The organism is Faecalicatena sp. (genome assembly GCF_058819085.1).
Map to the genome: position 1 here is coordinate 1 of NZ_JBZUUL010000025.1, position 57671 is coordinate 57671.

47 protein-coding genes (1 of these 47 running past the window's edge) are annotated in these 57671 nt (G+C 46.3%); 38 read left to right on the forward strand and 9 right to left on the reverse strand.

The window, feature by feature from the left end:
* The 6 genes from AC4OGX_RS12555 to AC4OGX_RS12580 all read left to right on the forward strand — a co-directional run.
* Window positions 1-712, forward strand: a 712-nt coding sequence (locus AC4OGX_RS12555) for an LPXTG cell wall anchor domain-containing protein (RefSeq protein ID WP_493330877.1), incomplete at its 5' end; no start/stop codon positions are given.
* A 421-nt stretch (window positions 713-1133) separates the two neighbouring features.
* Complete coding sequence (locus AC4OGX_RS12560; protein WP_493330879.1) at window positions 1134-2348, forward strand: replication initiation factor domain-containing protein; 1215 nt, start codon at window positions 1134-1136, stop codon at window positions 2346-2348.
* Between the two features lie 889 nt (window positions 2349-3237).
* Window positions 3238-3570, forward strand: coding sequence for a hypothetical protein (locus AC4OGX_RS12565; RefSeq protein ID WP_493330880.1), 333 nt, complete (start codon window positions 3238-3240; stop codon window positions 3568-3570).
* Between the two features lie 111 nt (window positions 3571-3681).
* Window positions 3682-5295 (forward strand): recombinase family protein, encoded by a 1614-nt coding sequence (locus AC4OGX_RS12570; protein WP_493330881.1) that lies wholly within the window; start codon window positions 3682-3684, stop codon window positions 5293-5295.
* A gap of 52 nt (window positions 5296-5347) precedes the next feature.
* On the forward strand, window positions 5348-6097 hold the full coding sequence (locus AC4OGX_RS12575; protein ID WP_493330882.1) for a helix-turn-helix domain-containing protein: 750 nt from the start codon (window positions 5348-5350) through the stop codon (window positions 6095-6097).
* Window positions 6098-6233: 136 nt separating this feature from the next.
* Complete coding sequence (locus AC4OGX_RS12580) at window positions 6234-7373, forward strand: aromatic acid exporter family protein (RefSeq protein ID WP_493330884.1); 1140 nt, start codon at window positions 6234-6236, stop codon at window positions 7371-7373.
* Here the strand turns inward: AC4OGX_RS12580 and AC4OGX_RS12585 are convergent.
* Entirely contained in the window at window positions 7325-7765 is a 441-nt protein-coding gene (locus AC4OGX_RS12585; RefSeq protein WP_493330886.1) for a metal-dependent transcriptional regulator, read from the reverse strand. The genes AC4OGX_RS12580 and AC4OGX_RS12585 overlap by 49 nt on opposite strands.
* A 128-nt stretch (window positions 7766-7893) precedes the next feature.
* Here AC4OGX_RS12585 and AC4OGX_RS12590 point away from each other — a divergent pair, with 128 nt between their 5' ends.
* From AC4OGX_RS12590 to AC4OGX_RS12630, 9 genes are all read left to right on the forward strand, one after another.
* Window positions 7894-8139 (forward strand): FeoA family protein, encoded by a 246-nt coding sequence (locus AC4OGX_RS12590; protein WP_493330888.1) that lies wholly within the window; start codon window positions 7894-7896, stop codon window positions 8137-8139.
* A 1-nt stretch (window position 8140) separates the two neighbouring features.
* The gene (feoB, locus tag AC4OGX_RS12595) at window positions 8141-10285 is read left to right on the forward strand and encodes a ferrous iron transport protein B (RefSeq protein ID WP_493330890.1); all 2145 of its coding nucleotides are present in this window, start codon (window positions 8141-8143) and stop codon (window positions 10283-10285) included.
* A gap of 390 nt (window positions 10286-10675) precedes the next feature.
* Entirely contained in the window at window positions 10676-13195 is a 2520-nt protein-coding gene (locus AC4OGX_RS12600) for an alpha-L-rhamnosidase (protein ID WP_493330891.1), read from the forward strand.
* A 26-nt stretch (window positions 13196-13221) separates the two neighbouring features.
* On the forward strand, window positions 13222-14109 hold the full coding sequence (locus tag AC4OGX_RS12605) for a glycoside hydrolase family 43 protein (RefSeq protein ID WP_493330893.1): 888 nt from the start codon (window positions 13222-13224) through the stop codon (window positions 14107-14109).
* A complete protein-coding gene (locus tag AC4OGX_RS12610; RefSeq protein ID WP_493330894.1) occupies window positions 14106-16541 on the forward strand; it encodes a glycoside hydrolase family 2 TIM barrel-domain containing protein in 2436 nt (811 codons plus the stop codon). The genes AC4OGX_RS12605 and AC4OGX_RS12610 overlap by 4 nt, the downstream gene beginning before the upstream one ends.
* 264 nt (window positions 16542-16805) lie before the next feature.
* Complete coding sequence (locus AC4OGX_RS12615) at window positions 16806-18341, forward strand: ATP-binding protein (RefSeq protein WP_493330895.1); 1536 nt, start codon at window positions 16806-16808, stop codon at window positions 18339-18341.
* A gap of 283 nt (window positions 18342-18624) precedes the next feature.
* Window positions 18625-20013, forward strand: a complete 1389-nt coding sequence (locus AC4OGX_RS12620) for an MFS transporter (protein ID WP_493330896.1) — start codon at window positions 18625-18627, stop codon at window positions 20011-20013.
* A gap of 78 nt (window positions 20014-20091) precedes the next feature.
* Window positions 20092-21657: a family 43 glycosylhydrolase gene (locus AC4OGX_RS12625; protein WP_493330898.1), complete on the forward strand. Its 1566-nt coding sequence runs from the start codon at window positions 20092-20094 to the stop codon at window positions 21655-21657.
* A 103-nt stretch (window positions 21658-21760) separates the two neighbouring features.
* Complete coding sequence (locus AC4OGX_RS12630) at window positions 21761-23455, forward strand: AAA family ATPase (protein ID WP_493330900.1); 1695 nt, start codon at window positions 21761-21763, stop codon at window positions 23453-23455.
* A gap of 211 nt (window positions 23456-23666) precedes the next feature.
* Here AC4OGX_RS12630 and AC4OGX_RS12635 read toward each other — a convergent pair whose 3' ends face one another.
* The gene (locus tag AC4OGX_RS12635; RefSeq protein ID WP_493330902.1) at window positions 23667-24785 is read right to left on the reverse strand and encodes an AraC family transcriptional regulator; all 1119 of its coding nucleotides are present in this window, start codon (window positions 24783-24785) and stop codon (window positions 23667-23669) included.
* 198 nt (window positions 24786-24983) lie between these two features.
* Between AC4OGX_RS12635 and AC4OGX_RS12640 the strand changes: the two genes are divergently transcribed.
* The 12 genes from AC4OGX_RS12640 (at window position 24984) to pcp (ending at window position 39482) form a co-directional block, all read left to right on the forward strand.
* Window positions 24984-26672, forward strand: a complete 1689-nt coding sequence (locus tag AC4OGX_RS12640) for a glycoside hydrolase family 3 protein (RefSeq protein WP_493330904.1) — start codon at window positions 24984-24986, stop codon at window positions 26670-26672.
* 80 nt (window positions 26673-26752) lie between these two features.
* Window positions 26753-29569, forward strand: coding sequence for an alpha-L-rhamnosidase (locus AC4OGX_RS12645; protein ID WP_493330905.1), 2817 nt, complete (start codon window positions 26753-26755; stop codon window positions 29567-29569).
* Window positions 29570-29572: 3 nt separating this feature from the next.
* A complete protein-coding gene (gene pgmB / locus AC4OGX_RS12650; RefSeq protein WP_493330907.1) occupies window positions 29573-30220 on the forward strand; it encodes a beta-phosphoglucomutase in 648 nt (215 codons plus the stop codon).
* 160 nt (window positions 30221-30380) lie between these two features.
* Window positions 30381-31337: an alpha/beta hydrolase gene (locus AC4OGX_RS12655; RefSeq protein ID WP_493330909.1), complete on the forward strand. Its 957-nt coding sequence runs from the start codon at window positions 30381-30383 to the stop codon at window positions 31335-31337.
* A gap of 180 nt (window positions 31338-31517) precedes the next feature.
* Window positions 31518-32117 carry a VanZ family protein gene (locus AC4OGX_RS12660; protein ID WP_493330910.1) on the forward strand — a complete coding sequence of 200 codons (600 nt, stop codon included), beginning with the start codon at window positions 31518-31520 and terminating at the stop codon, window positions 32115-32117.
* 165 nt (window positions 32118-32282) lie between these two features.
* Entirely contained in the window at window positions 32283-33383 is a 1101-nt protein-coding gene (locus tag AC4OGX_RS12665; protein WP_493330912.1) for a TFIIB-type zinc ribbon-containing protein, read from the forward strand.
* Between the two features lie 57 nt (window positions 33384-33440).
* The gene (locus tag AC4OGX_RS12670) at window positions 33441-34415 is read left to right on the forward strand and encodes a TPM domain-containing protein (protein ID WP_493330914.1); all 975 of its coding nucleotides are present in this window, start codon (window positions 33441-33443) and stop codon (window positions 34413-34415) included.
* A 47-nt stretch (window positions 34416-34462) separates the two neighbouring features.
* Window positions 34463-35794: an SPFH domain-containing protein gene (locus AC4OGX_RS12675; RefSeq protein WP_493330916.1), complete on the forward strand. Its 1332-nt coding sequence runs from the start codon at window positions 34463-34465 to the stop codon at window positions 35792-35794.
* Window positions 35795-36061: 267 nt separating this feature from the next.
* Window positions 36062-36763 carry a DUF969 domain-containing protein gene (locus AC4OGX_RS12680; RefSeq protein ID WP_493330917.1) on the forward strand — a complete coding sequence of 234 codons (702 nt, stop codon included), beginning with the start codon at window positions 36062-36064 and terminating at the stop codon, window positions 36761-36763.
* Between the two features lie 14 nt (window positions 36764-36777).
* Window positions 36778-37728, forward strand: coding sequence for a DUF979 domain-containing protein (locus AC4OGX_RS12685; RefSeq protein ID WP_493330919.1), 951 nt, complete (start codon window positions 36778-36780; stop codon window positions 37726-37728).
* A 27-nt stretch (window positions 37729-37755) separates the two neighbouring features.
* Entirely contained in the window at window positions 37756-38751 is a 996-nt protein-coding gene (locus tag AC4OGX_RS12690) for a 2,5-dihydroxypyridine 5,6-dioxygenase NicX family protein (RefSeq protein WP_493330921.1), read from the forward strand.
* A gap of 86 nt (window positions 38752-38837) precedes the next feature.
* Entirely contained in the window at window positions 38838-39482 is a 645-nt protein-coding gene (gene pcp / locus AC4OGX_RS12695; RefSeq protein ID WP_493330922.1) for a pyroglutamyl-peptidase I, read from the forward strand.
* 119 nt (window positions 39483-39601) lie between these two features.
* Here the strand turns inward: pcp and AC4OGX_RS12700 are convergent, their stop codons facing one another.
* The 6 genes from AC4OGX_RS12700 to AC4OGX_RS12725 are packed head-to-tail and all read right to left on the reverse strand — an operon-like array spanning window position 39602 to window position 45087.
* Window positions 39602-40168, reverse strand: coding sequence for a cob(I)yrinic acid a,c-diamide adenosyltransferase (locus tag AC4OGX_RS12700; RefSeq protein WP_493330923.1), 567 nt, complete (start codon window positions 40166-40168; stop codon window positions 39602-39604).
* A 26-nt stretch (window positions 40169-40194) separates the two neighbouring features.
* On the reverse strand, window positions 40195-40524 hold the full coding sequence (locus AC4OGX_RS12705) for a glycerol dehydratase reactivase beta/small subunit family protein (RefSeq protein ID WP_493330924.1): 330 nt from the start codon (window positions 40522-40524) through the stop codon (window positions 40195-40197).
* Entirely contained in the window at window positions 40521-42338 is a 1818-nt protein-coding gene (locus AC4OGX_RS12710; protein WP_493330925.1) for a diol dehydratase reactivase subunit alpha, read from the reverse strand. Before AC4OGX_RS12710 ends, AC4OGX_RS12705 begins: the two co-directional genes overlap by 4 nt.
* Complete coding sequence (locus AC4OGX_RS12715) at window positions 42335-42727, reverse strand: diol dehydratase small subunit (protein WP_493330926.1); 393 nt, start codon at window positions 42725-42727, stop codon at window positions 42335-42337. Before AC4OGX_RS12715 ends, AC4OGX_RS12710 begins: the two co-directional genes overlap by 4 nt.
* Window positions 42728-43411: a propanediol/glycerol family dehydratase medium subunit gene (locus AC4OGX_RS12720; protein ID WP_493330928.1), complete on the reverse strand. Its 684-nt coding sequence runs from the start codon at window positions 43409-43411 to the stop codon at window positions 42728-42730. It abuts the gene before it with no gap.
* 11 nt (window positions 43412-43422) lie between these two features.
* Window positions 43423-45087 (reverse strand): propanediol/glycerol family dehydratase large subunit, encoded by a 1665-nt coding sequence (locus tag AC4OGX_RS12725; RefSeq protein ID WP_493330929.1) that lies wholly within the window; start codon window positions 45085-45087, stop codon window positions 43423-43425.
* Between the two features lie 390 nt (window positions 45088-45477).
* On the opposite strand from AC4OGX_RS12725, the gene AC4OGX_RS12730 reads away from it, so the two are divergent.
* The 8 genes from AC4OGX_RS12730 to AC4OGX_RS12765 all read left to right on the forward strand — a co-directional run bounded on the left by AC4OGX_RS12730 (window position 45478) and on the right by AC4OGX_RS12765 (window position 54056).
* Complete coding sequence (locus tag AC4OGX_RS12730; RefSeq protein ID WP_493330930.1) at window positions 45478-46524, forward strand: Rpn family recombination-promoting nuclease/putative transposase; 1047 nt, start codon at window positions 45478-45480, stop codon at window positions 46522-46524.
* 578 nt (window positions 46525-47102) lie between these two features.
* The gene (locus tag AC4OGX_RS12735) at window positions 47103-48968 is read left to right on the forward strand and encodes an ATP-dependent nuclease (protein WP_493330931.1); all 1866 of its coding nucleotides are present in this window, start codon (window positions 47103-47105) and stop codon (window positions 48966-48968) included.
* Between the two features lie 27 nt (window positions 48969-48995).
* Complete coding sequence (locus tag AC4OGX_RS12740) at window positions 48996-49175, forward strand: chorismate--pyruvate lyase (RefSeq protein WP_493330932.1); 180 nt, start codon at window positions 48996-48998, stop codon at window positions 49173-49175.
* Window positions 49176-49312: 137 nt separating this feature from the next.
* Window positions 49313-50638 carry an amidohydrolase gene (locus AC4OGX_RS12745; protein WP_493330934.1) on the forward strand — a complete coding sequence of 442 codons (1326 nt, stop codon included), beginning with the start codon at window positions 49313-49315 and terminating at the stop codon, window positions 50636-50638.
* Window positions 50639-50653: 15 nt separating this feature from the next.
* Window positions 50654-52039, forward strand: coding sequence for an AmmeMemoRadiSam system protein A (amrA, locus tag AC4OGX_RS12750; RefSeq protein ID WP_493330936.1), 1386 nt, complete (start codon window positions 50654-50656; stop codon window positions 52037-52039).
* Window positions 52040-52057: 18 nt separating this feature from the next.
* Window positions 52058-52885 (forward strand): AmmeMemoRadiSam system radical SAM enzyme, encoded by an 828-nt coding sequence (amrS, locus tag AC4OGX_RS12755; protein ID WP_493330937.1) that lies wholly within the window; start codon window positions 52058-52060, stop codon window positions 52883-52885.
* A 92-nt stretch (window positions 52886-52977) separates the two neighbouring features.
* The gene (locus tag AC4OGX_RS12760) at window positions 52978-53454 is read left to right on the forward strand and encodes a YaiI/YqxD family protein (RefSeq protein WP_493330938.1); all 477 of its coding nucleotides are present in this window, start codon (window positions 52978-52980) and stop codon (window positions 53452-53454) included.
* A gap of 26 nt (window positions 53455-53480) precedes the next feature.
* Window positions 53481-54056: a cyclase family protein gene (locus AC4OGX_RS12765; RefSeq protein ID WP_493330939.1), complete on the forward strand. Its 576-nt coding sequence runs from the start codon at window positions 53481-53483 to the stop codon at window positions 54054-54056.
* Window positions 54057-54232: 176 nt separating this feature from the next.
* Here AC4OGX_RS12765 and AC4OGX_RS12770 read toward each other — a convergent pair whose 3' ends face one another.
* A complete protein-coding gene (locus tag AC4OGX_RS12770; protein WP_493331077.1) occupies window positions 54233-54778 on the reverse strand; it encodes a Uma2 family endonuclease in 546 nt (181 codons plus the stop codon).
* Window positions 54779-55192: 414 nt separating this feature from the next.
* On the opposite strand from AC4OGX_RS12770, the gene asrA reads away from it, so the two are divergent.
* The 3 genes in view from asrA to asrC are tightly spaced (at most 17 nt apart) and all read left to right on the forward strand, a layout consistent with a single transcriptional unit that may run on beyond the window.
* A complete protein-coding gene (gene asrA / locus AC4OGX_RS12775) occupies window positions 55193-56248 on the forward strand; it encodes an anaerobic sulfite reductase subunit AsrA (protein WP_493330941.1) in 1056 nt (351 codons plus the stop codon).
* Window positions 56241-57032, forward strand: a complete 792-nt coding sequence (gene asrB, locus AC4OGX_RS12780) for an anaerobic sulfite reductase subunit AsrB (protein WP_493330942.1) — start codon at window positions 56241-56243, stop codon at window positions 57030-57032. Before asrA ends, asrB begins: the two co-directional genes overlap by 8 nt.
* Before the next feature lie 17 nt (window positions 57033-57049).
* Window positions 57050-57671: the 5' portion of a sulfite reductase subunit C gene (asrC, locus tag AC4OGX_RS12785; protein WP_493330943.1), read on the forward strand. 446 nt of this gene lie beyond the right edge of the window; 622 of the gene's 1068 nt are visible here — the first part of the coding sequence; it begins with the start codon at window positions 57050-57052; its stop codon lies off the right edge, out of view.

A 57671-nucleotide genomic window follows, 5' to 3' on the forward strand; every position in this document is an offset into this window, starting at 1 on the left:
TCAGGTTACAGTGAATCCGAAGATGGAAACACTGAACGAAGCACCAATTATCACAGCGACCGATAAAACAATTACAGTCGGTGATACCTTTGACCTAAAAGCAGATGTAACAGCAAGCGATAAGGAAGACGGTGACATCACAGCAGATCTCGAAGTTGTGAAGAATGAGGTGGATACAACCAAAGCTGGGGTATATGAAGTAACCTACAAGGTAACAGACAGCCAAGGAGCATCCTATACAACAACAATTCAGGTTACAGTGAATCCGAAGATGGAAACACTGAACGAAGCACCAATTATCACAGCGACCGATAAAACAATTACAGTCGGTGATACCTTTGACCCAAAAGCAGATGTAACAGCAAGCGATAAGGAAGACGGTGACATTACAGCAAATCTCGAAGTTGTGAAGAATGAGGTGGATACAACCAAAGCTGGGGTATATGAAGTAACCTACAAGGTAACAGACAGCCAAGGAGCATCCTATACTAAGACGATTAAAGTCACAGTCAAAGAGAGAAAAATATCAACACCAAATACGGATAAAGAGAAAAAGCCGAATAACGGTGGAGATAAAATAAACAATACAGGCAATCCAAAAACAGGCGATCAGACAAATGTAGGTCTATTCACTTCTTTATTAGTCATCAGTGCATTAGGTATCGCAATTCTAGCGGTATTTAAGAAAAAGAAAGCCTTAGAGCATAAATAAGGTGTTTCTTTAAAAACATGGAAAGATAAAGAGATAACAGGCTGTTGTGTGTTATCATAAGCAATTTTTATACCGTTGGAGTGAACCAGCCCCTCGCCAGCTTGCTGGCGAGGGGCTGGTTCACTCCATCGGTTGGGCGAGCCTGCGAGCCGTTCAAAGCCCCCGTTATCTAACAAGGGGGGCACAAGAAACAAGAAACACTATACACTAGCAGGCGGAAAACGCTGTATTTATAAGGTAAAATCGCATTTTACATGGCGTGATATAAATTATGCCATTATCACTTTGAAAAATTGAATAAGACATAAGAAAGGCAGTTGATTTCAAACAAGAAGTTGATTGTCTTTTTCTTTTGAAGAAATTTAAGTATAGGCAATTATCAGTACATGGTAGTTGCCTTTTTGATTGGAGGAATTTAAAAATGAATGATAAAAACTTTATTGAAACATTAAGACAAAAACGTGAGGAGTACGGAGTAACACAAACAAGACTTGCTGTTGCTTGTGGTATTAGTCGTGAGTATTATAACCGCATTGAAAAGGGAAAACTTCCATTGACGGAAGAATTGAAAGAAATATTGGAAAAACAGATTGAGCGTTTCAATCCAAAAAAACCATTATTCTTATTGGTTGATTACTTCCGTGTTCGCTTTCCTACTACGGACGCATTGGCGATTATCCGTGATGTATTACAACTGAAAGCAGATTATATGCTTTATGAAGATTATGGAAAATACGGATATGAAAGCAAATATGTACTTGGTGACATCAATATCATGTGTTCCATGCAAGAACATTTAGGTGTGTTATTGGAATTGAAAGGCAAAGGCTGTCGTCAAATGGAATGTTATCTATGGGCACAGGAACGCTCATGGTATGACTTCATGCTGGATTGTATGACGGCTGGTGGTGTGATGAAACGGCTTGATTTGGCTATCAATGACCGAGCAGGAATATTAGACATTCCAAAGTTAAAGGCAAAATATAAAGCAGGCGAATGTGTTTCCTATTTCCGTATGCAGAAAGATTACAGCGGTACAGAGAAATGCGGTAGCGATACACCAAAGAACACAGGCGAAACCATATATCTAGGCTCAACAAGTAGTGAATTATATATGTGTGCTTATCAGAAGAATTATGAGCAGTACGTCAAGAATGGCATAGAAGTTGAAGATACGGAAATAAAGAACCGTTTTGAAATACGTATGAAGAATGAGCGAGCCTATTATGCGGTTGTAGATTTACTGACCTATCGGGACGCTGAACGCACCGCTTTTTCTATTATCAATCATTATGTACGCTTTGTTGATAGAGAGGACGACAAGCCAAAAAGTCAATGGAAAACAAATGATGATTGGGCTTGGTTTGTAGGGGAAAACAGAGAGCCGATACGCTTAACCACAAAGCCAGAGCCTTACACTTTACAAAAAGCATTGCATTGGCTACAAAGACAGGTCGCACCTACGATAAAAATGGTACAGGCATTAGACAGGGAGAATCATACAACGATACTGAAAGATATGATTGAGCAGGCAGAACTCAAAGAAAAACATAAGCACCTATTACAGTTAGAAAAATCAACCATAGAAGAACGTATAGATACCGCTGTTCCACAAGAGAATGACGGTATTTTTTAATGTGATTAGAAAATTTCAGATTTAGTCAGCAAATAACTATTTTCATTCCCTATGCGGAGTGAAGAAAGAAAAATGAACCTTTTTCATCAAATCTGCAACAATACGGTTACTTGTGTACAGATATGGTGCGAGAAAGGAAAATCTAACTATTTTTGAAGTGAGGTCATTAAATCTTTATTTGGCGTACAGATACGGAGTGTAAGAAGAAATTGAAATTATTTTGAAAATCTGCAACAAAACAAGGTTTCTATTCCTTATATGGAGTGAAGTTGAGGAAATCTAAACTTTTTTCGAAAATAAGTCATTAAATCGGGGATTGCTGTCCCTATATGATGTGAAAGAAGAAAAAAGTTTTGGAAAAATGACAGAGATTCATGATTAGTGGACAGTGTTCTATGAAAAGAGAAAAAAATATCCTCATTTTGTATTCAAACAGGCAGTAGCAGTTGAGTATTGGTGTGAAAAGAAGAAAATACTTTATTTTCAACTTAACAATTTATGGTTTCCGTTCCCTATATGGAGTAAAGAAAATATTTCATTCCATAGTTGGCAGTAACGGTATGACATGGGTAGTTAGGGTGTGAAAAAAACAATCTTTTTTCATCATCAACTTAACAAAATGACAATTTCTATCCCTATATGGTGCAGGAAAAGATTTTTGAACTTTTTTCTATTCCAACTTAGCAAAGGGACGTTTGCTGTACAGATAGTAGTGAAAAGGGAATGATTTTCTTCTTTCGTGTTCTTTGACAACTGAATAAAGCAATTCAATACGTTTGACAGGCAGCGAGCCGTTGAAACAAATACGCCATGACCTTTTCCCTGCAAAAGCGAGCGAATATTGTTTGTGTTCCTGTAAAAGACTTGTTCTCTTTTATCGTCACGACCTGTGCTGTCAGATAATGATACTCCCGTACAGCCACAGCCTGAACGCTCCGAGCGTCGCACGCAATGGGTACGGCTACATAAGAACTATGCAGAGGTGGAACTCCTGTGGGCTATGACAAAAGCCGTTGAATTGCTTAGAAAAATTTTACGGAAGGGGGTATGTGTTATTGCTGATACTGTAAAAACAATTCAAAAGAAAAATAACAAAGGTGGCATTGGCAACAGAGGAAAGACAAAGATTGTTGTAAAAGAGCATTTTTCCGAAAAGGGAAAGACAATGGAAGAACTTCTAACTGATGTCATGCTGGAAAAAGCAAAGCAGACAATCGCATAAAATCGGTGCAGTTGTAAGAAATAGATTGAATGATAAAAAGAACCCGTGCTATACTTTACTTGCAAGCAGGTATTGTAAACACGGGTTAGTTATAAAGGAGGATAACTGACAATGAAACAACAGATTTACAATACTGCACTTTATCTTAGGTTGAGCCGAGATGATGAATTACAGGGCGAAAGCTCCAGCATTACCACACAGAGAAGTATGTTGCGTTTATATGCAAAAGAACATCATTTGAACGTGATTGATGAATATATTGATGACGGCTGGTCGGGAACAAATTTTGAAAGACCGAGTTTTCAAAGAATGATTGAGGATATAGAGGCAGGAAAAATCAACTGTGTTGTAACGAAAGACCTTTCTCGACTTGGCAGAAATTATATTATGACAGGACAATATACAGAATTGTATTTCCCCAGTCATAATGTCCGTTACATAGCGATTGACGACGGTGTGGACAGCGAAAAAGGCGAAAGCGAGATTGCACCATTTAAGAACATCATCAATGAATGGGTAGCTAGAGATACAAGCCGTAAAGTAAAATCTGCCTTTAGGACGAAATTTGCAGAGGGTGCTCATTATGGTGCTTATGCTCCGTTAGGATATAAGAAACACCCTGACATCAAAGGCAAACTGCTGATTGATGATGAAACAAAATGGATTGTTGAAAAAATCTTCTCCCTAGCTTATCAAGGTTATGGAAGTGCCAAAATCACAAAGATACTGCGAGAAGAAAAAGTTCCGACAGCGTCATGGCTGAATTTTACAAGGTATGGTACTTTTGCACATATCTTTGAGGGCAAACCCGAAAGCAAGCGTTACGAGTGGACGATTGCTCATGTCAAGGCGATATTGAAAAGTGAGGTTTATATAGGAAACAGCGTTCACAATATGCAGTCTACGGTATCGTTCAAGAGTAAGAAGAAAGTGCGTAAGCCCGAAAGTGAATGGTTTCGAGTAGAAAACACGCATGAGCCGATTATTGACAAAGAAGTGTTCTATCGTGTGCAGGAGCAGATAAAATCAAGACGCAGACAGACAAAGGAAAAGGCAACGCCGATATTTGCAGGGCTTGTCAAGTGTGCGGATTGTGGCTGGTCTATGAGGTTTGGAACGAATACAGCAAATAAGACACCTTACAGTTATTATGCTTGCAGTTTCTACGGACAGTTTGGCAAAGGTTATTGTTCTATGCACTATATCCGCTATGATGTGCTGTATCAAGCCGTATTGGAGCGATTGCAGTATTGGGCTAAGGCAGTACAGCAGGACGAAGAAAAGGTATTGAACAAGATACAGAAAGTCGGCAATGCAGAGCGAATACGGGAAAAGAAGAAAAAGGCAAGTGCATTAAAGAAAGTCGAGAACCGACAAAATGAAATTGACCGTCTGTTTGCGAAAATGTATGAAGATAGAGCCTGTGAGAAGATAACGGAACGAAACTTCATTATGCTGTCGGGAAAATATCAAAAGGAACAGATAGAACTGGAACAGCAGATAACCAACCTAAGAGAAGAACTAAGTAAAATGGAACAGGATATGATAGGTGCTGAAAAGTGGATTGAGTTAATCAAAGAGTATTCTGTACCAAAAGAACTGACAGCACCGTTATTAAATGCAATGATAGAAAAAATACTCATTCACGAAGCAACAACGAATGAGGATAACGAAAGAATACAGGAAATTGAGATATACTACCGATTTATTGGAAAAGTAGACTGATAAAGAGGGTTCATATCTTTAACTAAGGGAAACCGGAATTGCTCTTCCAGAATTGGCGAAGATCATCACGCTTTCCGAAATCTTTGATGTGAGTGTCGACTATCTGGTCAAAGATTATATAGAAGAGGAGCAAAAGAATCCAGGGATACAGGGCAGGGAGGCCGGGGAAGGGACAGAAGCTGAACAGGTTGAAAATTCCAGTCAGTCAGGAGATTCCAGGCGGTCCGGACATTTGAAACAGGCTGAAAATCCCCGGCAGGCTGAGCTTGAGGAGACGGTAGAAGAAATCCGCAGCTATATCCGCGGATATGAGTACACGAGTAAGACAACAATCGGGGGGATTCCTCTCGTATCCATCAAATTTTCACGCAGACTTGGCAAAAAATGTGTGGCGAAGGGCATTATTGCGATCGGAAATATAGCCGTTGGGGTGATCAGCCTCGGCGTGATATCTGTAGGTGTCTTCTCGCTGGGCTGTTTTGCCTTTGGGCTGCTGGCACTGGGGGCGATGGCTGTAGGCATTGGTGCGGCCGGGGCTTTGGCATTTGGAGTTCTGGCTGTGGGTTCGGCGGCAGTCGGGATCTATGCAGGCGGGGTTGCCGTCTACGGAAAAGAGATTGCGGTGGGAGTTGCAGCCTGTGGAAAGACGGTAATCGCAGAACAGCCGAAGGGAGTGAATGAGCTTCTATACTATCAGGGGATCGCAAAAGAGACGATCAGGGCATTCCTTTTGGAGCATCACCCGGATCTGTGGAGACCATTGGTGGATTTCTTTACTATGGTGGGAACTCATATCAAATAAGAGAATATAAGGGCGCAGGAAAGCAGAATTAGCATATTTGCTTTGATTCAAAAAGAAAGCAGAGGGAAGAGCAGATTGGATACGAGGCGGGAAAAAGGGAAATGATAATGGTAGAAATAGGGAGGAGACAAGAAGCGTGAGACAAAATGAACCTAAGAACCGCTTGAGAGACAGATTTAGAGAAAGATTCAGAGAGATGTTCAGAAATACGTTTAAAAGCGGCTTCACAAGAGATACGTTTATCCGTGCACTGAGAATCGCCATAGGAAGCGGCACAGCTATATTTGCGGCATCTGCTTTACATTTGGAATTCGCCGCCTCGGCGGGAATGGTGACCCTTCTGACCATATTGACCACAAGGTGGGAGACATTAAAACTCTCAGCAGCCCGCATCGGGACGTTTGTCATGGCTGTTGTTTTATGCCGCATCGTATTCGTGCAGGGGCTGGATGACGGTGCAGCGTTTGCCGTGTTTGTATTTTTTCTGATAATATTCAGCGACTGGATCGGCTGGAGGGTGACGGCATCTGTAAATGCGGTGATCGGCACTCACTTTTTATCGACCCGGGATTTCAGTATTTCCTTCATATTAAATGAGTTTCTGATCCTGATGATCGGCATTTTGATCGCGGTGATCGTCAATCTGTTTCAACATAATGGCAGACAGAGGGAGCGAATTGTCAGCGGCATCCGTGATGTAGAAGCTGATTTCAGGGAGGTTTTAGAAAAGCTGGCCTGTGATCTGTCGGATAGACACCAGATCCCGGAAAAAGACGAACAGCTAAGGGATTCCGTCTGGGCCAGACTAGACCGGCTTGAGCAGAGGCTGGAGGAATATCAGGAGCGCTCACGGATCTATCAGTATAATACGTTCCAGTCCCATACCAGCTATTACAGCCGTTACTTTGAGATGCGTTCCAGGCAGTGCAAGACACTGAAAAGCCTGCACTCTGAGTTAGAAAAGATCAGGAAAATGCCCGGTCAGGCCAAGATCATTGCCGGATTCATCCGGTACCTGGTGGAGCATGTGACAGAGATGAATGACCCGGATAAACAGCTAAGGCGTCTTAAGGAGCTGTTTGAGGATATGGAGCAGCAGGAGCTGCCGCGTACCCGTGAGGAATTTGAAGGCCGGGCTGTCCTGTATCACATCCTGATGGATCTGGAAGAGTTTTTACAGTTCAAACGTCAGTTTGTGGAATGCATTGATGACACGCAGTTTCAGATCTATTGGAAAAAGGCTGTAGAGAAACGCAGCTCTTCCAGTAATGCCTGAAGATTATCAACCGTCCTTCTGTCAATATAATGTTCGATTTTTTCTACCTGTTCTAATTCATTTTCTGAATGATTCAAAAAGCAGAGGAAATCATGCAGGACATCGTGCCTGTAAAGCAGATAATTTCCTGCTTCACGGCCTTTGGGGGTCACAGTCAGATACCCATACTTTTCAAATGAAAGATACCCTCTTTCCTTCAAAGCATTGACCATCTTTGAGGCGGAAGAGGGTTTTACATGCAGCTGCGCAGATAATTCCTGGATCCGGACAATGCTCTGCCTCTTCAACATCCGGCAGATCATTTCCAGATAATCCTCCATGGAGGCGGTAAGATCATCGGTATTATGAAGCTCATATCCTTTTTGCGTATAAAAATCATTTCTATCGTCCATGAATCGTTTCTCCTGTTCTTTGAAAAACTCCTGTTTCAGATCAGTCACACTTTTTCAAATCTTTAATATTATAGAAGCAGGAAAGAAAGTTTCCTTATCCTAAATTCTATGACAAGGCGGTGACGCTTATGAAAAAGGAACACAGTTTATATGACATACAGCCGGGGCAGAAAGCAGTCATTCAAGAATTAAAGACGGATGAAAGTATCCACAGACGCCTTTTGGATATCGGACTGGTAAAAGGGACACAGGTGGAGTGTGTAGGGAAAAGCCCGGGTGGGGACCCGTATGCATTTTTAGTACGCGGAGCAGTGATCGCTATCCGTTCGGAGGATTTAAGAAAAATTATGATACAGATGCCGGAGGGAGCATGAGATGTCCAGAGAAAAAGTAATTGCGATCGCGGGAAATCCAAATGTAGGAAAGAGCACGGTTTTTAACAGTCTGACAAATATGCATCAGCATACAGGGAACTGGCCGGGGAAGACGGTTGCGAATGCAGTAGGATACTGCCACACAGAAGAATATTCGTATCGGCTGGTTGATATTCCGGGGACCTATTCCCTGATGGCGCATTCTGCAGAGGAAGAGGTTGCACGGGATTTTATCTGCTTCGGAGATGCGGACGCAGTAGTTGTTGTCTGTGATGCGACCTGCCTGGAGAGGAATCTGAACCTTGTGCTTCAGACAATGGAGATCACAGACCGGGTGATCGTCTGCGTCAATCTGATGGATGAAGCAGAGAAAAAAGGAATCCGTGTAAAGCTGGATGTATTTGCAGGGCAGCTTGGTGTTCCGGTCGTTGGAATGGTTGCACGGGACAAAAAAGGCTTAGATGAGCTGCTTCATGAACTGGATCAGATGATGCATTCAATAGAGGGCGAGGTAAGGGCTGCCAGCGTTGAGCCAGCAGGAGCCGTAAAATGTGAGAGATATCTGGTACGATACCCGGATGCTCTGGAAGAGGCTCTTGCGGTCCTGGAGCCGATCGTATCTGAGGCACTAAAAAGGCTGGAGAAGGGCAGGAAGATCCGTCTGGATCCCCGGTGGCTTGCCTTGAAACTTCTGGATTACGATACGGTTTTAGGGGAACAGGTGCAGTCTTACCTGGGAAAAGATATTTCCCAGATACCATCCGTAAAGGAGGGCTTATCCGATGCAAAAAAGAAACTGGCGGATGAGGGCTTTGATAAGTCAGGTCTGGAAGAGGAAATCGTATCTTCAGTCATGCTGACAGCGGAGAGGATAAGCAGCGGGGCCGTAGAGTGTGTTCAGGAGCGCCCTGATGCGAGAGACCGGAAAATCGACCAGATATTAACGGGCAGGCGCTTAGGCTATCCGATTATGGTGGTACTGCTTATGGGGATTTTGTGGCTGACGATCGTGGGCGCAAATTACCCGTCCCAGGTTCTGTCAAAAGCCCTTTTTCAGATTCAGGATCAGTTGACACGCCTGTTTCAGTACCTGGGTGCACCTCCATGGCTTCACGGAATGCTGGTTCTGGGCGTATACCGTGTCCTTGCCTGGGTAATTTCCGTCATGCTTCCTCCGATGGCGATCTTTTTCCCGCTGTTCACCCTGCTGGAGGATGCAGGATATCTTCCTCGCATTGCCTACAATCTGGATAAACCTTTTAAAAAATGCTGTGCATGTGGAAAACAGGCCTTAACCATGTGTATGGGATTCGGCTGTAATGCGGTTGGAGTGACGGGCTGCCGGATCATTGATTCACCAAGGGAAAGGCTCATTGCGATTCTGACCAATTGTTTTGTTCCGTGTAACGGGCGTTTTCCGACTTTGATCGCTATGATCACGATGTTTTTTATCGGGACACGAGGCGGTGCGGGTGCGTCGCTTTTGTCTGCATTTTTTCTGACTCTGGTGATTCTTTTAGGTGTGGGAATGACATTTCTGGTATCCTGGCTGCTGTCCAAAACCATCCTAAAGGGCGTGACCTCCTCCTTTACCCTGGAGCTGCCGCCCTACCGCAGGCCCCAGGTCGGCAAGGTGATCGTGCGCTCTGTGTTTGACAGGACTCTCTTTGTCCTGGGGCGTGCAGTTATAGCGGCTGCCCCGGCAGGGCTTCTTATATGGGCCTCGGCTAATATTTTTATCGGGAATCAGAGCCTGCTGAACTATTGTGCAGCAATGTTTGACCCGTTTGCAAAGCTGTTTGGACTGGATGGTGTGATACTGATCGCATTCATTTTGGGCCTTCCGGCAAATGAAATCGTCATCCCGATCATCATCATGGCCTACATGTCCCAGGGAAGCATCCTGGAGCTGGGGGATCTGTCGCAAATGAGAACGCTGTTTGTCAGTCATGGCTGGACCTGGGTGACAGCGGTATGCACCATGCTGTTTTCGCTGATGCACTGGCCCTGTGCGACAACACTTCTTACGATAAAAAAAGAAACAGGAAGCTGGAAATGGACAGCTGTGGCACTGCTGATCCCTACCTTGGCGGGAATGCTGATCTGTTTTTTGGTTGCTCAGACGGCAGCTCTGTTCATGAGATAAGTGTTCATGAGATAAGTATTCATGGGGTAAGTGTTTATAGGGTAAGTGTTCATATGATACTGGCCGGGGCATAGAGACGGAGGAAAGGCTGTTTGAAAACTGCTGTTCCTAATTCAAAGCAGAATTTTGAATAGCCTTTCATTGATATGCCCGGCCTTTATATTTCATCAAAATGGGCAGATTGCTTCCGGCTGGCGTCCTGCAAAAAGGAAAAGCTCTCTCATCATCTTAGAAAATGTCGGATTTATATAAATTTATGAAGTGGTATTTTAAGAAAACGGCTCTTAAAATAAGGATAGCATAAAAGAACCGGGATCGTGTCTTGATATATACTATCGAAAAATAAACCGAGGATTAAGATCGTGACAGAGGACAAGGAGGAGATACAGGATGAAATTAACGCAGCTTAGAGTAAATCATGTGGAGACACCGATGGGGTTCCAAACAGCTCCGCTGAGTTTTTCGTGGAAGGTAGAAGAGGCAGGAAGTGCTAAATATCAAAAGTCAGCCAGGATTAAGGTGAAAAAGGGAGAAGATGTGCTCTTTGACAGCGGAGAAGATATGTCTGCGGACAGCATGGACTACCATGTGGACATGGATCTGTTACCTCGTACAAGATATCAGTGGTCCGTCTGTGTAACAGCGGATGATCAGGAGAGTGTCTTTGAAGAAAGCTGGTTTGAGACAGGGAAAATGGAGGAACCCTGGCAGGGGAAGTGGATCACTCCAAAGCTTGAGAAGTCCGTACAGCCGATTCTTGCCAGGAAATTTGTCATCAGTAAAGAGGCTGTCAATGCCAGATTATATCTATGCGGCCTTGGTGTCTATGAGGTTTACATCAATGGGAAAAAGGCAGGGGATGAATTCCTTGCACCTGGTTATCACTCCTATGATTTTCATCTTCAGGTACAGACTTATGATGTGACGAAATATCTGAAAACAGGAACGAATGAGATCCAGATCTGGCTAGGGGACGGATGGTTTAAGGGCAGGCTGGGATTCGACGGAGGACATACCGACCTGTATGGTGACCGGTGTTATGCGATCGGAGAGCTTTATATGGAGCATGCGGATGGCACAGAGACACTTTTGTGTACGGATGAGAGCTGGAAGAGCAAGGCTTCTCCGGTCATCTTTAGTAATATCTATGATGGGGAGGTCTATGATGCGCGCCTGGAGGGGAACCAGGACTGGGAACAAGTAACTGTATGCAGACCGGAAAAATGCGGAGAGCTGTCAGACAGATACAGCCTTCCTATCGTGAAAAAAGAATGTTTTCATGTGAGGGAAGTGATCAGGACTCCGAGAAATGAATTGGTGTTTGACTTTGGACAGAACCTGACGGGATGGGTGGAATTTGACTGTCATCTTTCGGCAGGAACAAAGATCAAACTGACGGCATCGGAGATCATGCAGGACGGCTGTTTTTATCATGATAATCTGAGAACTGCAAAGACAGAATTTACCTATATATCTAACGGGAAAAGGGCTCATGTCAGACCTCATTTTACATTTTATGGATTCCGTTTTATGAAGGTAGAATGTGAGGAGCCCGTAGAGGAAAGGGATTTTACAGCATATCATTTAAGAAGTGATTTTGACCAGACGGGATGGATTACGACGGGAGACCAAAAAGTGAACCAGCTGTTCTCAAATGCACTTTGGAGTCAGAAGGATAATTTCCTAGATGTGCCTACCGACTGTCCACAGAGGGATGAACGTCTGGGCTGGACAGGTGACGCTCAGGTCTTTTCGGAGACAGCATGCTATAACATGTTCATGCCGGCTTTTTACAGAAAATATCTGTGGGACATGCGTTCGGAACAGAGCGTTTTGGATGGCTCCGTGCCCAATGTTGTGCCCAGGCTCAAGCAGGGGATGGTGGCAGAGCACGGGGCCTGTCCGTGGGCGGATGCAGGGGTGATCATCCCGTGGAATGTGTATCTGCATTATGGCAGCAGGACCCTGCTTAAGGAGTGCTACCCGGGAATGAAGGCATGGGTCGACTGCCAACGAAAAAGAGAAGAAGCATTGGGAGGCCCTCATCTGATCAAGGACGGTTTTCATTTTGCGGACTGGCTGGCACTGGATAATGAACAGCCAGGGCCATTCGGGGCGACGGACCCGTTATTTATTGCAAGTGCTTATTATTACAAAGGTGCGAAAATAGTTTCCAAGGCAGCAGAAAGCTTGACCGGTGAGCAATATCAAAAGGATGCACGGGAATATGGAAAACTAGCCGAAGAGATTCTTAAGGCGATACAGGAGACGTATTTTGATGAGGATGGCTGCTGTATATTAAGGACACAGACCGGGTCAGCGATTGCCATTGAATTTGGCCTGATACCGGAAAACAGGGCAGAAGAAGGCAAAAGACTGGAGAAAATGGTAAAGCAGAATGGGGTACATCTCAATACCGGATTTGTGGGGACAACGCTTCTTAGCCCTGCGCTTACCCATACAGGACATCATGACATGGCTGTAGACCTGCTTTTGAATGAGGAATTTCCGGGGTGGTTGTATTGTGTCAACCTTGGTGCCACAACGATCTGGGAGAGATGGGACTCTGTGCTTCCGGACGGAAGGATCAGTGAGGAAGGAATGAACAGTCTAAACCACTACAGCTATGGAAGCATTGAGGCATGGATGTATGGTGACGTGTGCGGGATCCGTCCGCTTGCTCCGGGGTTCAGAAAGGCGGTGATCGAACCGCATCCAGACCAGAGATTAAAATACGCCGAATGCAGGCTGGATACGGCGGCAGGAATCTATGAGAGTAAGTGGAACTGTCAAAATGACGGGACCGTGACATATGAGGTACAGATTCCGTTTGATGCCAGTGCAGTGATGAGATTTCCGGATGGAAAAAGTATCGATCTTGGAGCAGGAACCTATCAGTTTGTAAGATAAGACATTTTGGGGGAAAGGAATCCATTATGAAGACGAATGAAATAAATATCAGAGATCCCTATATCATGGTTTATCAGGGAAAATATTATTTGTATGGCACCCGGAGTGCGACCTGCTGGGAACTGGCAGATGGTTTTGACTGCTATATCAGTGAAAATCTTGAGGATTGGGAGGGGCCTGTTGAGATATTCCACAGGCCGGAGGGATTTTTTGCGGATAGAAATTACTGGGCGCCGGAATGTTATTTTTATAAGGAAGCCTTTTATCTGGTCACTACATTCGGATGCGAGGATCAGAAAAAGGGCATTTACATATTGAGATCCGAAGCTCCGACAGGCCCGTTTCAGGTTTACAGCGGCAGACTGACACCGGCAGACTGGTCCTGCATTGATGGGACTCTTTACTTTGAAAATGAGATCCCATACCTGATCTTCTCGCATTCATTTGAAGATGATCCAAATGGGGACATGTGCTATATGGAGCTAACTCGGGATTTAAGGTGCGGCGCAGCAAAACCTGGGCTGATGTTTTCCGCAGGGGAGGCTAAATGGGCAAGACCTGTTCCCTTTGCAAAGAGTGAATTTGGGATGGATGGGGATGTCTACTTTACGGACGGTCCCTGTCTGATGAAAATGGAAGACGGCAGATTATATATGACCTGGTCAAGCTGGGGCGAGCGGGGATATGCCGTTGGGGCCGCAGTGTCACAAAGCGGAACGGTAATGGGGCCATGGAAGCAGCAGAAGAAGGCGGTTTATCCTGAGAATGGAGGGCATGGGATGCTCTTTCGGAATCAGGAGGGGAATGCATGTTTTACCTTGCATTTCCCAAATGACAAATACAAGGAACGACCAAAGTTTGTTGGTGTAAAAGTAGAAAATGGAACATTGCTGTTAGAAGAGGAGAAAGAATGATGGAAATGAAGTTTAATGATAATTGGAAATTCTGGGTGGAAAAAGATACGTTTGCGCTGGTTTGGGATATCCCAGAAGATGCAGGAACCGTGACACTGCCCCATGATGCCATGATCGAGACCCCGGCGCATGCAGACAGCCTGAACCGAGGGAATACTGGTTACCGGGATGGGGATGTGTATATTTATGTAAACCAGTTTTTAGCACCGGAAGAATATAAAGATAAAGTGGTGCAGTTAAAATTTGAAGGCGTATATATGAATACATTCGTGTACGTGAATGGTCAGCTTGCAGGAAAAAATCCATATGGCTATACGACATTCTATGTTCCGCTGAACGATTATCTCAAGTATGGACAGGAGAATGAGATCCGAGTACAGGTCAGAAACGGAGTCATGACAAACAGCCGCTGGTATTCGGGCGGAGGCATCTACAGGGATGTATACCTTCTTGTTTCTGATCTTGTCCATATAGAGCCGGAGGGCGTGCAGATCAAAACAGAATCGGCAGATGGGGAGTATGCTGTCCTGGAGATTCAAACAGAATTAAAAAATAAGCATCATATCCCGGCAGAGCTGGTTTTAGAGACCTGTATTTTAGACGAAACGAAAAAGATTTCAGCCAGGGAAAAAACCACAGTGACAGTATTTAGCGGAGAAGGACGGAAAATGTCACAGCGCATTGTTGTAGAACAGCCGAAGGTCTGGTCGGATGAGACTCCTGTTTTATATACATGCATAAGCCGCTTAATAAAGGATGGGAAAGTGATTGATGAAAACAGCGAGAAATTTGGGATCAGGACTCTTGCGCTAGATGCAAAGAGAGGGCTTCGTGTTAACGAAAGATCCGTGAAGCTCAGAGGGGCCTGTATCCATCATGACAGCGGACTGCTTGGTGCGGCTACTTACGATGCTGTTCAGTTCCGCCAGATAAGAAAGCTGAAGGAGGCTGGCTTTAATGCGGTCAGGATGTCCCATCATCCGATGGCATCTGCTATGCTTCGGGCCTGTGACGCATTGGGGATGTATGTGATGGACGAGACATTTGATATGTGGAGCAGATGTAAGTCCAGTTATGACTATGGCATGTATTTTGATGAATGGTGGGAAAAAGATGTAACCGCTATGGTACGCAAGGATTTTAATCACCCGTCTGTGATTTTGTATTCTATAGGGAACGAGATCCCTGAGATCGGTACAGATTACGGTGCTAAGCTGTGCCACGATCTGAGTCAGAAGGTAAAGGAGCTTGATGATACCCGGTATACTCTGGCCTCGATCAACGGAGTATTTGCAGCGGGAGACAGGCTGGATCAGGTTATGGCCGATATTGTGTCTGATCTGAGTAAAGCAGGGAAGATCGAAGGTAATGTAAATGATTTTATGACATTGATGGATGGCCATCAGGATGAGATCGTAGTTCATCAGGCCATTACGGACAGTCTGGAGAAGTCCTGTGCCGGTGTCGATATCGCAGGGTATAATTATATGACAGCAAGATACGAGACGGACGGGGAAAAGTATCCCAATCGTGTGATCGTGGGAAGTGAGACCTATCCGCCGGAGATTGCAAGAAACTGGGACCTTGTAGAGCGGTTAAATCATGTCATTGGAGATTTTACCTGGACAGGATGGGACTACATCGGGGAAGCCGGGGTCGGCATACCAGCATATCAGTGGGGGGAAGGTGGATTTGAGGCCGGATTCCCTTGTCAGCTTGCGTATCCGGGAGATCTGGATATTACCGGTTTCAGAAGACCCGCATCTTACTACAGAGAAGCTGTATTTGGCTTAAGGACGGCGCCTTATATCGCAGTACAGGACCCGAACAGATATGGACAGCAGCTCATCAAGACACCGTGGGTCATCAGTGATGCAGTTTCCAGCTGGACCTGGGGGGGCTGTGAAGGAAAACCTGCTGTGATAGAGGTGTATTCAGGAGGAAAAGAAACGGAACTATTGATCAACGGAAAGTCCTGCGGAAGGAAGCCGGCGGGAAAAGATGCCGGGTTCAGGACTTTATTTGAGGCAGTCTATGAGCCGGGAACCGTGAAGGCCGTCTCCTATGATGAAGAGGGAAATGAGATCGGGACAATGGAGCTTCACACTGCATCCAAAGATCGCCGGATTGTATTGAAAGCAGAACCAGAGATGAAGGAGGAATTTATTTATATTGATGTGATACTCTGTGATCAGGAAGGAAATACGGCAGCGGACAGCGACTTAAAGATCGCGCTGGAAGTTGAGGGCTGTGCCAAAGCAGTGGGCTTTGGCAGCGGAAATCCAAAGCCGAAATATAATTTTAACGAAGGGGTGACAGAGCTGTTTCACGGCCGTGCGCAGATCATACTTATGCGAAATGGCTGCGGGGAGATTAAAGTTAAGGTAAGTGCAGAAGATGGCAGAACTGCACAGCTTAAGCTGGAAGAATAAAATAAAAAAGGCAGGTGTTCGGTGATTGATTCACCCCCGGGGGCAGTCGTCATTTTTGAAAAAGAATGGTGAGCTATGAGGGGAAGAGAACCCTGCCTTTTTGGTATTCAGAAGTGTTAAATATTAAAAATATACAAAATAATAAGAGAAATATTGAAACAAGAATAAAAATTTGAAATAAACTTGCGAAATGAAGAAGAACATGTTAGCATATAAGTAGAATAAATCAACTTGTTTTTCAAAGTTTTCGAAAGAAGGGATCAGATGTTAGAGGAAGAATTAAAGGAACTGGCGGCAAAGGTTCAGTCGCAGTGTGCAGAAGCGCAGTATATAGAGGTGAAGACCGCAAAAGACGGGTGCCCGAAAAGACTATATGATACCTTGTCCAGTTTTTCTAATCAGGACAGCGGTGGGATCCTGTTGTTCGGTTTAGACGAGAGGCTCTTATTTGAAGCTGTGGGGGTATATGATCTTCAGGATCTCCAGAAGAAAGTAACGGAGCAGTGTAATCAGATGGAACCTCCGGTACGCGCTGTTTTTACCTTCGCGGAATATAAGGGAGTGAATATATGCTCTGCAGAGATCCCGGCAGTTGATCTGTCCGAGCGGCCCTGCTATTACAAGGGAGCCGGAAAGGTAAAGGGGGCATATGTGAGGGTAGGGGATGCAGATCTTTCTATGACGGATTATGAGATATACAGCTACGAAGCCTACCGCAGACATGTGCATGATGATGAACGGACATCTGAACGTGTAGGGCTTTCTATGCTGGACCGCGGCAGGATCGAACGTTTTTTGAATGACAAGAAGGCTGAGCGCCCACAGTTTTCCCTATTGGAAGAGCCACAGATGCTGGAGCTGCTTAATGTGACGCGGGGAGGGATCCCCACTCTGGCGGGGATCATGAATTTCTGCATTTATCCCCAGGGGGTATTTCCACAGTACGGGATCACAGCTGTTGTGGTTCCCGGATATGAGATCGGGGATGTGGGGGAAGATATGGAACGGTTTATGGATAATAAGAGGATCTGTGGTACGATCGCTGAGATGGTGGAGGAGGCAGTTGGTTTCTGTAAGAGGAATATGAAGGTGAAGACAATCATTGATCCGGATACAGGAAAACGGAAGGATAAGACGGAGTATCCTGTGAACGCTGTCAGGGAGGCGGTTTTAAATGCGCTGATCCACCGGGATTACAGCGTGCATACGGAAGGGACTCCGGTACAGATGAATTTTTTTAAGGATCGTCTTGAGATTCACAGCCCGGGGAATCTTTATGGGAGGATGACAGTTGAACAATTGGGACAGGCACGCCCGGATCTACGGAATCCGGCTCTGGCTGTTATGGCAGAGAGCTTGACAGAGGCTGAAAATAGGTACTCCGGGATTCCTACGATTCGGAAGGAGATGGCCCAGGCAGGTCTTCCAGACCCGGTTTTCGAGAACCGGCGGAATGAATTTGTTGTGATTCTTTACAATAGCACGTTTACCTATCACAGTGAGCCGGACAGAGGGATGCTCATAAGAGAGTGTGCTTTATATGCTGTGAGCAGGGGATCTGAGCCTGTGGAGCAGATTGAGGAGAAGCAGGAGGAGAGAAGTATAAAGGAACTGCTGCAATTCTGTGTACAGCCGAGGCTTAAGACAGAGATCGCAGAGTTTATGGGAGTGAAGACTTTATACTATGCCATGAAGAAGTATGTCAACCCTCTGCTGGAAAGAGGAGAATTAGCAATGACCATACCGGATAAGCCGCAGAGTAAGCTTCAGAAGTACTATACGACAGGTCTTCATGAATGAGTGCGAAAAAAAGTCGGACAGCTTCAGCAGTGAGCCCGGCCAGACAGTTAATAGCAATCTAAAGAGTAATGTTTCAAATCTCAATTTCTTAAAATATCGTGTTCTCAGGCTGTCCATAAGATATGTCGGGTCTGAGATAAAAAACGTCGGATGTGGTTTAAGCATATGAAAAAATGTCGGATTTGAGGTAATTTATAACATGGAATAAAGCACTGTGCCACGTTAAAATATAACTATCTTGAACGAAGGTGAAAAGTTAGTAAAGGAAAAGGAGAAAGAAACAATGGAAAATGAAATGACGGCAGGCGCTGTGGCAGTTCCAAAGAATAAGGAAGAAGAAGTTACCGCAGCATTCAAATGGTTTCACGCTACATCAGTAAACGGCGGTGCAATGTTGATCGCGGCAGTAATCGCCAGCTTTTTCTCAGTATTCATGACAGATACGTTGAAGATCCCGGCAGCAGCATGCTCCATGATCATGTTTGTGGCTACTTTGTGGGATGCGATCAACGATCCGATCATGGGTGTGATCGCGGATCGGACTCACACAAAATGGGGACGCTACAGACCTTATTTTATCGCAGCTCCCATCTTATTGACCCTGTTTTCAACATTGCTTTGGATTGACTGGGGATTTTCAACAACAGGAAAGATCGTCTATGTGTTAATTGTTTATATCGGATATGGAATGACAGTTACCATGTTTACCATGCCGCAGTCAGCGATCCTTCCGGCATGTGTGAAGAATAATGAACAGAGAAATATGATCATCACAATGGGTGCTGGGGTATGTGCATTTGCATTTACGATCGGTAATACATTTACACCGCAGATCACAGGATTTTTCCAGGGACTGGGATTCAGCAACGGATATGTACCACTGATGCTTGTCTGCGGAGTACTGGCATTCATCTCTTTCTGGGGATTATTTGCTACATCTAAGGAAAGATATTTACAGCCGGTAGAAAAAGGCACTGCACTCAGAGATTTAAAGTTGATCCTGAAACATAAGGAATTATTCCCGAATATCATTGCATGGATCATGGCTTCTATGGGATACGGAATGATGTTCTCCACATCTGTTTACTATATGATGTATTACTATGCAAGACCAGACCTGATCTCCGTATACATGGGCGTGATCTCCATCGGTGCGTTGATCTCCATGGTCGTGCTGATGCCGATCGTACTGAAGATCTGCAAGACAGGACAGAAATCACTGATCGTATCACAGTCACTTTCTATCATATGCTATGTGATCCTGTTCTTCTTCGGAAAATCAAGCTTCACATTTTTATGTGTAGTGACCTTCCTTTCCACATGCTTCGCTTCTATGCAGAATGCACTTGTGAATGTACTTGTAAACGATTCTATTGATTACATACAGTATAAAGAAGGGTTATCTGCCAATGGTGTGATCTCATCTATCAAGGGATTTGCACAGAAATGTGGCAATACAGTAGTAAGTTCAGGTATCTTGGCAGTGCTGTCCGCGTCAGGATATATTGCAGGAGCAATTGGACAGCAGCCGGAATCTACGATGTTCGCATTGAACTTCCTGAAATTCGGAGCACCTTCGCTTACAGGAATTATTTTGATCATCTGTGTATTGTTCAACCCTGTTGCAAAGTATGAAGAAGAAATTGAAGAGATGAAAGCAAAGATGCAATAAGATCAAAGAAATAAGAATAAGTCCAGGACTCCCCGCTAAAACGGGGAGTTCCGTTATATTTGAAAGGAATGAAGCCATATGAAAAAAGCAGCATTGAATCCATATCTTCCCTTTTGGGAAACTGTACCGGATGGGGAACCTCATGTATTTGGAGACAGGATCTACATTTATGGGAGCCATGATAAATTAAACGGAACATCCTTCTGCGAGGAGGACTATGTGTGCTGGAGCGCACCCGTTGATGATCTCGGGAACTGGCGGTGTGAAGGTGTGATCTATAAAAAAGAGCAGGATCCCATCAATGGCGCGCCTTACAAGAAGGAGCTGCCGGATTTTGAACCTTCCTTTACAGGGGATGACCCCCGCCTTTTGTATGCTCCGGATGTGACTAAGGGGCCGGATGGGAGATATTATCTGTACTATTCTTTGGATACCGTAAATGTAATTTCAGTCGCAGTATGTGATACTCCTGCCGGAAAATATGAATTTTTGGATTATGTCACGCGGGAGGACGGGAGTATTCCTGCCATTGGGCGCTGGTTTGATCCGGCCGTTTTATGTGAGGAGAGCGGGAATTACTTATACTATGGCTTCTGCCCGCCTGTGCGTTTTCCGGGAATGGAGAATGCAGACTATCCCGGAGCGATGATGGTAAGGCTGAAAAATGATATGCACACGATTCTCAGTGAGCCGGTCTGTGTTGCAAATGGAGTAGATACGGCTGGCGGCACAGGGTATGAGGAGCATCCTTTTTTTGAGGCATCCAGCATCCGAAGGATAGGGGAGTGGTATTATTTTGTATATTCCAGCCTGCAGGGTCATGAGCTGTGTTATGGAATGGCAAAGAGTCCAAAAGGACCGTTCGAGTTTCAGGGTGTGATCGTATCAAACGGGGACATCGGGTATCAGGGAAATACACTGCCTGTAAACTATACCGGAAATAACCATGGAGGCCTTGTTGTTATCCCGAAAGAAATAAAAGGCCCGTCAATTCAGGGAGGATCGGGAGAAAATATGCATCATGCGGCGCGTGAGGAGCAGAACAGCAGTGTTTATATTTTCTGGCACAGACATACTCACGGAACCGCATTCAGCCGCCAGGGATGCGCGGATAAGGTAGAGATATTTGAGGACGGCACCATCCCGCAGATTGAGATCACAAGCTGTGGATTGAACGAAGGGGCGCTTCCGGCAAAGGGAACTTACCAGACCTATATCGCATGCCATTTGACAGAAGGTGACCGTTCCAAGATGGGACAGGTCATCATGAGCATGCCGGGGCAGCCATTACCGCCGCTCCCGGAGGAGATGCCGTATATCACAGAGGAAGCAGCCGGAGATGCAGAGCAGGGTCTTCGTCCATATATCCGAAATATGAGAAATGGGGCAGCGGCAGGATTTAAGTATTTTCAGTTTGAAGGAGATGAAAAAGAAATCCGCATGGTACTGCGCGGCAGCGGGACTATGGAGGTTTATTCTGATTCCCTGGAAGGGCTTACGTTAGGAAAGGTTACGCTGGAGACCGGGGAGAACGAAGACTGGACCGAGGTTTTGGCGGAAATAAAACATTCAGAAGGAAAACATGCACTGTACTTTCAGGTAAAAGAAGGATGTTTCGATTTTACAGAGTTTGAGATACGGTAGTATCAGGAAATAATTTAGGCATTGTGTTACCTTGCCTCGATCTGGGAACAATGATAGAATGATAAAAGGAGCAGTTGTTGTAAGGCATCAGGGAGGTGAACTCATGGCAAGACCTGTAGGGATTGGGTATCAAGACTTTGCGGATATCAGGAAAGAAGATATTTTTTATATTGATAAAACTATGTTTATCAAAGAATGGTGGGAGAACTATGACAGTGTAACACTGATCACACGTCCCCGCCGCTTTGGAAAGACGCTGTTGATGAGTATGGTAGAAGAGTTTTTTTCGATACAGTATGCGGGCCGGAATGATTTATTCCAAGGGCTGTGTATATGGAAAGAGGAGACATACCGCCGGATGCAGGGGACATATCCTGTCATCAGCCTTTCTTTTGCTAATGTTAAGGAGCAGAACTATCTGTCTGTTAAGCAGAGGATCTGCCAGATACTGACGGACTTATATAATAAACATCAGTTTCTTTTAAAGGGAGATCTGCTGACAGATGAAGAGAAGGCCTATTTTAGCAGCATATCCATGGATATGCCAGAGGTAGTTGCAACGCTTGCTATTCATAGGCTGTCGGATTTCCTTTCCAGATACTATGGAAAAAAGGTAATCATTCTTCTGGATGAATATGATACACCCATGCAGGAGGCCTATGTAAATGGCTATTGGGAGGAACTGGCGGCATTTATGCGGAGTTTGTTTAATGCGGCCTTTAAGACGAATCCCTATCTGGCGAGGGCGATCATGACAGGGATTACCAGAGTAGGGAAAGAATCTATTTTCTCGGACCTGAACAATCTGGTAGTTGTGACAACAACTTCTAATATGTATGAGGAATCCTTTGGATTCACAGAGCAGGAAGTTTTCAGCGCATTAGAGGAATATGGTCTTGCGGATCAAAAACAGAATGTTAAGATTTGGTATGACGGGTTTACATTTGGGAAAAAGACGGAGATCTATAATCCATGGTCTGTACTAAACTGTTTGAAAACAGGAGTATTTGCCGCATATTGGGCAAATACAAGCAGCAACAGTCTGGTCAGTAAGCTGATTCGGGAAGGGAGCCGCAGGCTGAAACAGACGTTTGAGGATCTGCTCCGGGGAGAAGCACTGCGGACACAGATTGATGAGCAGGTTGTATACAGTCAGCTTAATGAGGATGAGAATGCGTTATGGAGCCTTTTGCTTGCCAGCGGATACTTAAAAGTTAAGAATTATGAGATGGCCGGGGCAGACTTAGAAGAGTGGGATTCGGCATATGAACTAGAGCTGACCAATTTTGAGGTAAAGCTGATGTTCCGTAATATGATCCGGGGCTGGTTCACAACCTCGGGACCGGATTATCAGGATTTCATCAAGGCACTGCTCGCAGATGATATCGAAGCAATGAATGTATATATGAACCGCGTGGCACTTACAACATTCAGTTATTTTGATACTGGCAGACAGGCCGCGGAAAATAGTGGGCCTGAGCGCTTTTATCATGGTTTCGTATTAGGGCTGCTGGTAGAATTAGCAGACAGATATGATATCACCTCAAACCGGGAGAGTGGTTTTGGAAGATATGATATCATGATGGAGCCCCGCAGGGAAGAAGATGATGCAATTATTATGGAGTTCAAAGTGCATCGGCCGGAGAAGGAAAAGACACTTGAGGATACGGCTAATGAGGCATTGGCACAGATTGAACGGAAGAACTATGAGGCCGCGCTGGAAGCGAAGGGGATGGCTAAAGACAGAATCCGCAGATATGGATTCGCCTTTGAAGGGAAGAAGGTTATGATCTTATAAGCAGGCAGAAGAAAACAATCAAATAGTCAGAAAAATAAATGGCCGGCAGACAGGCAGATATCGTTAAGTGAAGCTGTAAATCATACCCAAAGGGCATCCCGCAACTCATGCCCTTCGGGCATAGCTTTTAGATATTTACCCGATTGCCGGCCATTCCCAGTTTGCAGGAAAGGACATCCCATAACTGATGCCCTCCGGGCGAAGCCGCAGCCTATGCAAAGGGCTGGAACACTTCATTCTCCCCGCTGTGAAGCTTCCGGTATTCCTGGGGGGACATCTGGTAGGTCCCCCGGAACACCCGGGAGAAATGGTCCGCTGAATTATATCCGACCCGCTCCGCGATCTCGCTGATCTTCTGGTTTGTATTGGTCAGATAATCCACGGCATCAGCCATCCGAAGCCGTTTGATCAGCTCTGTAAAATTGTGTCCCGTATTCTGTTTGATCAGGGTACAAAGGTGGGGTTCACTGTAATGGAACATCTCCGCCAGACAGGACAGACTGAGTGTCTGGTAATTATGCTGGATATACTGCAGCACCAGGGAAAAATCAGAGCCCATCTGGTAATTATAAAACTGCAGCGTCTTACTGTAGTTCCGAAGCAGATTGGAGAACAGCAGATTGATCCAGCTGATACAGCAGGTATTGCTGTAGGCATCATTCTTATAGCTTTCCCCCATTGCATTGCGGACGATGGTCTTGAGCCAGGTGCTGTTCTCTGCAAAAAACAGCAGATAATTGGCGTGTGAATCATCCTGGAGGATAGTTCTGAAAAAGTAGGAGAGCAGGTCCTTTCTGGACATCAGGGAAAAGAAGGTCGTGTCAAAGGTACTTTTCCTGAGCATGATGCAGAACACTGTTGAATCATCATCGATGACCAGGTCATGCTCCGAGGAAGGCGCAATGATACAGAGCTCGCCCTCCTTCATCACCCTGCTTGTCTTCTCAAAGACAAACGTACATGTTCCCTGCATGACGTAGTCGATCTCAAAATAATTATGTACGTGGGGAGAAGGCCTTGTATATCTGGGGTGACGAATAATAAATACATCTCTTGCGTTGGGGATGATATCCGTTTCTCCAACCTTTGAGTTGACTGCCTGGTTCGGATTCAGAGTAAGTACCAGGGAATCTACCACACGGTCGAACTCCTCATCTGTCATACTCCCAAATAATTCCTTTGAATCAGGCATTTCAGGCGGTGTCTCTGCCAGCAGTCCCTTTCGGTATAAATAATCTGACATTTCTGGAAACTGCATCCGGTTTCCCGTGCGCAGATAGTATTCCTTCATATGTCTTTGAAACTCTCCATAAGTAATGTAATACGCCATACCCTTTCCTCCTTATCCCAAAATAAAGTCGGATACTTTTATAATCTCCAGTATAACAAAAGATGATCTCCGGTTCAAGGAATAGATTCGATATGAAAATAAGTCGGATTCTGAAAAAAATAATACATGGAGGTTTTCGGATAACTCCTTTAGAATGAATAGTAAGTAAAGAAGAGTGCATCAAAAGGAGAAGAGAGCATGATCAGATATGATGAAAAGCCCTTTTATTTAACAGAGGAACAAGTGAAATGGGTACATGATACATATGATTCTATGAGCCATGAGGAACGGATCGGACAGTTATTCTGTCCCATCGTATTTACGAAGGACGAACAGGAATTAAAGGAACTGGTGGAAACAAAGCACATAGGAGGAATGCTTTACCGGGAAGGCCCGGGGGAAGAGCTGCGCAGGGCACATGAGATCCTGCAGAATGCGTCCAGGATCCCTCTTTTGACGGCGTCCAATCTGGAATATGGAGGCAACGGTTCTGCGATCGAGGGAACCTATTTTGGACGGGAAATGCTTGTAGCTGCTACAGGGGAGGAAGAAAAAGCCTGTCAGCTGGGAAAAGTGAGCTGCAGTGAGGGAGCCGCAGTCGGAGTAAACTGGTCCTTCGCCCCGGTTGTAGATCTGGACTTAAACTATCATAACCCGATTACGAATGTGCGTACCTTTGGTTCAGATATGGATACAGTGATCAAGATGGGGAAGGCATATATCCGGGGAGCAAAAGAGGAAGGCGTCGCGACATCGGTCAAGCATTTTCCGGGAGACGGAGTGGACGAGCGGGATCAGCACCTTGTGACCAGCGTCAACTCACTCTCCTGTGAAGAGTGGGATGCATCCTATGGGAAGATTTATGAGGAAATGATAGAGGCAGGCACACTGAGCATTATGGCGGCCCATATCGGAATGCCTGCATATGAAGAATATTTCGACAAAGAAAAGCCCAAAAAGGTGATTCCCGCCACATTATCAAAAAATCTGCTTATGAAGCTGCTGCGGGATAAACTTGGTTTTAACGGTCTGATCACAACAGATGCCACCCCTATGGTGGGATTCTGCTCCGCCTGTGACAGAAAAACGGCGGTACCCCTTTGTATTGAAAATGGATGTGATGTGATTCTGTTTAACCGGAACATGGAAGAGGACTTCCGTTTTATGGAGGAAGGGTATCAGGCGGGCATCCTTTCGGAAAAGCGCCTGGAAGAGGCCGTGAAGCGGATCCTGGCCATGAAGGCAGCCATGGGACTGGTCGAAAAGCAGAAGGCAGGCACCCTTGTGCCGGGGCCGGAGGCACTGAAGATTCTCAAGTGCCCGAAATACCGGGGCTGGGCAGAGGAATGTGCCGACCGGGGTGTGACACTTGTAAAAGATACCCAGAACCTGCTCCCGCTTCATCCTCAGAATCAGAAAAGAATCCTTCTGGAAATGCTGGGTGATTTTCCTTCCAATGAAAGAGTGTGTGCCTCCTTTGTAGAAAAGCTTACCAGGGAAGGCTTTGAGGTGACTGTATATGAGCCGGAGGGCTTTGAAGTCATGGAGGATACAGTTACAGACTTTAAGAAACGATATGATCTGGTCCTTTATGTGGGAAATATCGAGACCGCATCCAACAAGACCGTATCCCGTCTGAACTGGCACACAATGTTTGGACTTGGCAACAACATGCCATGGATGGTGCATGAACTGCCGGTACTATTCGTTAGTGTAGGAAATCCATATCATCTGCTGGATGCTCCGATGGTCAGGACATATATTAACGGATACTGTAATTCAGAATATGTCATTGACGCGGTTATTGAAAAAATTATGGGAAGAAGCACCTTTAAGGGGAAATCCCCGGTAGATGCATTTTGTGGAAGAGACGACTTAAAATATTAACCTGTGATACAGAAAAATCAGAAAGGAACGTTACTATTTACAGAAAGATAGATTGCTGAATAGTAATGGGGAGAATCAATATGCGAATCACAAATATCAGAATCAACGGCATCGAGAATCCAGTGGGATTTCTTTATGAGCAGCTGATGTGTTCCTGGAATGTCAGGGAAACAAAGAGTAAGAGGCAGACCAACGCTGTGATTGAAGTGAGCACACGGAGCGATTTTCAGGAAATCGTGTATAAAAAGGAAGGGGCAGATTTAGATCAGAGTGGTGAGAGGCTGGATATCAAATTGCAGCCGCGGACCACCTATTTCTACCGTATCACAATAACCGGTGATGCAGGGGACAGAGCAGTGAGTGAGACCTGCACCTTTGAGACCGGAAAGATGCAGGAAGAATGGAAGGCTGACTGGATCAGCCCGGCTAATGAGGATACATTCCACCCGGTGATGACAAAGACCTTTTCTCTCTTAAAAAAAGTCAGGCGGGCCAGATTATATGCCACAGGCGTGGGATTATTTGAAGCATATCTCAATGGGAAAAAATTGGGGGAAGAGTATCTGGCGCCTTATTTAAATCAATATGAGAAAAATATCCAGGTCCTGACATTTCCTTTAGAGGACAAGTTACGGGGCAGTCAGTTTCAGGAGGGGACGAACACACTGGAAATCCTTCTCGGAAAGGGCTGGTACATGGGAACCTTCGGACTGGAAATGCAGAAGGAAAACTATGGGAACCGTATGGCCGCCATTGCGGAACTGCATGTGGATTATGAGGATGGGACTCACGAGTGCATCTATACAGACGAGAGCTGGGAATATTACGGCTCTGATATCAAGGACTCCGGTATTTATTTGGGAGAGATCCTTGATCATACCCTTTGGGACGGCAAGGAGAATCCCAAACGTCCGGCAGTAGTATTAAGTTCTCCAAAAGAGTGCGGGGGGACCAGGAATCTTTTGAAGGCACATCTGATGGATCGGATCAGCCTTCCGGTGCTTGCAAAGGAACAGATCCCGGTGCAGGAGATCCTGCAGACTCCCGCAGGCGAAACCGTTCTGGATATGGGACAGAATTTCGCCGGATATCTGGAATTTCAAGCCGACTTCGCAAGGGGAACGAGGATCGTGCTTGATTTCGGGGAGATTCTTCAGAAGGGAAATTTCTATAACCAGAATTACCGCGAAGCAAAATCTCAGTTCGTGTATGTGTCAGGGGGGACACCGGAAACAGTGCGGGTACATTTTACCTTTTTTGGATTCCGCTATGTCCGCGTACAGGGATGGCCGGGAATATGTAAAAAGGAAGACTTTACAGGCCGGGTCTTATATTCTGATCTCCGCAGGACGGGGTATATCACCACTGGAAATGAGAAGATCAACAGGCTTTATAAGAACACGGTATGGGGACTTAAATCTAATTTTATCGACATGCCGACGGACTGTCCGCAGAGAAGTGAGCGTCTGGGATGGACCGGTGATGCACAGGTTTTCGCACCGACAGCAAGCTACCATATGGATACCCGTGCATTTTTCCACAAATTTGTAAAAGACCTTCGGGATGAACAGCTTACCTTAAATGGCGGCGTTCCTAATTACCTGCCCAATATCGGACATAAGGAGGATGTGGGAAGCGTCTGGGGAGATATTGCCACATTCCTTCCCAATACGCTGTATACCTATTATGGAGATCTCGGGGAGATGGAGTACTGTTATCCATTGATGAAGGACTGGGTGGATTACATTGACAGAAAAGATGCCCAAAGAGAACAGAAACAGTATCTTTTTAACTTCGGATTCCATTTCGGGGACTGGCTGGCGCTGGATGGACCGACACCTACCAGCTTCAAGGGAAGCACGGATGATGATTATATCGCCTCTGTTTATTATTACCGCTCCACGCAGATCGTAAGAGAGATGGCGCAGCGGCTGGGAAAACAGGAGGATGCCGCTTACTATAGAGAGTTAGAGGAAAAGATCTCACAGGCAGTCCTGAAAGAATTCTTTACACCGACAGGACGTCTGGCAGTAGATACCCAGGCCGCCTACGTGACCGCACTGAAATTCGGGTTATACATAGACCGTGAAAAATTGATCCAGCAGTTTCGCTTACGGTTAAAGAAGGACTGTGGACAGATTAAATGCGGTTTTGTGGGAGCACCGCTTTTATGTACCGTTTTGGCAGAGGCAGGCCTTTATGAGACGGCATATGATTTTCTGTTGAAGGAGGGCTTCCCAAGCTGGCTGTACAGTGTCGATCTGGGGGCGACCACTATCTGGGAGCGGTGGAATTCCGTCCTGCCGGACGGGACGATCAGTGATACAGGGATGAATTCCCTGAACCATTATGCATATGGGTCTGTGATGGAGTTCGTCTATGCATATGCGGCAGGAATCCGCCCGTTAGAACCCGGGTTTAAGCGGGCCCTTATTGCACCTCACCCGGATATCAGGCTGGGTAAGCTGGAATGCCTTTATGATTCTGTGAACGGATTATATGCCAGCAGCTGGAAGATCGGGGAAGACGGAAAACTGACAGTACATGTGGAGATCCCATTTGGCTGTGAGGCAGAAGCAGAGCTTCCGGGATTCCCGGATGGAAAACAGATCCTGTCAGCAGGAACATATGATTTTGTATATCAGCCTTTACATGACCTGCGCAGACCGTATCATAAGGGAACCACTCTGAGCCGGATCGCGCAGGATAAAAGAGCGCTGGAAGTCATTGGGAAATACGCCCCTGTGATTGCAGGAATCGCAGCCTCCGGTGACCCTGAGATGGGGGCGAATACCCTGGAAGAACTCCTGGGGATGGGATATCTTCCGTTTGAGCCCGAAAAGCTGAGACAGGCCATTGAAGAACTCAGTGAATTGGAAGTAACCGGGGAAGAATAGAATATGAAGGAGAAAACTGTGAAAGCATTTATTTTTGATTTAGACGGAGTCATTGTATTTACAGATCAATTCCACTATCAGGCGTGGAAGAAGATGGCAGACGCGCTGGGAATTTATTTTGATGAAGTGATCAATAACCGGCTAAGAGGAGTGAGCCGGGCCGAAAGCCTGGAGATCATTCTTGAGAAGTATGAAGGAGAGCCACTATCTGTTGAGAAGAAGGCAGAGCTGATGGAGGAAAAAAATACCACATATCGGGAACTTCTGGCCACAATGACACCTGCGGATGTGACTGATGAGGTGAGAGAAACCCTGGAAAAGCTCCGCAAAAAGGGATACAGGCTGGCGATCGGTTCGTCCAGCAGGAATGCAGGATTTATTCTGGAGAGAGTCGGACTTTTGAATGCATTTGATGCTATTTCTGATGGAAACAACATCACACATTCTAAACCGGACCCGGAAGTATTTACTAAGGCAGCAGAATTCCTGGGGGAAAACCCGAAAGACTGTGTGGTCGTGGAGGATGCCTGTGCGGGGATCGATGCGGCGAAGGCAGCAGGAATGACAGCAGTGGGAATGGGAGATGCCGCAGGATATGAGAAGGCTGATCATAAGATACAGACATTCAGTGAACTGCTCCGTATTTTATAGAGTCAGTGGATATTGATCTATAAAACTTTCATAGGGACTCTTTGAAGATGTCGTTTATGCCCCTGGGAGTTGTCATGAAAATGCATTGTAAAAAGGTAGTAATACTTTAAAATAAGATATAGATGCGGCTGATAAGCGCCGGGAAAGGCAGGAAATGAATATGTTGACAGAAGTAATAAAATTGTATCCAGACCGGGAAGACGTGACACTGACAACCTATGTGATAGCAGAAAAAGGGGAGCTCCATGCCCAGGGAGAACGTCCGGCGGTTTTAATCTGTCCGGGAGGCGGTTATTTTAACTGCTCAGACAGGGAGGCGGAGCCTGTGGCACTAAAATTTGCATCCATGGGATATCATGCATTTGTACTCAGATATTCCACTTATGATGAGGGAAAGAACCAGTTCCCTGATCTGTCCAGGCCGATCGAGCCAAAGGAGAAGACAAAACATCCGGCTCCTGTACGCGACATTGGGAAAGCCATGCTGTATATCCGGGAACATGCACAGGAGTGGGCCGTTGATATGAAACGGGTTGCAGTTTGCGGTTTTTCGGCAGGGGCTCATAATTCGGCGATGTATTCTGTGTGCTGGAACACTCCGCTTCTTACAGATTTTTTCAAAGTGGATGCAGAAATGCTGCGTCCGGCGGCTGTGATCCTGGGATACACATTGAGTGATTATATTTTTATGAGCGGTGTAAAGAAAAATGAGATGGACGCGGCATTTTTTGCAGCCTCCAACACTGCATTTTTAGGCGAACCAGATCCGTCGGAAGAAAGGTTAAGAGAAGTTAGCCCGGCATTAAACGTGACGGAGAATACTCCTCCTACGTTCCTGTGGGCAACGGCGGCAGACGGGCTGGTTCCGGTACAGCACAGCCTTCGCATGGCACATGCACTGGCGGATCATAAGGTGCCATTTGAAATTCATATCTTTGAAGAGGGTGACCATGGACTCAGTGTTTCCACCCAGGCTTCCGCTTTATCCAGGAACATGATCGATCAGGATGCAGAGAAATGGGTTCGTCTGGCAGAGTGCTGGCTTGCAAAGCGGTTCACACTTAATCTGCCGGAGAAGACCGAGTTTGAGATTATGCTGGAAAAGGGACAGCTTTAAGAGTTTTTGGGCAGGAATATTTCATGTGAGTTTAACACGGTATATTGATTTACGAAAGATGGATTCCTTAAAATCTTCTTGATTTTGTGCTTCTATCAGAGTATGATAATGAGATACTTTTGGATAGTCGATAGAAACTAGGAATATAATGGTCAAAGATATTTAAGGATGTGATTTCAGATGTTTAAAAAAACGATTTTGTACCTGTTGAAGCCGCTGTCTTTTCTGCCTGCAATTATTATGATGTATGTCATCTTTACCTTCTCCGCACAGACCGGGACGGACTCAGGCAATTTGAGCTATACGGTCAGCCATAAGATCGTAACCTTTGGAAATATTGTGCTGCAGAAGGGGATGGAGGACTGGGAGATCGATGAGAAAGCCTATGAGATTGAATACCCGGTCAGAAAGCTTGCCCATATGACGGAGTATTTCGTTCTGGCAGTTACGGTTTCCCTGCCGTTTTACGTCTATGGACTGAGAGGGATCTGGCTGATGCTGGTGGCGGGGCTGATCTGTGTGGGATTTGCCTGCGGGGACGAGTATCACCAGTCCTTTGTGGACGGCAGGGGGCCGTCGATTAGGGACGTAGGGATCGACAGTATCGGTGTCTTCTTCGGGATCATGACGGTGCGGATCTGCTGTTGGACGGTACTTGCTCCGGCCAGGATGATGGAGCGCAGCAGGCGCAGATGGGAAAAGAAGCGTGCGAAGCTAAGAGCACGCGAACGTGAGATGCAGCGGCGGCATAGAAAGCGCAGCAGCTGGGATGAGTATTAAAAAGATAGAATATCCCCGTAAGAGTTTGTTTGTATTTTGAGACAGATTCTTACGGGGATTTTTTCTTGTAAATTTTTGTCGTATAAAAATTTTTTATGCTGTGATATAATAATCGAAAAGTATTCTCTGATAAAGTGAAACGAATGAAAAAGAGGAGTAAGTAATATGAGCATTAAAGGTTATAAGTGCCCATCCTGTGGGGGAAATCTAGTATTTAACAGCGATACACAGAAGCTGCAGTGCCCATCCTGTGGAAATGAGATCGATATGGATGAAATCCAGCAGTGTGCAGAGGTTGTAGAATCATCAGATGAACAGGAGGATACAAATGAAGGGAAGAAAGATTCCCAGGAAGACCCAAAGGAGTGGGAAGTAAAAGAGGTTGACGGAAAGGTCATCTATACCTGTCCGTCCTGCGGCGGAGAGGTAGAAGCTGACCAGACTACGGCGGCTACAAAATGTCCCTATTGTGACAGTCCTTTAATCCTGCCGGGACAGGTATCAGGAGAATTTAGACCAGATTTAATCATACCTTTTCAGTTGGATGACAAGGATGCAAAAGAGGCATATCAGAAGTTCTGTAAAGGAAAGAGGCTTCTGCCAAAGATGTTTCAGTCAGATCAGAGACTGAAAGAAATAAAGGGGATTTATGTTCCGTTCTGGCTGTACAACTGCAAGGTGGAAGGGTCCATGAAGTTTGATGCGCAAAAGACGAAAACGTGGAGAGACAGTGATTATGAGTATACAAAGACAGATTTCTATCTGGTCACCAGATATGGCGAGGTTTATTTTGAACATGTACCGGTAGATGGTTCCGCTGAGATGGCTGATGAATACATGGAATCGATCGAGCCTTTTGAAATAGACCAGGCAGTACCGTTTCAGGAAGGTTATCTGTCAGGCTATGAAGCGATAAAATATGATCAGAGCAGAGGCGAGTGCTGGGACCGGGCAGAGAAGCGGATAGATACAACATTTGCAGACGTCCTGCGTAATTCTGTGAATACATACCAGTATAGTTCTATATCTTCAAAAGGTTTTACTGCTTCCTACAGTAATATAATTGTAAAGTATGTATTGATGCCAGTATGGGTATTAAATGTAAAGTATAAAGACAAGATGTACCATTTTGCAATGAATGGACAGACGGGTAAAATGACAGGAATACTGCCCATAGACTGGAAACTGTTCTGGAAATATACATTGGGTATATTTGCCGGAAGCAGTCTGATCACATACATACTTATGCTGATTTTCTTGTTATAAATGATGAGATTTTGTCAGGAAACATTGAGACTATATATGATAGAAGAGGGATAGAGAATGAAAAAAATACAGTTTGTGGCAGCGGTGTTTTGCCTATTTCTGGTAAACGTAATGCCAGTTTCAGCATATGATGCAGCGAGTCTGCCGAAAGTGGTTGATAATGCAGGACTTTTAACAGTTGCAGAAGAGGCGGAGCTGACAGAGAAGATAAATAGTATCAGCGAAAAATATCAGATGGATGTAGTTCTGTATACGCAAAGTAAGAAACAGGATGCGGATATCCAGAACGAAGCAGATTTGCTGTTTGACAACAACGGATACGGAATTGGGGCTACCAAAGATGGGATGCTGTTTTTACTTAGTATGCAGGAACGGGAATGGGCTATTTCGACACACGGAAAGACCATTGACATGTTTACAACCTATGAATTGAATAAGATGGGGCAGGACTCGGCACAAAATTATTTTTCAAAAGGATTGTACAAGGATGGATTTAACAATTTTCTGAGTACTCTTGGTGGAACAATTGACAGAGAAGAAGGATTAGCCGAGCAAGGCAACGCAGAAGCGAATTCGGAAGCAAACGCAGAGGCAAATCCAGAAGCAAATGCAGCTGGAAATGTAGATGCAGCAGATGAAGATACAGCTAAAACAGATCAGAATGCGAAGGATCAGACCCAAGACAGCAGTGCAGCTTCCGCAGAAGAACAGGAGCAGGAGGAAGAGTACGAAGACGAGGAGAAGACGCCTGTAGATTACATTATTCCGGCGCTGATATGTGGATTGATCATTACGCTGATCATTATGTGGAGAATGAAGAAAAAGATGAAGACAGCGTATGCTCAGGATAATGCGGATGTGTATAAAAGTAAAGATATAGCGACCAAGATTTATAAAAATGAAGAGTATTTGACAAGCAGGACTACAAAGAAACGCCTGGAGAAAAATGAGCCAAAGAAAAGTGGCAGCCAGGGCGGGACACATACCAGCTCAAATGGGGAAAGACATGGTGGGGCCAGCGGTAAGTTTTAACATAGGTACCAAGATGTACTTTATTTTTAATCAGGAGGTTACTAGATATGGGATTATTGAAAGCAGGAATCGGAGCGGCATCGGGGGTACTTGAAGATCAATGGAGAGAGTATTTTTACTGTGAATCTATGGAAGATGGTGTTATTGCTGCCAAGGGAAGAAAACGCACATCCAGGAGAAGCTCCAATAAACGCGGGGATGAGAATATTATCAGTAACGGTGCTATCATTGCAGTAAATGAAGGACAGTGTATGATCATAGTCGATCAGGGCGAGATCGTAGCGTTCTCGTCAGAACCGGGAGAATTTGTATGGGACAATTCAACGGAACCTACGATTTTCAGAGGTGGGTTTGAAGCAGGGGTGGCAGAAGCCTTCGAGACATTTAAAAAGCGTTTTACATTTGGGGGAGATACGGGAAAGGATCAGAGGATTTACTTTTTTAATACAAAAGAACTTATGGGAAACAAATACGGAACCCCGCATCCGGTGCCGTTTCGGGTAATCGACCAGAATATAGGGCTGGATATGGATATTGCGATCCGTTGTTTTGGGGAGTATTCATACCGTCTGAGTAATCCGATCCTGTTCTACAAAAATGTCTGCGGAAACGTGGAAACAGAATTTTATACAGCTGATCTGGACAGCCAGTTAAAAAGTGAGCTGCTGAGCTCTCTACAGCCTGCATTTGCCCGAATTTCAGAGATGGGGATCCGCTACAGTTCACTGCCTGGGCACACTGTGGAGTTGACGGATGCGCTGAAAGAAATCCTGTCAGATAAGTGGAATGGCATAAGAGGGATTGAGATCGTATCTATTGCAATCAGCAGTATCCGTGCATCTGAAAAGGATGAGGAATATATCAAAGAACTGCAGAGAACAGCGGTTTTCAAAAATCCGACTATGGCAGCGGCGTATTTATCAAATGCCCAGGGGGCGGCTATGCAGTCGGCGGCAAAGAACGAGAATGCAGGCCCGTCCATGGCGTTTATGGGGATGAACATGGCAGCGAATATGGGAGGTATGAATGCCCAGGAGCTCTATCAGATGGGACAGCAGCAACAAAATGCTCAACATCAGATGAGCCAGGCTGGTTGTCAGTCAGCAGCTGGGTGGGACTGCAGATGTGGAGCTATGGGGAATACAGGAAAATTCTGTATAGAATGCGGAGCTCAAAGGCCAATATCGGCAGAGGGATGGAGTTGTTCCTGCGGGGCAGTGAATAAAGGAAAGTTCTGTACAGAGTGCGGAGCGAAGAAACCGGCAGGAGTACCTCAGTACCGCTGCGATAAATGCGGCTGGGAACCGAAGAACATGACGAATCCGCCTAAGTTCTGCCCGGAGTGCGGAGATCCATTCGATGATGGCGATATTTTATAGGTATAGAGACTCTGTAATACGATCCCTTCGGGGATGGTGAAGAGTAATTTTTATCCCAAGCGGGAAGCATAAATATTTAAGCTTCCTGTTTGGGATTTTTTTATAACAATAAAAATTCCTGACTAAAATCTGGATATTTGAGGCAGAATATACAAAGCCGGATCAATGAGTTCAGAATAGTAGTTTGGCAGAATGTTTTATTCTCCATGGATCGGAAAGATCAGGTGACCATATTTTACGCTGCTACATATGTAAGGAGGAGAAAAGATGGAACTGATAAAACTGTCAGGTATTTTGATCGTTATCATAGGATTTGCACTGAGGCTGGACTCGATCCTGATCATTTTGATCGCTGCGATCGTTACGGCGGCAGCAGGGAATCTGGGGGCAGTGGGGCTTTTGGAGACACTGGGAAACAGCTTTATCTCCAACCGGAACATGGCAATCTTCATTTTAATCATGCTGGTCACAGGAACTCTGGAACGTAACGGCTTAAAACACGCTGCCGCAGAATTGATCGGGAAGATCAGGAATGCCTCTGCCGGTGCTGTGATCGGTGCGTACGGGATCATGCGCGGGCTGTTCGCAGCGTTCAACGTCAGCTTTGGCGGGGTGGCGGGATTTGTGAGACCTATTGTCATGCCTATGGCCTCCGGTGCGATTGAAGCCAGGGGAAATGAACCGGATGAGGCCCATGTAGAGCAGCTCAAAGGAATGGCATCGGGTATGGAAAATATTGCCTGGTTCTTCTGTCAGGTCCTGTTCGTGGGAAACTCCGGTGCGCTTCTGGTGAAATCTACTCTGGAGACCCTGGGATATCATGTGGAACTGATCCAATTGGCAAAGGTAGCGATTCCTGTGGCGGTCTTTGCACTCACAGTAGGAACTGTTTATTATTTTTTAAAGGACAGAAAATTATCTAAGAAGTACTACCAGGATAAAAAGGGATATCAAAGCCCAACAAAATAAAAGGGAGGCGCCTTATGTCTTATTTTACCAGTCCTGATATTACGTTAGGGGCAAAGCTTCTGGAAATTATTTATTTTGTGATGGGAGCGGTCACATTATATACCGGTATTAAGAATGCTGCAGACAGGGAGAATCCCTCCCGCATCGGAACAGCGGTCTTCTGGTGTTCCTTAGGGATCGTGCTGGCCTTCGGCAGGTTCATCCCTCCGGCGGTAAATGGCGTTCTTATTATTATAATGACCCTTCCGGCCATCTTTAAAAAGGTGAAGATCGGAAAAATCGAGACCGTCCCGGAGGAAACGATACAAAGGATGTCTGAAAAGATCGGGATGAAGATTTTTGCCCCGGCTCTTGCGATCGGGCTCTCAGCGATTATCTTTGCCATTTTCCTCCCCAGCCTGGGTGCGATGGTAGGAGTTGGGGCAGGCATTATTTTCTCTATCATCATTCTTATGTTTTTGTCCAGGGAAAATAAGCCGATCGTTTTTCTAAGAGATTCGGAACGGCTGCTCTCCACAGTAGGGCCGCTTAGTATGCTGCCGATGCTGCTTGCCAGCCTGGGAGCGGTTTTTACAGAAGCCGGAGTTGGGAAAGTGATCGCAGATCTGGTGGAGAGGGTCGTGCCAAAGGGAAATGTGAGCCTGGGAATCGTCATTTTTGCAGTGGGTATGGTCCTGTTTACCATGATCATGGGAAATGCATTTGCGGCGATCACTGTGATGACAGTCGGGATCGGTGCACCGTTTGCGTTTCAATATGGGGCAGATCCGGCCGTAGTGGGAATGCTGGCATTGACCTGTGGTTTCTGCGGGACCTTATGCACCCCGATGGCTGCCAACTTTAATATCGTCCCGGTTGCCATGCTGGATATGAAGGATCGTATGGGTGTGATCAAAAATCAGTTACTCCCGGCGATTCTGATCCTGGGATTCCAGATCCTATATATGCTGCTGGCCGGGAAGTAATTTGGTGTAAAGTGAAAGTGGTGTGGAATGAAAGAATACAGTAAAGTGGAGCGTGGAGCTATGATCGTGATCCGGGACTGGCTCAGGCTGAAGCCATGGGAAAAGCTTTTGATCGTAACGAGTGAAAATCACCTGCCGGAGGCGGAGGTGCTCAGACGCTGTGCACATAAACAGTCAAAATCAGTCGATCTGATGGTGGTTGAGAAGAGAGGAAAGCATGTTGGTGTATTTTTTGACAGGCATGAAGATGTATTTGACGGTTACCATGCGGTCATCGGTGCCACGGATTATTCGCTGGTGACAACAAAAGCGGCAAAAAGGGCCATAAAACAAAGATCTAAGTTCTTATCCCTGCCCCTGTCAACGAATAATGGCAGGTCCATGCTTTCATATCGTTTTATGATGATGGATACGAAGAAGAGTAAAATGATGGCCGGAATCATCATGAAGTACCTGAATGCTTCCTCTTTTATCCATGTCCGTACAGAGCTGGGAACAGATCTAAAGCTATATAAAAGGAACCGGCGGGCCGGTTTTTTTAATGGCGTTGTAAAGGATGGAAATGGATTTTCATCCGCCAGCATTGAGGTATATGTGCCCATCGAGGAAACAAAGACGGAAGGAATCCTTGTACCGGACGGTTCTCTGGGGTATATTGGAAGGGTAGAAAAACCATTTCACATCTATCTGGAAAAAGGACGGATCAAGGAGATCGAAATGACACCAGAAGGGGAACGGCTTAAGGAATATATGTCAGATTTTCATGACCCGGGGATCTATGTAGCTTCTGAACTTGGGATCGGCCTGAATTCTTATGCGAAATGCAGGGGAAATTCTTATATAGAAGACGAATCCGCTTATGGTACCTTTCATATCGGAGTCGGGAGAAATATCGCGCTTGGCGGTGTACATGAGGCAAACGGTCATTTTGACATTGTGGCAGGAAGGCCGGATATCTATGCGGATAACCGCAGGATCATAGAGCGGGGGAAGATCATCATCCCGGAACCGGAAATTTTTTGAGTCATCCCTATCAAGAAAACCACAAAGCTGATTTGGAATATGCGTTTTGGCGAAGCAGAGCGTGTGCAGTATAAAAGGAGGATATTATGAAAGTTTTAATCACAGGATTTGACCCATTTGGCGGTGCAGATATCAATCCCGCATATGAGGCGGTAAAGCTTCTGCCGGATAGTATAGATGGCGCAGAAATTATTAAGATGGAGATCCCGACGGTTTTTAAAAAGGAGGGAGAGATCCTTGAGAAAGGGATTCTGGAACATAGGCCGGACATCGTTATCTGTGTAGGGCAGGCAGGAGGCCGCTCATCCATTACCGTTGAGAAGACAGCGATCAATCTGATGGAGGCCAGGATTCCTGACAATGAAGGGAAACAGCCCCTTGACAGTCCGGTTTGTGAGGACGGGGAGAATGCATATTTTGCAAAGCTTCCCGTAAAGGCTATGGTTCATGAGATAAGATCTCATGGTATCCCCGCAAAAATATCCTACACAGCAGGAACCTTTGTATGTAACGATGTCATGTACCGCCTGCTTTATATGATCGATAAAAAATATCCGGGGATGAAAGGCGGCTTCATCCATGTGCCCTATCTGCCGGAACAGGTGATCGACCTTCCCGAGGGGACTCCCAGCATGTCGGCGCAGATGATCGCAGATGCGCTGCTGTATGCAGCAGAGGCTGCCATGAAATATGACGAAGATATCCGGGTGGTCACGGGAGAGACGCATTAAGATCCGGAAGCTGCGCGGAAGAATCTTCCTTGAAAAAAACAGGCAGGAATCCCGTTTTCGGTTTTCCTGCCTTTAGATTCTATTGATGTGCAGCCATGCTGGAATTATACTGAGATATTTTATCTTCTCATGCTCTTCATCACATTCTTTACGACTTCCTGGCGCATTCCCTCATCCGGGTCAGAAGACGCCTTATGGTCGGCGTATCTTGCTGCCACATAGAGGTAGTCGGACAGTCGGTTCATATACTGCATTGCTTTGGAATCGGCCCCGTAATTCTGTGCTACCTTCCTGAAACGGCGTTCCGCCCTTCTGGCTACGGCCCTGGCCACATCCAGTCTTGCGGACTGTTCGCATCCGCCGTAGAGAACAAATTCCTTAGCGCGCGGGAAGGAATCCTCCAGACGGTCGATCTCTTCTTCCAGGGCCAGGATCTCTTCCTTGGTAAAACGATAGTCAAGATTGCGCGGATCTGCAATTCCTGCCATCATCTGCATCAGTTCCTTTTGAATCCTGGAAAGACGGTCACTCAAAGATTGGTCAGCGATCACCTTGGCAAGCCCGATATTACTGCTTAATTCGTCGATCGTACCAAGCAGTTCAATCCGGTCATCGGACTTGGAGACACTGATTCCGTTCATGAGGGAGGTCTTTCCTGAGTCCCCATTCTTTGTGTAAATCTTCATAGTCATCTCCCCTTTTATGTTTTCGGCTACTTCAACGGCATTTTTTTGATCACCCTTGCACTGTTTGACCCCAGCTTTCGGCACTGCTCTCTGTCAGGCTCCTGATAAGCCTCGATGCTGCGTCCTTTAGGGAGCCCCCGCATCTTAAGCGTGATCCCCCTGCCTCGAACACCGATCCCGGAGCCGGGCATGGAATCATTGGCAGCAGCCCACGCCAGTGCATCCGGTGAAGCCTCCTCCATCTCTTTGATCTCATAGAATACGCCCTCTTCTTCAATCCCGGCGCAGACATCTTTTAAGACAGAAGGATCCGGCTTAAATACATAGATAAAAATAGATGGTTTCTTTATAATCATGATCGTTCTCCTGCATATGAAAGCACAAGTCCCGTGGCAACGGCATTGCGTGGGCCTTCACTTCCGCGGATATTGCCCCGTCCGCATACGATGCGGTATCCGGCAAATTCCTCCATAAGCATCTCCGGTATCTCAAAGTCTTCGGCAGAGCCTCCGACCAGAACCACATTCGGGATATTCTTAAGATCGTGTCCCGGAGCTACCTTTTTCAGCGCCCGAAAGGCATTGGTCACGAAGACCTTGTGCTTTGCGTCTCTGCGCACCTGGGCGATCTTTTCCATAGGGATATCCTTTTCTATGCGGATCAATCCGTCCTCTGCCAGTAAAACGACTCTTCCATAAAACCGCGGGTCAATGGATTCATCCACAAAGGTCATCTGTCCGTTTTCCATACGCATATGGAACAGGCTTTCTACCTTTGCCAGCGGATACCTTTTGATCTGTTCGGCCATATGACGGTCGCCTAATCCAAGCTCCGTCTCGATCAGCATGGAGACCAGCTCTCCGGCTCCGGCCTGGTGGGTCATGGTGACCTTTCCTTCTTCGGAAATGACGGCTGCATCGGTAGATCCGCCGCCCATATCCAGGATTGCCAGCGGCAGCTTCGTTCCCGGCGTAGTCAATGCCCCCAGGCTTGCCATGACAGCCTCAACCCCGGCGATCCTGACATCTGTTCCCAGTTCCATCTTAAGCTTTTCCGCGATCTCCTGCATCGGGAGTTTGTGTGTCTTTACCATTGCAGCGATTCCCACTGCCTTTTCCAGGCAGGTCTCGCCGGCAAGGGCGCCGGAGATCAGAACAGGTGCCATGGTATCGACGGCGAGGATATCTGTGATATGGATCTCTGCATCCGGTGTATGATCTAATTCACTCATTCCCTGTTTGATCCGGGTGAGCATATTGCCGACATTGGTATCCGGCTGTCCGCTGATGTCGTGGATATTCCCGGCATCCGAAACAGCCTGCATAATCTTCTCGGCCCCCTCATCCAGATTGATGGAGGAGCTGTTCTCTGCCTCGAAATAAATCTCTCCGGCAGGAAGTACATTCTCCCGGACATTGCCTCCCGGAGTCTTAAGCACCACGGCGCTGCGTTTCCCGATCAGGCTCTTGGCGATGGGAGTCACGGTGCGGGTCTCCTCTGCATCCAGGTGAAGCAGGGTGGCGATACCGTATGGATTGGAAAGCATCCGCACGGTCTGTCCCGGAAGAGCCACCTCTATGGCAGCCAGAACACCGTCCGGCAGCTTGTCGATCCGGGCCACCTCATCGATGATCGGGATCTTTTTACGCAGGCGGTTCTCCACAAGCACGGCTTCATCTGCCTGCAGGATCACCCCGGTGATATCCAGGGATTCCGCCGCCTGATTCAGGATGGCCGCTGTCTCTTCATAAGAATAAGTCTTCGATGCCGCCACAATATAAGGGATACCGGTTACTGCGCGGGAAATATTTTCGATCAGCAGGATCTCCCCTACTGCCTGTCCGGCCCCGGCGGGAGTGGAAGGATTATGCCCGATCATGGAGGAATCTGTGATGATCGTCTCCGTCAAGGTCTCCATCGCCGTATCGCCAATAACCGGAGCCGCTTCGTTGAGGCGGATCAGGGAAATATCGCTAATCTCCCTGCCTATCCTGCTCATAGCCTTCGTAAGTGCCGACTTAATGGCATGGGTATTCGCGACCGTTCCCTTGGTTCCGGTCGTCGGGCAGGAGGCGCTGGACAGAAAATGGATATTTCCATCCGCAGATACTTCTCCGATACACACTTCAGTTGTTGAATTCCCAATGTCTACTCCGGCAATATAACTCAAAGCAGGATCCCTCTTTTCTCATAAACCTCTGCGGCCTCCATCACAAGGCGTGCACAGTTCTTTGCATTGTATTTTTCCAAAAGCTCCTGAGCCATCAGAACCAGTTCCAGCTTGGTGGAGCGGTTCGGGCGCAGCTTGTCATACATTTTCAAAATAACATCATCCGGTACATCTACCAGCTCAGCGGCACGTTCAAAATTCTTTTCCATCGGGTCATTGCCGGCTTCTTTGGCAACCTGGCCCTGTGCCCGTAACATGTCCTTGGATATCTTGATATCATCAGCGGAGACATGGTTCTTCATGACTTCGTCCAATGTGATGTCAGTCAGCTTCTTCCCTGTCTTTGATGCAATCTTTTCTTTTTCGTGTTCTCCTAATGGGTACTGCATTTATTTTCCCTCCCATTCGATAATTCCGACTTCCGGATCAAGCTGTTCAGTCTCTGCGATATGCATCAATGCGGCTTTCACCTGGTATTTTGGTCTGGACATCGGGTCATTGGTACATGGAACAGGCACGACCTGCTCTCCTTTGACGTATTTGGCTGCATTCTTTCCGATCTTACGGTAGGTCTCCAGGTCCATTAAAGGTGCCTGCGGAAACAGCTCCAGATTGGAAAGCGGATACAGATCCTTCTGGTGGATGACTGTTGTTCCTTTGGACTGGATGCCTACACCGATTCCGGAGCCTGACAGCTTGGCAGCCTCTAAAGCCATAAAGCATACGTCTGAGGTGTCCAGGATCTTAACGACTCTCGGGATCATGCCCTCTTCCTCGATGCCGGCCTTTATATTCTTAAGCACATCCTCAAGCGGGATGCCGCAGATCGTCTTTTTGATCTCTCTTTGGAAAGCGGCGCCGACTCCGATGACGACCTCCTTCGGGTCTGTTCCCTTCTTAGCCCTTGGATAGGAGGCATAGGAGGTCTTAACCGGGTTGATCCTGTCACGTCCTTCCATCGATGGAACAGGGGCAGCTGCCGGACTTTTTGCATCCGTATTATCTGTTCTGTGTTTCATCTCTTCGAGGACAGCATTTGTTATCTGTTTTACTAAATCTTCATTTACCTGCATGCTCTTTCCTCCTATATATCCTGTGGGTTAATGATGTGAGGGATCTTCTTGATCTCCTCCCAGCGCTTTCCTTCAACACGGTATCCTGTTCCAGGTCCCATATAATCGTTCGGAGTGTTGACACCGGAAAGTACATGGAAATCCCGATCCAGGATCGCAGCAGTCTGCATGTAATCGCCGACAACGCGCTGCTTGAGCATGCTCAGCACACTCTCTGCGATATCCTGATATCCGGTCTCGGCCAGTGCTTTCACGACATCCACACCTGTGATCCCGCGCTTTAAAACATCCTCGGCAGCCATCAGATCCGCCGTTACATCGCGCGGCAGGGTATCCTTGCTTCCGTGGGCATAGGCAACAGCTTCCACCTGTTCATCAGAGATCGGGGACAGTCCGAGCTGTCTGAAAACAGCCTGTACCGCCTTGCCGGCTTTCATTCTTACACGGATGACTTCATCCTCGGTCACCGGCCTGAGTCCGCCGTCCACCTGCATATCTCTCTGCAATACATTATAATCGTCAAAATCCTCCGCATCGAAGTTCGATCCGGCGAACATGTTATCATAGTTCGGCTCAGCCGCATAGCCTGAGAAAATAAAATCGGTTCCCGGCAGGAACTGCAGCATGGTCCTTGCGGTTCTCCTCATATCAGAGTTGGAGAAGCTCTGATCATTGGAGGATGCACATTCCAGTCCCAGCAGCGCTGCCATAAGGTTCTCACTCATAACCTCGCGGATCCCTCCCGGCACAGCTCCCGGCACACCGATACAGCTTACCGAACCGTTCTGGATTCCCTGGCTTCCTGCGCCTTTGGTTGCATAGAGGCAGCGGCACTCCAGATAGAGCATGGATTTCTTCTCACTGTTGCCCATCAAGACCTCTGAGCCGGATCCGGATGTAAAGCGGACCTTTAACCCTCTGGAGGCATATGCGGAGTTCAAAAATGCTTTGGAATACGGAGTGTCGTCCCCGTCGATAAATACTTTTTCCGTTCCATATACAGAAAGTGTCTCAGCGTATGTAGTCAGGCCGCGTATTCCCAGCTCCAGCTCAGTTGCTTCCTCTGCGGAACACTGTGTCAGGACACCTGGCCGTCCGACCTGGGATCCGATCAGAAGTGCCATTGCGCTTAAGGGCGCATATCTTGCGACACCCATGGTGGTCTCTTCCTCGGCAAAACCCCGTAATGCGCCTTCAGCTGCGTCAGCCGCGATCTGCACCGGATCATCCTTTAAGTTCGTGATATGGGCCTGGTTACCCGGTGTCTTACGTGCCCGGATCTTCTGCATACCCATCATCAGTTCCACGACATTCAGGTGGTTCATGACCTCCACCATCTTGGCAGGGGTGATTCCGCTTACCACTTCCAGGATCTCCTTCCTGGAAACATGAATATCCACGATCATTCTGGCAATATCCAGTGACGGAACCGTCATGGATCTTTCTGCTCTTTCAATATTAATTGCATAATCAGCAATAAACTGGTCAATAAAATCAAAATCTTCTCTTTTTTTGCCGTCCAGTTCTACGATCCGGCCATTCTCAATCCTGATAGACGGCTTCGGATCATAAGGACTGCTCATTGCGACAAATCCCATCTCCGGCCATTCGTTGATATAGCCATCCAGATTAACGGGGCGCCGGTCCAGCGTTTCAATACGTTTTGATCTCTTCATTCTTCTCTTCTCCTAACGCATATTATCCCAAACAGTGTCACGCAGTGTGGCTGCGTATCTTTCCTCAAGGACATGTGTAATGAGATGCCCTCTGGGTGAAGCTTACAGTGCTTTTATTATACAACAAACACAAGGAAATAGCAATCTGTTATTGCGGAAAACATGCAAAAAACCACAAAGAAGGTGAGTGAAACCCACAAAAAACAACATTCAAGGGGGTTTATAGTACGGCTCCACTTGTAATTTTCTATCAGTCATGCTATCCTGAATTTATTCGAGGGACATGGGTCAGGTCAAATTATCATATCGCAGATACAAATTATTCTTTCTTCATTTTTCGAAGGGGTATCCAGAAAATAAAATAAAATGACAGAAGGAGGATTTATATCTATGATCCAGGAAGGACAACGAAAGAACCTTGTCAGGAAGCCGCTTTCGCGTGATGAGTATCTGCGAACACTTGCAGCCAGCAGCGAACGTATAAATATTTGCCTGACTAATGATTATGCTTTCCGTAAAGTTTTTAAGAACCCCAAAGTAGCAAAAGGATTTTTAATGGCTCTTATGGATTTAAAGGAAGAAGAGATCATTCATCTCGAAATACTCGATCCATGTGAAGTGGGGGAAAACGCAGATGAAAAAGAAGGTATACTCGATATTAAGCTCCATTTGAACAATGACCGAAAGATTAATATTGAGCTGCAGAACCGTTATCAGGCGGACTGGTCAGAGCGGAGTGTATTTTACAATTGCAGGATGTTTACCGAAGGATTCGTACATGGGGGTACATATGGAGACATGGAACCCTGCATCCATATCGGAATTTTAAATTTTTCTTATATGAAAAGTCCGGGATTCCACCACCGGTTTCTGTTGATGGATGACAAAACGTATGAAGTGTATAGTAGTAAATTTTTATTCCATGTGATAGAATTAAAAAAACTGGAAAGTACATGTCAGGATGAAAAACATCAGGAACTTTATCACTGGGCTAAGATGTTAGCGGCGACAGATTGGGAGGCGATTTGTATGGAAGCCAAAGGGAACCCATATATGGAAGCAGCAAAAGATGAGATGGAGAAGATGAATCAGAGCGAGGCGGAACGATATCTGTATCTCCGTAGAGAAATGGCTATCAGCGATGAAATCAGCAGGATAAGGACGGCTACAAATCAAGGGATCAAAGAGGGGCTAGAGAAGGGAATGGAAAAGGGGATTGAGAAGGGCCGCGAAGAAGGGTATTTATCACACCTGATCACCCTGGTTAAGAAAAAATATGATAAGGGTAAATCGGCTTCTGAAACTGCTGAGGCTTTAGAGGAATCCGTAGAAGTTATTCAAACTATTTATCATGTTATAGAAGAGAATCCTGATAAACTGAGTGATGATTTGATTCAAGTTGTGAAAGAAAAACTTGACCGTTTGAATCTGTTATAAATTAGCATAAGCTGCAGATTAAGGTATACCCAAAGGGCATCCCGTAACTCATGCCCTGCGGGCGGATCTGCAGCATTGCTGCAGATTAAGGTATACCCAAAGGGCATCCCGTAACTCATGCCCTGCGGGCGGGTCTGCAGCATTGCTGCAGAATAAGGTAGAAAATTGGTGCAAAATCGTACATCAGAACGATTTTGCGCCGTTTTATTTATAGGTATTGTCTATACATCTATAAGTTTCTCTACGATCATATCCATCTGCGCGCTTACCAACTTGTTCAGCAGTTAGTCCTGTACACAGCTTCTGGGTACGCGCATGAACCAATAACCATCGATCATAATATATTGTAGGTGAAATATCTGTGCATTTAGCTATGGATTTGCTACAATGTTAGTATACAAATATTGGGGGCAAAAGATATTTTACCGTATGATACCTACGGATTGTTACGCACTTCGTGCTCTCACAATCCTGAAACATTCGGAATCCGTCCTAATCGGGCTGTTTTCTTATGTTTTACGGGGCCCCTGGTATCATATACATGATATGAGTTGACATTTTGTCAAAAGGAGCGGCCTATGCGTATTACGAGTCTGCGGATCCGGAATTTTAAATCCATCCGGCATATGTACATTGAGAATATTGAAAATGCTCTGATTCTTGTGGGGCAGAATAATACGGGGAAAACGGCGGTGTTGGATGCGATCCGTGCGGTTGGAGGGTCCTACTGTATTCAGGAGGAAGATTTCCAGGAGGACTTTTCAAATATTGAGGTGTTTGTGACGCTGAAACTGGAAGAGGAGGATTTGGAACGTTTTCAAAAAAATGGGATCGTGAGCCAGTACCGGAGGAGCGAGGCCTGGATGAAGGACTTCAGAAAGAAGCTGCCCTCTTATGAAGAGAATGGGAACCTGAGCTTTGAGTTTATTGCAAATAAGGATGGCCGGGTCCGGTATCATGATGGGATCCAGAAGAATAATCCTCATATTAAAGAAATATTTCCACAGATTTATTATATGGATACGAGGAGGGAACTGGATCAGCTGCAGAATGATATGCTGATGCTGCAGGAGGATGAGCTGTTAAAACGGATGCGTCAGAACTGCTGCATATTTGACCAGTCCAAAATCTGTAACAATTGTTTTGCCTGTATCGGGCTGATCAATCAGAAAAAGCCGGAAGAGCTGGATGCTTTTGAGACGGCGAAGCTTTTGGATTATAAGCTGTATCGGCTGAACCTGGATTCATTTGCGAAGAAGGTGAATGAGAATTTCAGGAAAAACGGCGGGCAGGAGGAGATTGTTTATTCCATGAACCGGGACATGGAACGGATGCTGCTCGTGACAACGGAGATCAGAAATCGGGATAAAAGTGTATTAAAGGGCAGGACCAGGCCGATCGGGCAGATGGGAAAGGGCATGCGCAGTATTTATATGCTGTCTCTATTAGAGACTTATGCACAGGGGGAGGACCGGGTTCCAAGCATTATCATGGTGGAAGATCCGGAACTGTTTTTGCATCCGAAGCTGCAGAAGGTTTCCGGGGAGATATTGTATCGGCTGTCCAGGAAAAACCAGGTGGTGTTTTCGACACACTCCCCCAATCTGCTGACGAATTTTAACAGCAGGCAGATCCGGCAGGTGGTGCTGGATGAGGAAGGTTATTCTCAGGTCAGGGAAAAGACTGATATCAGCGCTATACTGGAGGATCTGGGATATACGGCAAGTGACCTGATGAACGTAAACTTTGTCTTTATTGTGGAGGGTAAGCAGGACAAAAGCCGTCTGCCCCTGTTGATCAGGAAATATTATTCTGAGACTTATGATGAAGATGGGAATCTGTCCAGGATCGCGATCATCACAACGAACAGTTGTACTAACATTAAGACATATGCGAATTTGAAGTATATGAACCAGATTTATCTGAAGGACCAGTTTCTGATGATACGGGACGGGGATGGGGAGGATCCGGAAAAGCTAAAGGGACAGCTTTGTAAATATTATGAGGAACGAAGCACAGAGGATGTGGATAAACTCCCCAGGGTCATGCCCCGGAATGTATTGATCCTTCATTACTATTCCTTTGAGAATTATTTCCTGAATCCCAAGATCATGGCACAGCTGGGGGTGATAGAAACAGAGGAGGCATTTTATGAGATTTTTCTGGAGAAGTGGAGAGAATATCTCTATAAGATCAGGAGCGGAAGACATTTGCAGGAGGTGCTTGGAGGGGATCTTAAGAGTACCGAAGATGTGAAGACGCATATGGAGGAGATCAAGACCTATCTGCGGGGCCATAACCTATATGATATTTTTTATGGAAGATACAGGGAGCAGGAACAAGAATTGCTGACAAAGTATATCGAGCTTGCACCGAGGGAGGATTTCAAAGATATCCTCGACTCGGTTGACCAGTTTATATACTTCGAAAGCAGGAAAAAATAAGAGAACTATTCAAAAGGAGAAAAAGGAATGTTGACATGTACTTATATTGTAGAAAAGATTGATGGAGATTACGCAATGCTTAAGAGGACGGATGAGACAAACCCCAATGCAGAACCCAAAATGGTGGCCCGGGCACTTTTGCCGTTGGATATCACCGAGGGGAGCAGGCTGCTGTACGAATATCTGCAGTACAGTATTGTGGAATAATGCAAAGGGGTCAGGCCCCTTTGCTCTCCATTTTCAGAATATTCTTAAATCATTCGATAGTAAGATAGCGAGATCATAATGTGAAGTAAGGCACCGTGCGTGTTAAGCTGGAATGTGCAACAGAGAGGATTGATAAGATGACAGAAAATAAAGAGAATTGTAACGATATGAAGGTAACAGGTGCAGAGGCGCTGCAATCCTGGTTTCAGCAGAATGGGCAGGAGATGATTCGGACAGCGGATGATATTTTCCGACACCCGGAGCTTTCGGGGGAGGAGGTTTATTCGTCGAAATGTCTGGCAGATTTTTTGGAGAAGCAGGGATTTGAGATCCAGTGGGATATTGCGGGATTCAAGACCGCCTTTACTGCACAGTGGGGGAATGCCGGGCCTGTCATAGGATTTCTCGCAGAATATGATGCACTTCCGGGGCTGGGACAGGAACCGGAATGTGAATACAGGCCAACAAATTCTCCGGGGCACGGATGCGGACACAACCTGCTGGGAACGGCGTGTGCAGGGGCGGCCTGCGCCCTGAAAGCGCAGATGGAAAAGGAAGATCTAACCGGGACGATCCGTGTGTATGGATGTCCGGCAGAGGAAATCGTGATTGGGAAGATTAAGATGAACGAGGCAGGAGTCTTTGACGATCTGTCTGTGGCAGTTACGTGGCATCCGTTTGACCGGAACCGGGTGAGCTATGACATTTGGCAGGCACAGGATGTAAAAAACTATAAGTTTTACGGTACTGCGGCTCACGCTTCAAAACATCCGGAGCTGGGGCGCAGCGCGCTGGATGCGGCAGAGCTGATGAATGTGGGAGTAAACTATCTTCGGGAGCATGTTGCAGATGATGTGCGGATGCATTACACATACACGAATACGGACGGACCGGCCAATATCGTGCCGGACTATGCTTCTACCAATTATTTTATCCGCTCTGCAAAACGTTCCAGGACAGAGGATGCTTCCAGGCGCGTGGATGACTGTGCAAAAGGCGCAGCGCTGATGACGGGAACAAGAGTGGAAATAGAATTGGTAACAAGTAACAAGGAAATGAAAGTGAACCAGACTCTGGCGGAAGTATTTTATCATGCCATGGAGCAGGTGCCTGTACCGGAGTATACAGAGGAAGAGCTTAAGTTTGCCGAGAGGCTGACCATGGAAGCCGGGCTGAATAACGATGGCATCTATTTTACCGGGCTGGAGCCCCTGGAGGATGAGCCGGTAGTGTTATCCATCGGAACAGACGTCTCCGATGTCAGCCACACTGTGCCTACAGTCATGCTCAGCGCCGCAGTGATGTGTAAAGGAACACCGCTTCACCACTGGTCCACAACAGCACAGGCGGGAATGAGCATCGGGCAGAAGGGGATGCTGTATATTGCACAGTGTATGGCTTTGGGAAGCTTAAGACTTTTACGGCAGCCAGAGAAAATTAAGGAAGCCTGGAGGGAAATGTAAAAAGGAGGTCATATCATGGGAATCATGGCAGCATTTATGGTACCACATCCTCCGCTGATCGTGCCTGAGATCGGCCGCGGTGAGGAAGGTAAGATTCAAAATACAATCGATGCTTATAAAAAAGCAGCCAAACGGATCGGGGAACTGGAGCCAGAGACCATTGTGCTGATCTCTCCGCATCAGATCATGTATGCCGATTATTTCCATATATCACCGGGAAAAAGTGCAAAAGGAGATTTCGGTCAGTTCCATGCGGGACAGGTCAAGATGGAAGTACAGTATGACCAGGCCTTTGTGGAGACACTCTGTAAACTGGCAGAAGCAGAAAAATTACCAGCCGGGACGATGGGTGAAAGGGACAAGCGCCTGGATCACGGAACCATGGTACCGCTTTACTTTATCAACCAGCACTGGGATCAGTATAAGCTGGTCAGGGTCGGACTTAGCGGCCTTACACTTACAAAGCATTATGAGCTTGGGCAGTGTATCAAAGAGGCGGCGGACATATTGGGCAGAAGAGTAGTCCTGATCGCAAGCGGCGACCTCTCTCATCGGTTGAAAACCGACGGGCCTTACGGATTTCAGGAGGAGGGCCCTGTATATGACGAGCGTATCATGGATGTCATGGGAAGAGCCGCATTTGGCGAATTATTTGAATTCTCGGAGGAATTCTGTGAAAAAGCAGGAGAGTGCGGACATCGTTCTTTTACCATGATGGCGGGTGCTCTGGACCGCGCAGAGGTCATCCCGGAACGTATGTCCTATGAAGGCCCTTTTGGCGTTGGATATGGTGTCTGTGGATATGCAGTCTGCGGCGGCGATCCCAAGCGTGACTTTATGGAGCAGTATGAGAGACAGGAAAGGAAACGCATACAGGAACGAAGCAGCAGGGAGGACTCCTATGTCCGGCTTGCCAGGAAGGCGATTGAGGAGTACGTCAGATCTGGCAAAAAGCCGGAGATCCCCCAGGGCCTGCCCAAAGAAATGTACACCCGGCGCGCCGGAGTATTTGTTTCCATTAAAGAAGAGGGGCGGCTGCGAGGCTGCATCGGTACGATCCAGGCTATGCAGGAGTCCGTCGCACAGGAGATCATCGATAACGCAGTCAGCGCTTCCACCCGCGATCCGAGGTTTCAGCCCATTGAGGAGGATGAACTGGACAAGCTGACCATCAGCGTGGATGTTCTGGGAGATATGGAGAAAATAAGCTCTCCTGAGGAATTGGACGTAAAACGCTATGGCGTGGTTGTGACAAAAGGTTATAAAAGAGGCTTGCTGCTTCCGAATCTGGATGGTGTGGATACAGTGGAGGAGCAGCTTGCCATTGCAAAAAGAAAAGCCGGGATCAAGGAACAGGAAGAAGTTTCACTGGAACGGTTTGAAGTAGTGCGCCACTTTTGACGCAGAAGAGGAGAGAAAATGAAAACAGTCTGTCAGGTATGTATGCATCATTGTCAGCTGGAGGAAGGACAGTACGGAATCTGCAGGGCCAGGAAAAATCAGGGAGGGCATATCATATGTGAAAATTATGGTCAGGTGACCTCCTTTGCTCTGGACCCCATTGAGAAAAAGCCCCTGCGCGCATTTCATCCGGGGAGTCTGATTTTATCAGTTGGAAGTTACGGATGCAATCTCAGGTGTCCTTTCTGTCAGAATTACGAGATTTCTATGGAAGGGGAGGAGGAAGCCGATACCCTTTATTTTTCCCCGCAGGATCTGACAGATAAAGCAAGGGAGTACCAGAATGTGGGAAATATCGGAGTGGCCTATACTTATAACGAACCTCTGGTGGGGTATGAGTATGTTCTTGATACTTCACAACTGGTCAAAAAGGCCGGGATGGTCAATGTCCTTGTAACGAATGGCTCCGCGGACCAAAAGATCCTTAAGGAGCTCCTTCCATATATAGATGCCATGAATATAGACCTGAAAGGATTTACCCCGGAATATTATAGAAAACTGGGCGGAGACCTGGAGACCGTGAAGGCATTTATACAGTATGCAGCATCGAACTGTCATGTGGAGCTGACGACGCTGGTCGTGCCGGGCGAAAATGACAGCATCGGGGAAATGGAAAAAGAGGCACAGTGGATCGCTTCCATTGATAAGGACATTCCGCTTCATGTCACCCGGTTTTTCCCGAATTACCATATGACCGACCGCGCTGCCACACGGGTGAACAAGGTCTGCGAGCTGGCAGAGACCGCACGGAAGTATTTGGAGCATGTATTTGTAGGGAACTGTTAACCAGGCATGTCTTATGCCTGAGAGTGTGAAGAGATATTAAGATAACAGACAGGTAAGCGAACTGGGTAAGTGAACTGATAAGGGGGTAATGAATGAAAATAATTGTAGATGCGGATGCCTGTCCCGTGACAGACATCGTAGAAAGAGTTGCAGAGGAAAGGGGGATCCCGGTTACATTCGTCTGTGATACTGCACATATTTTCCAGACACAGTACAGTCAGGTCGTGACAGTGGAAAAGGGTGCGGATTCCGCGGACTTTAAAATTGTGACAATCTCGGAAAAAGGGGATATTGTGGTCACGCAGGATTATGGTGTTGCCTCGATGTGCCTGGGAAAGGGCGTATTTCCCATACACCAGAGTGGGAAATGGTATACTCTGCAGAACATCGACCAGATGATGTTTGAGCGTCACATTGCGAAGGAAGTACGGAGAAAGTCGAAAAAGAACCATTTGAAAGGGCCCCGGAAACGCACCAGAGAGGATGACGAGCGTTTTGAGGAATCGTTTAAGCAATTGATCGAGCAGGCAAAAAGGCAGAATCCTCCAGCCTGTGACACTAAAATGTAATAAAAGCAATAAAGGAGAAAACCGGAATGAAATTCTACGATATTACAAGAGAGCTATTCAGCTCAAAAGTCTACCCCGGAGATCCCATCCCGGAGTATGAGCGGATACTTGAGGTGAAAAAGGGAGATGCCTGTAACCTGACCTATCTGAAAATGTGTGCCCATAACGGGACTCACATGGATGCGCCCCGTCATTTTCTGGATGAGGGAAAGTCTGTTGAAGAGCTGCCCCTTTCGCAGGTGATGGGGAAGTGTACGGTATTAGAATATGACGGAAAGCTGGATGGAGATACTGCTGCGCAGATGATAGGCGGTAAAGGAAAAAAGCTGCTCTTTAAGGGTAAGACCGTCTTTACGGAAGATGCCGCAGAAGCTTTTGTACAGGCAGGCGTGGAGCTGGTGGGAGTAGAGAGTCAGACTGTGGGGCCCGAAGATGCCCCGGCTGCAGTCCATCAGATCCTGCTTGGGGCAGGGATGGCAGTATTGGAAGGGTTGTATCTGGAAGAAATACAGGCGGGAACATATTTTTTATGCGCACAGCCACTGAAACTGGCTGGTTGTGACGGGGCACCGTGCAGGGCGGTGCTGATCGAGAATATTTAACACATATTTGATATAAGTATTATGTGAAACGCACGATGTTCTGTGAATGGTAGCCTTCTGTTCAGTCAGCGGCACATAAAAGTAGCAGGGGGTTCTCGGAAATACTAAGCAGGACACCAGATAGCTTGAACTGTCTGGTGTCCTGCATTTTTATATGCCATATCATGGACTGTGGGCTAAATATTCAACTCTCCAAAGTTAATCATAAAATCTTTATAGATACCGGTTTTCACAGAATCGGTAAAACTATACTCTGCGGTATCTTCGGATTCAAAGTTCCAGACCATGATACGATCTTTATCGGGATCGACGATCCAGTATTCACGAACTCCGGCAGAACGGTATTTAAATAGCTTTATGGAGTAGTCCATACGCCGGCTGCCCGGTGAAACTATTTCTATAATCCAATCGGGTGCACCGCTGCATCCTTTATCTGTGAGCTTATCCGGTGAACAGATCACACTAATATCTGGTTCAACATACGTCCTGTCATCTGCATTCAGAAATACAGCAAATGGTGCAACATAAGGTCTGCAGTCACCACCGTTGGATTTTGTATAATCCCGGATGACACTCGCTAATTCTAATAAAATCTCCTGATGTCTGCGGCTCGGGGGAGCCATATAATAAATCTGTCCGTCTATCAGCTCAGCCCGTTTTCCTTCCGGCAGGGAATAGATATATTTAGTGGTATATTCTTTACTCTGATTTGATAAAGGCATCATGACACTTCCTTTCATATAATGAGTATTGGTAAAGTACCGGCAGCTATTCATTTTTCCTGATTACTGGCGATACATGAGGCTCTAAATGTATTGTAATTGTATTTCTTTTAGTATAACTTCTCTTATCCGTCTCTGTCAAAGGGGAATATATTGATTCCTATGCTTATTACCATAATAAAAGATTATCGTACAATAAACATATATAATTTAATATAATGATAAGGTTGTGATAGAATACTATTAGGATGTTAAAAAAAAGACATTCTAATCATCAAAACGAGATGAGGATAATATGCTGATACAGTGCAGGTATCATAACGGTTCCGTTCAGATACGATAATGGCAGACCACAGGGAAGATAGAGGTTACCACATGGTTACTGTACCAGATATAAAAAAGGAGGTTTTCAGAATGGCTTATGCACTTGACAATGCCCAGGCGGACAGGGTGCTTGCGGCACTTCGGAATGATTTTCGTGTGTACGCTCCCAAACGATTTCCGAAAGAGGGGCGTTATTCCGATACGGATGTGATCCGTTATGCTGAGATCGTGGATTTCAGTGAGATCGTGTGGGATACAAAGTCGGATTATCCTGCAAAGGAGGTCATCACACCGATACAGCAGGCGATTTTTTATTTTACAGAGGATGAGTACCGTGCGAGCAAAGATCCGAAGAAACCGATCCTGATACTGGCAAGGCCCTGTGATATCAATGCACAGCGTATTCAGGCAAAGATCTATGCCGGGAATGGCGGCTATGAGGATTATTATTACAAACGGATGAAAGACCTCGTGAAGTTTGCGATGATGGAATGTAACGGCGGAGACGATACCTGTTTTTGTGTTTCCATGGGAACGAATAAGACGGACGATTATTCACTTGCCCTTCGTTTTTCAGAAGATGGCGTAAAGGTAAGCGTGAAAGAGGAAGATTTTGAGGCTTATTTTGAAGGAATGCCTAAGGAAGATTATGAGCCCGAATTTGTGGAAGAGAATGAGCTAAAGGTGACGGTGCCTGACCTGTCTGATAAGAAGGTACGCCTGGCACTGAAATCACACCCGATGTGGAAGGAATTCAACGGCAGATGTACTTCCTGCGGAAGCTGTACCGTAGCATGTTCCACCTGTACCTGCTTTACGACGAGAGATATCATCTATGGCGACAACCCGGAAGTGGGCGAGCGCCGCAGAGTGACAGCATCCTGTCAGGTAGAGGGATTTGACCAGATGGCAGGACAGAGAGAGATAAGAAACACAGCGGGCGACCGTATGCGCTATAAAGTATTACATAAGTTCCATGATTATAAGGCACGTTTTGGGGAAGAGCATATGTGTGTGGGATGCGGACGATGCACACACCGCTGTCCGGAGTTCATCTCCATCAGTGCGACAGTCAATAAGATGAGCAGGGCAGTGGAGGAAATAAAAGCCGGCCTGGCAAAAGAAGGGGGGAGCTGTCATGAATAATCCGGTTACACCAAAGCCATGTAAGATTTTAGCAGTTAAGAAGGAAAGCGAGCAGGAATGGACCTTCCGTGTTGAGTCAGAGGTCTGTCCCGCTCATGGACAGTTTATGCAGCTTTCTATCCCGAAGATCGGAGAAGCACCCATCTCAGTATCTGCCTGTGGAGAGGGATGGCTGGAATTCACCATCCGTTCCGTCGGAAAAGTAACAGACTGTATCTTCCATAAAGAACCGGGTGATAACCTGTTCTTACGCGGACCATACGGAAAAGGCTGGCCTATAGACCAGTTTGAGGGAAAGCATGTTGTTGTTATTACCGGAGGTACAGGATTGGCACCGGTACGCTCCATGCTCCGCTATTTTGCAGAGAATCCGGGATATGTGAAGGGTGTACACCTGATCAGCGGGTTCAAGAATGAAGGCGGCATCATTTTTAAGAATGATCTGGAACAGTGGAAAGAGCAGTTCCATACGACCTATGCCCTGGACACAGAGGCAAAAGAAGGCTGGAGAACCGGATTTGTTACGGAATTTGTAAAAGAGATCCCATTCGATCAGTTTGAAGGCGAATATGTAGTCGTTGTTGTCGGACCGCCTCCGATGATGAAGTTTACAGGGCTGGAGCTTGTGAAATGCGGCGCAGAGCCTGAAAAAATGTGGATGAGCTTTGAACGGAAGATGTCCTGCGCAGTTGGAAAATGCGGACACTGCCGTATCGATGAAGTTTATGTATGCCTGGACGGCCCGGTATTTCCTTATACAGTAGCCCGTGACCTGGTGGATTGAGAAAGGAGTGAGGATGTATGAATCAGGATATTAATGTAAAAAAAGTTCGTATTAACTGTTTTCGCCAATCTAAGGTTCCCGGCTACTTTATGCTGCAGATGAGAGTCCCGGGCGGATTTATTGACGCACGGTATCTGTCTGTGATCGAACATATTGCTAAGACTTGGGGGGATGGAAACTTCCATTTCGGAACGCGTCAGACATTTGATATTACAGGGATTCCCTATGAGAATATCCCGGCAGTCAACGAGTATCTGGAGGCATATATCAAGGAAGTAGATGCCAAAGACTGTGAAGTTGATATGAATATGATCTCCCATGAGCCGGCAGAGTGGGATCCAAAGAGCGGATATCCTACGATCGGAGCACGTAATATCACGGCATGTATCGGAAACTATCATTGTATCTGCGGTAACTGCAATACATTTGAGCTGGCAAAGAAGATCGAGCCGATCATTTTCCCAAGCCATTACCACATTAAGATCAATATTGCGGGATGCCCGAATGACTGTAACAAGGCGCATCTGTGTGATTTCGGTATCATCGGTGTGGCCCGTATGGTATACCATCCTGAGCGGTGTATCGGATGCGGCGCCTGTGTGCGTGCCTGTGAGAAGGGCTCCACAAGAGTGCTGAAGC

What these genes read in the sequence shown, in the direction of transcription:
- AC4OGX_RS12560 (WP_493330879.1), top strand. Translation starts at nt 1,134, where the DNA reads ATGAATGATAAAAACTTTATTGAAACATTAAGACAAAAACGTGAGGAG.
- AC4OGX_RS12570 (WP_493330881.1), top strand. Translation starts at nt 3,682, where the DNA reads ATGAAACAACAGATTTACAATACTGCACTTTATCTTAGGTTGAGCCGA.
- AC4OGX_RS12585 (WP_493330886.1), bottom strand. Translation starts at nt 7,765, where the DNA reads ATGGACGATAGAAATGATTTTTATACGCAAAAAGGATATGAGCTTCAT.
- AC4OGX_RS12590 (WP_493330888.1), top strand. Translation starts at nt 7,894, where the DNA reads ATGAAAAAGGAACACAGTTTATATGACATACAGCCGGGGCAGAAAGCA.
- feoB (WP_493330890.1), top strand. Translation starts at nt 8,141, where the DNA reads ATGTCCAGAGAAAAAGTAATTGCGATCGCGGGAAATCCAAATGTAGGA.
- AC4OGX_RS12600 (WP_493330891.1), top strand. Translation starts at nt 10,676, where the DNA reads ATGAAATTAACGCAGCTTAGAGTAAATCATGTGGAGACACCGATGGGG.
- AC4OGX_RS12605 (WP_493330893.1), top strand. Translation starts at nt 13,222, where the DNA reads ATGAAGACGAATGAAATAAATATCAGAGATCCCTATATCATGGTTTAT.
- AC4OGX_RS12610 (WP_493330894.1), top strand. Translation starts at nt 14,106, where the DNA reads ATGATGGAAATGAAGTTTAATGATAATTGGAAATTCTGGGTGGAAAAA.
- AC4OGX_RS12615 (WP_493330895.1), top strand. Translation starts at nt 16,806, where the DNA reads ATGTTAGAGGAAGAATTAAAGGAACTGGCGGCAAAGGTTCAGTCGCAG.
- AC4OGX_RS12620 (WP_493330896.1), top strand. Translation starts at nt 18,625, where the DNA reads ATGGAAAATGAAATGACGGCAGGCGCTGTGGCAGTTCCAAAGAATAAG.
- AC4OGX_RS12625 (WP_493330898.1), top strand. Translation starts at nt 20,092, where the DNA reads ATGAAAAAAGCAGCATTGAATCCATATCTTCCCTTTTGGGAAACTGTA.
- AC4OGX_RS12630 (WP_493330900.1), top strand. Translation starts at nt 21,761, where the DNA reads ATGGCAAGACCTGTAGGGATTGGGTATCAAGACTTTGCGGATATCAGG.
- AC4OGX_RS12635 (WP_493330902.1), bottom strand. Translation starts at nt 24,785, where the DNA reads ATGGCGTATTACATTACTTATGGAGAGTTTCAAAGACATATGAAGGAA.
- AC4OGX_RS12640 (WP_493330904.1), top strand. Translation starts at nt 24,984, where the DNA reads ATGATCAGATATGATGAAAAGCCCTTTTATTTAACAGAGGAACAAGTG.
- AC4OGX_RS12645 (WP_493330905.1), top strand. Translation starts at nt 26,753, where the DNA reads ATGCGAATCACAAATATCAGAATCAACGGCATCGAGAATCCAGTGGGA.
- pgmB (WP_493330907.1), top strand. Translation starts at nt 29,573, where the DNA reads ATGAAGGAGAAAACTGTGAAAGCATTTATTTTTGATTTAGACGGAGTC.
- AC4OGX_RS12655 (WP_493330909.1), top strand. Translation starts at nt 30,381, where the DNA reads ATGTTGACAGAAGTAATAAAATTGTATCCAGACCGGGAAGACGTGACA.
- AC4OGX_RS12660 (WP_493330910.1), top strand. Translation starts at nt 31,518, where the DNA reads ATGTTTAAAAAAACGATTTTGTACCTGTTGAAGCCGCTGTCTTTTCTG.
- AC4OGX_RS12665 (WP_493330912.1), top strand. Translation starts at nt 32,283, where the DNA reads ATGAGCATTAAAGGTTATAAGTGCCCATCCTGTGGGGGAAATCTAGTA.
- AC4OGX_RS12670 (WP_493330914.1), top strand. Translation starts at nt 33,441, where the DNA reads ATGAAAAAAATACAGTTTGTGGCAGCGGTGTTTTGCCTATTTCTGGTA.
- AC4OGX_RS12675 (WP_493330916.1), top strand. Translation starts at nt 34,463, where the DNA reads ATGGGATTATTGAAAGCAGGAATCGGAGCGGCATCGGGGGTACTTGAA.
- AC4OGX_RS12680 (WP_493330917.1), top strand. Translation starts at nt 36,062, where the DNA reads ATGGAACTGATAAAACTGTCAGGTATTTTGATCGTTATCATAGGATTT.
- AC4OGX_RS12685 (WP_493330919.1), top strand. Translation starts at nt 36,778, where the DNA reads ATGTCTTATTTTACCAGTCCTGATATTACGTTAGGGGCAAAGCTTCTG.
- AC4OGX_RS12690 (WP_493330921.1), top strand. Translation starts at nt 37,756, where the DNA reads ATGAAAGAATACAGTAAAGTGGAGCGTGGAGCTATGATCGTGATCCGG.
- pcp (WP_493330922.1), top strand. Translation starts at nt 38,838, where the DNA reads ATGAAAGTTTTAATCACAGGATTTGACCCATTTGGCGGTGCAGATATC.
- AC4OGX_RS12700 (WP_493330923.1), bottom strand. Translation starts at nt 40,168, where the DNA reads ATGAAGATTTACACAAAGAATGGGGACTCAGGAAAGACCTCCCTCATG.
- AC4OGX_RS12705 (WP_493330924.1), bottom strand. Translation starts at nt 40,524, where the DNA reads ATGATTATAAAGAAACCATCTATTTTTATCTATGTATTTAAGCCGGAT.
- AC4OGX_RS12715 (WP_493330926.1), bottom strand. Translation starts at nt 42,727, where the DNA reads ATGCAGTACCCATTAGGAGAACACGAAAAAGAAAAGATTGCATCAAAG.
- AC4OGX_RS12720 (WP_493330928.1), bottom strand. Translation starts at nt 43,411, where the DNA reads ATGCAGGTAAATGAAGATTTAGTAAAACAGATAACAAATGCTGTCCTC.
- AC4OGX_RS12725 (WP_493330929.1), bottom strand. Translation starts at nt 45,087, where the DNA reads ATGAAGAGATCAAAACGTATTGAAACGCTGGACCGGCGCCCCGTTAAT.
- AC4OGX_RS12730 (WP_493330930.1), top strand. Translation starts at nt 45,478, where the DNA reads ATGATCCAGGAAGGACAACGAAAGAACCTTGTCAGGAAGCCGCTTTCG.
- AC4OGX_RS12735 (WP_493330931.1), top strand. Translation starts at nt 47,103, where the DNA reads ATGCGTATTACGAGTCTGCGGATCCGGAATTTTAAATCCATCCGGCAT.
- AC4OGX_RS12740 (WP_493330932.1), top strand. Translation starts at nt 48,996, where the DNA reads ATGTTGACATGTACTTATATTGTAGAAAAGATTGATGGAGATTACGCA.
- AC4OGX_RS12745 (WP_493330934.1), top strand. Translation starts at nt 49,313, where the DNA reads ATGACAGAAAATAAAGAGAATTGTAACGATATGAAGGTAACAGGTGCA.
- amrA (WP_493330936.1), top strand. Translation starts at nt 50,654, where the DNA reads ATGGGAATCATGGCAGCATTTATGGTACCACATCCTCCGCTGATCGTG.
- amrS (WP_493330937.1), top strand. Translation starts at nt 52,058, where the DNA reads ATGAAAACAGTCTGTCAGGTATGTATGCATCATTGTCAGCTGGAGGAA.
- AC4OGX_RS12760 (WP_493330938.1), top strand. Translation starts at nt 52,978, where the DNA reads ATGAAAATAATTGTAGATGCGGATGCCTGTCCCGTGACAGACATCGTA.
- AC4OGX_RS12765 (WP_493330939.1), top strand. Translation starts at nt 53,481, where the DNA reads ATGAAATTCTACGATATTACAAGAGAGCTATTCAGCTCAAAAGTCTAC.
- AC4OGX_RS12770 (WP_493331077.1), bottom strand. Translation starts at nt 54,778, where the DNA reads ATGCCTTTATCAAATCAGAGTAAAGAATATACCACTAAATATATCTAT.
- asrA (WP_493330941.1), top strand. Translation starts at nt 55,193, where the DNA reads ATGGCTTATGCACTTGACAATGCCCAGGCGGACAGGGTGCTTGCGGCA.
- asrB (WP_493330942.1), top strand. Translation starts at nt 56,241, where the DNA reads ATGAATAATCCGGTTACACCAAAGCCATGTAAGATTTTAGCAGTTAAG.